The 56,007-nt window shown below is 72.3% G+C and carries 54 protein-coding genes (2 of these 54 only partly in view); 23 read left to right on the forward strand and 31 right to left on the reverse strand.

The genetic code is table 11. The features are described 5' to 3' along the window. From gyrA to dnaA, 8 genes are all read right to left on the reverse strand, one after another. A protein-coding gene (gene gyrA, locus ACFP2E_RS10540) for a DNA gyrase subunit A (RefSeq protein ID WP_378524676.1) crosses the window boundary here: on the reverse strand, positions 1–120 show its start. Its footprint begins 2,541 nt before the window's first position; only the first 120 of its 2,661 coding nucleotides appear in the window; it begins with the start codon at positions 118–120; the stop codon falls past the left edge of the window. A 92-nt stretch (positions 121–212) separates the two neighbouring features. Further along, positions 213–2,318: a DNA topoisomerase (ATP-hydrolyzing) subunit B gene (gyrB, locus tag ACFP2E_RS10545; protein WP_378524614.1), complete on the reverse strand. Its 2,106-nt coding sequence runs from the start codon at positions 2,316–2,318 to the stop codon at positions 213–215. Between the two features lie 379 nt (positions 2,319–2,697). Next, positions 2,698–3,927, reverse strand: a complete 1,230-nt coding sequence (locus tag ACFP2E_RS10550; RefSeq protein ID WP_378524613.1) for a S8 family serine peptidase — start codon at positions 3,925–3,927, stop codon at positions 2,698–2,700. 151 nt (positions 3,928–4,078) lie between these two features. Continuing rightward, entirely contained in the window at positions 4,079–4,693 is a 615-nt protein-coding gene (locus tag ACFP2E_RS10555; protein WP_378524612.1) for a DUF721 domain-containing protein, read from the reverse strand. Beyond that, positions 4,683–5,891, reverse strand: a complete 1,209-nt coding sequence (gene recF, locus ACFP2E_RS10560) for a DNA replication/repair protein RecF (RefSeq protein ID WP_378524611.1) — start codon at positions 5,889–5,891, stop codon at positions 4,683–4,685. The genes ACFP2E_RS10555 and recF overlap by 11 nt, the downstream gene beginning before the upstream one ends. A gap of 8 nt (positions 5,892–5,899) precedes the next feature. Beyond that, the gene (gene gnd / locus ACFP2E_RS10565) at positions 5,900–6,805 is read right to left on the reverse strand and encodes a phosphogluconate dehydrogenase (NAD(+)-dependent, decarboxylating) (RefSeq protein WP_378524609.1); all 906 of its coding nucleotides are present in this window, start codon (positions 6,803–6,805) and stop codon (positions 5,900–5,902) included. 61 nt (positions 6,806–6,866) lie between these two features. Then, positions 6,867–8,006 carry a DNA polymerase III subunit beta gene (gene dnaN / locus ACFP2E_RS10570; RefSeq protein ID WP_378524608.1) on the reverse strand — a complete coding sequence of 380 codons (1,140 nt, stop codon included), beginning with the start codon at positions 8,004–8,006 and terminating at the stop codon, positions 6,867–6,869. A gap of 495 nt (positions 8,007–8,501) precedes the next feature. Continuing rightward, positions 8,502–9,998, reverse strand: coding sequence for a chromosomal replication initiator protein DnaA (dnaA, locus tag ACFP2E_RS10575; protein ID WP_378524675.1), 1,497 nt, complete (start codon positions 9,996–9,998; stop codon positions 8,502–8,504). A 492-nt stretch (positions 9,999–10,490) separates the two neighbouring features. Between dnaA and rpmH the strand changes: the two genes are divergently transcribed. From rpmH to ACFP2E_RS10615, 8 genes are all read left to right on the forward strand, one after another. Further along, on the forward strand, positions 10,491–10,628 hold the full coding sequence (gene rpmH / locus ACFP2E_RS10580) for a 50S ribosomal protein L34 (protein WP_114780495.1): 138 nt from the start codon (positions 10,491–10,493) through the stop codon (positions 10,626–10,628). A gap of 23 nt (positions 10,629–10,651) precedes the next feature. Continuing rightward, positions 10,652–11,008, forward strand: coding sequence for a ribonuclease P protein component (gene rnpA / locus ACFP2E_RS10585; protein WP_378524607.1), 357 nt, complete (start codon positions 10,652–10,654; stop codon positions 11,006–11,008). A gap of 15 nt (positions 11,009–11,023) precedes the next feature. Then, the gene (yidD, locus tag ACFP2E_RS10590) at positions 11,024–11,281 is read left to right on the forward strand and encodes a membrane protein insertion efficiency factor YidD (protein WP_378524606.1); all 258 of its coding nucleotides are present in this window, start codon (positions 11,024–11,026) and stop codon (positions 11,279–11,281) included. Between the two features lie 36 nt (positions 11,282–11,317). Further along, positions 11,318–12,265: a membrane protein insertase YidC gene (gene yidC, locus ACFP2E_RS10595; RefSeq protein ID WP_378524674.1), complete on the forward strand. Its 948-nt coding sequence runs from the start codon at positions 11,318–11,320 to the stop codon at positions 12,263–12,265. Continuing rightward, complete coding sequence (locus ACFP2E_RS10600) at positions 12,265–12,837, forward strand: protein jag (RefSeq protein ID WP_378524605.1); 573 nt, start codon at positions 12,265–12,267, stop codon at positions 12,835–12,837. The genes yidC and ACFP2E_RS10600 overlap by 1 nt, the downstream gene beginning before the upstream one ends. Before the next feature lie 53 nt (positions 12,838–12,890). After that, a complete protein-coding gene (gene rsmG / locus ACFP2E_RS10605; RefSeq protein ID WP_378524604.1) occupies positions 12,891–13,553 on the forward strand; it encodes a 16S rRNA (guanine(527)-N(7))-methyltransferase RsmG in 663 nt (220 codons plus the stop codon). Positions 13,554–13,819: 266 nt separating this feature from the next. Beyond that, the gene (locus ACFP2E_RS10610) at positions 13,820–14,734 is read left to right on the forward strand and encodes a ParA family protein (RefSeq protein ID WP_378524673.1); all 915 of its coding nucleotides are present in this window, start codon (positions 13,820–13,822) and stop codon (positions 14,732–14,734) included. Next, positions 14,731–15,750 carry a ParB/RepB/Spo0J family partition protein gene (locus tag ACFP2E_RS10615; RefSeq protein ID WP_378524603.1) on the forward strand — a complete coding sequence of 340 codons (1,020 nt, stop codon included), beginning with the start codon at positions 14,731–14,733 and terminating at the stop codon, positions 15,748–15,750. Before ACFP2E_RS10610 ends, ACFP2E_RS10615 begins: the two co-directional genes overlap by 4 nt. Positions 15,751–15,833: 83 nt before the next feature. Here the strand turns inward: ACFP2E_RS10615 and ACFP2E_RS10620 are convergent, their stop codons facing one another. Together ACFP2E_RS10620 and ACFP2E_RS10625 are read right to left on the reverse strand one after the other, a co-directional pair. Beyond that, the gene (locus ACFP2E_RS10620; RefSeq protein WP_378524602.1) at positions 15,834–16,604 is read right to left on the reverse strand and encodes a lysophospholipid acyltransferase family protein; all 771 of its coding nucleotides are present in this window, start codon (positions 16,602–16,604) and stop codon (positions 15,834–15,836) included. A gap of 23 nt (positions 16,605–16,627) precedes the next feature. Further along, positions 16,628–17,842: a pyridoxal phosphate-dependent aminotransferase gene (locus ACFP2E_RS10625; RefSeq protein WP_378524601.1), complete on the reverse strand. Its 1,215-nt coding sequence runs from the start codon at positions 17,840–17,842 to the stop codon at positions 16,628–16,630. Positions 17,843–17,924: 82 nt separating this feature from the next. On the opposite strand from ACFP2E_RS10625, the gene ACFP2E_RS10630 reads away from it, so the two are divergent. After that, a complete protein-coding gene (locus tag ACFP2E_RS10630; RefSeq protein ID WP_378524600.1) occupies positions 17,925–18,599 on the forward strand; it encodes a GNAT family N-acetyltransferase in 675 nt (224 codons plus the stop codon). 22 nt (positions 18,600–18,621) lie between these two features. On the opposite strand, the gene trxA is transcribed toward ACFP2E_RS10630, so the two are convergent. The 7 genes from trxA to ACFP2E_RS10665 all read right to left on the reverse strand — a co-directional run bounded on the left by trxA (position 18,622) and on the right by ACFP2E_RS10665 (position 27,497). Continuing rightward, positions 18,622–18,945, reverse strand: coding sequence for a thioredoxin (gene trxA, locus ACFP2E_RS10635; RefSeq protein ID WP_378524599.1), 324 nt, complete (start codon positions 18,943–18,945; stop codon positions 18,622–18,624). Between the two features lie 89 nt (positions 18,946–19,034). Continuing rightward, a complete protein-coding gene (gene trxB, locus ACFP2E_RS10640) occupies positions 19,035–20,045 on the reverse strand; it encodes a thioredoxin-disulfide reductase (protein ID WP_378524598.1) in 1,011 nt (336 codons plus the stop codon). Between the two features lie 81 nt (positions 20,046–20,126). Next, entirely contained in the window at positions 20,127–20,852 is a 726-nt protein-coding gene (locus tag ACFP2E_RS10645) for a hypothetical protein (RefSeq protein ID WP_378524597.1), read from the reverse strand. Positions 20,853–20,857: 5 nt separating this feature from the next. Beyond that, positions 20,858–21,571, reverse strand: coding sequence for an RNA polymerase sigma factor SigM (gene sigM / locus ACFP2E_RS10650; RefSeq protein WP_378524596.1), 714 nt, complete (start codon positions 21,569–21,571; stop codon positions 20,858–20,860). A 10-nt stretch (positions 21,572–21,581) separates the two neighbouring features. Further along, positions 21,582–23,489 carry a protein kinase family protein gene (locus ACFP2E_RS10655; RefSeq protein ID WP_378524595.1) on the reverse strand — a complete coding sequence of 636 codons (1,908 nt, stop codon included), beginning with the start codon at positions 23,487–23,489 and terminating at the stop codon, positions 21,582–21,584. 82 nt (positions 23,490–23,571) lie between these two features. Further along, complete coding sequence (murJ, locus tag ACFP2E_RS10660) at positions 23,572–25,236, reverse strand: murein biosynthesis integral membrane protein MurJ (protein WP_378524594.1); 1,665 nt, start codon at positions 25,234–25,236, stop codon at positions 23,572–23,574. Then, positions 25,233–27,497 (reverse strand): DUF6049 family protein, encoded by a 2,265-nt coding sequence (locus ACFP2E_RS10665; protein WP_378524593.1) that lies wholly within the window; start codon positions 27,495–27,497, stop codon positions 25,233–25,235. Before ACFP2E_RS10665 ends, murJ begins: the two co-directional genes overlap by 4 nt. A gap of 74 nt (positions 27,498–27,571) precedes the next feature. Between ACFP2E_RS10665 and ACFP2E_RS10670 the strand changes: the two genes are divergently transcribed. Both ACFP2E_RS10670 and ACFP2E_RS10675 read left to right on the forward strand, forming a co-directional pair. Further along, the gene (locus ACFP2E_RS10670; protein WP_378524672.1) at positions 27,572–29,026 is read left to right on the forward strand and encodes a CCA tRNA nucleotidyltransferase; all 1,455 of its coding nucleotides are present in this window, start codon (positions 27,572–27,574) and stop codon (positions 29,024–29,026) included. 84 nt (positions 29,027–29,110) lie between these two features. Continuing rightward, complete coding sequence (locus ACFP2E_RS10675) at positions 29,111–29,584, forward strand: SRPBCC family protein (RefSeq protein ID WP_378524592.1); 474 nt, start codon at positions 29,111–29,113, stop codon at positions 29,582–29,584. Between the two features lie 87 nt (positions 29,585–29,671). On the opposite strand, the gene ACFP2E_RS10680 is transcribed toward ACFP2E_RS10675, so the two are convergent. From ACFP2E_RS10680 to ACFP2E_RS10690, 3 genes are all read right to left on the reverse strand, one after another. After that, positions 29,672–33,940, reverse strand: coding sequence for a PKD domain-containing protein (locus ACFP2E_RS10680; RefSeq protein WP_378524591.1), 4,269 nt, complete (start codon positions 33,938–33,940; stop codon positions 29,672–29,674). Between the two features lie 226 nt (positions 33,941–34,166). Next, complete coding sequence (locus ACFP2E_RS10685) at positions 34,167–35,240, reverse strand: inositol-3-phosphate synthase (RefSeq protein WP_378524590.1); 1,074 nt, start codon at positions 35,238–35,240, stop codon at positions 34,167–34,169. Positions 35,241–35,257: 17 nt separating this feature from the next. Beyond that, on the reverse strand, positions 35,258–35,887 hold the full coding sequence (locus ACFP2E_RS10690) for a PadR family transcriptional regulator (RefSeq protein WP_378524589.1): 630 nt from the start codon (positions 35,885–35,887) through the stop codon (positions 35,258–35,260). A 173-nt stretch (positions 35,888–36,060) separates the two neighbouring features. Between ACFP2E_RS10690 and ACFP2E_RS10695 the strand changes: the two genes are divergently transcribed. Next, complete coding sequence (locus ACFP2E_RS10695; protein WP_378524588.1) at positions 36,061–38,334, forward strand: transglycosylase domain-containing protein; 2,274 nt, start codon at positions 36,061–36,063, stop codon at positions 38,332–38,334. Further along, positions 38,331–39,788 carry a glycosyltransferase family 87 protein gene (locus ACFP2E_RS10700; protein ID WP_378524587.1) on the forward strand — a complete coding sequence of 486 codons (1,458 nt, stop codon included), beginning with the start codon at positions 38,331–38,333 and terminating at the stop codon, positions 39,786–39,788. Before ACFP2E_RS10695 ends, ACFP2E_RS10700 begins: the two co-directional genes overlap by 4 nt. On the opposite strand, the gene ACFP2E_RS10705 is transcribed toward ACFP2E_RS10700, so the two are convergent. The 4 genes from ACFP2E_RS10705 to ACFP2E_RS10720 form a co-directional block, all read right to left on the reverse strand. Further along, positions 39,749–40,816 carry an alanine racemase gene (locus tag ACFP2E_RS10705; RefSeq protein WP_378524586.1) on the reverse strand — a complete coding sequence of 356 codons (1,068 nt, stop codon included), beginning with the start codon at positions 40,814–40,816 and terminating at the stop codon, positions 39,749–39,751. The genes ACFP2E_RS10700 and ACFP2E_RS10705 overlap by 40 nt on opposite strands. 7 nt (positions 40,817–40,823) lie before the next feature. Beyond that, on the reverse strand, positions 40,824–41,972 hold the full coding sequence (locus ACFP2E_RS10710; RefSeq protein ID WP_378524585.1) for a lipid II:glycine glycyltransferase FemX: 1,149 nt from the start codon (positions 41,970–41,972) through the stop codon (positions 40,824–40,826). A gap of 95 nt (positions 41,973–42,067) precedes the next feature. After that, positions 42,068–42,862, reverse strand: coding sequence for a deoxyribonuclease IV (locus tag ACFP2E_RS10715; protein ID WP_378524584.1), 795 nt, complete (start codon positions 42,860–42,862; stop codon positions 42,068–42,070). After that, positions 42,859–43,851: a threonine dehydratase gene (locus ACFP2E_RS10720; RefSeq protein WP_378524583.1), complete on the reverse strand. Its 993-nt coding sequence runs from the start codon at positions 43,849–43,851 to the stop codon at positions 42,859–42,861. The genes ACFP2E_RS10715 and ACFP2E_RS10720 overlap by 4 nt, the downstream gene beginning before the upstream one ends. Positions 43,852–44,062: 211 nt before the next feature. On the opposite strand from ACFP2E_RS10720, the gene rpsF reads away from it, so the two are divergent. From rpsF to rplI, 4 genes are all read left to right on the forward strand, one after another. Next, positions 44,063–44,350, forward strand: a complete 288-nt coding sequence (rpsF, locus tag ACFP2E_RS10725; protein WP_378524671.1) for a 30S ribosomal protein S6 — start codon at positions 44,063–44,065, stop codon at positions 44,348–44,350. An 89-nt stretch (positions 44,351–44,439) separates the two neighbouring features. Continuing rightward, entirely contained in the window at positions 44,440–44,979 is a 540-nt protein-coding gene (locus ACFP2E_RS10730; protein ID WP_378524582.1) for a single-stranded DNA-binding protein, read from the forward strand. A gap of 98 nt (positions 44,980–45,077) precedes the next feature. Then, positions 45,078–45,314, forward strand: coding sequence for a 30S ribosomal protein S18 (gene rpsR / locus ACFP2E_RS10735; RefSeq protein ID WP_348857806.1), 237 nt, complete (start codon positions 45,078–45,080; stop codon positions 45,312–45,314). 14 nt (positions 45,315–45,328) lie between these two features. After that, positions 45,329–45,775 (forward strand): 50S ribosomal protein L9, encoded by a 447-nt coding sequence (rplI, locus tag ACFP2E_RS10740; RefSeq protein WP_378524581.1) that lies wholly within the window; start codon positions 45,329–45,331, stop codon positions 45,773–45,775. A 98-nt stretch (positions 45,776–45,873) separates the two neighbouring features. Here rplI and ACFP2E_RS10745 read toward each other — a convergent pair whose 3' ends face one another. Both ACFP2E_RS10745 and ACFP2E_RS10750 read right to left on the reverse strand, forming a co-directional pair. Further along, entirely contained in the window at positions 45,874–46,422 is a 549-nt protein-coding gene (locus tag ACFP2E_RS10745; RefSeq protein WP_378524580.1) for a hypothetical protein, read from the reverse strand. A gap of 65 nt (positions 46,423–46,487) precedes the next feature. Beyond that, positions 46,488–47,849, reverse strand: a complete 1,362-nt coding sequence (locus ACFP2E_RS10750; protein ID WP_378524579.1) for an MATE family efflux transporter — start codon at positions 47,847–47,849, stop codon at positions 46,488–46,490. Positions 47,850–48,478: 629 nt separating this feature from the next. Between ACFP2E_RS10750 and dnaB the strand changes: the two genes are divergently transcribed. The 5 genes from dnaB to ACFP2E_RS10775 all read left to right on the forward strand — a co-directional run bounded on the left by dnaB (position 48,479) and on the right by ACFP2E_RS10775 (position 52,299). After that, positions 48,479–49,783: a replicative DNA helicase gene (dnaB, locus tag ACFP2E_RS10755; protein ID WP_378524670.1), complete on the forward strand. Its 1,305-nt coding sequence runs from the start codon at positions 48,479–48,481 to the stop codon at positions 49,781–49,783. A gap of 134 nt (positions 49,784–49,917) precedes the next feature. Continuing rightward, on the forward strand, positions 49,918–50,343 hold the full coding sequence (locus ACFP2E_RS10760; protein ID WP_378524578.1) for a hypothetical protein: 426 nt from the start codon (positions 49,918–49,920) through the stop codon (positions 50,341–50,343). Positions 50,344–50,404: 61 nt separating this feature from the next. Then, on the forward strand, positions 50,405–51,418 hold the full coding sequence (locus tag ACFP2E_RS10765; RefSeq protein WP_378524576.1) for a zinc-binding alcohol dehydrogenase family protein: 1,014 nt from the start codon (positions 50,405–50,407) through the stop codon (positions 51,416–51,418). Next, a complete protein-coding gene (locus tag ACFP2E_RS10770) occupies positions 51,415–51,717 on the forward strand; it encodes a DUF1330 domain-containing protein (protein WP_378524575.1) in 303 nt (100 codons plus the stop codon). The genes ACFP2E_RS10765 and ACFP2E_RS10770 overlap by 4 nt, the downstream gene beginning before the upstream one ends. 171 nt (positions 51,718–51,888) lie before the next feature. Continuing rightward, on the forward strand, positions 51,889–52,299 hold the full coding sequence (locus ACFP2E_RS10775) for a TIGR03618 family F420-dependent PPOX class oxidoreductase (RefSeq protein WP_378524574.1): 411 nt from the start codon (positions 51,889–51,891) through the stop codon (positions 52,297–52,299). Between the two features lie 25 nt (positions 52,300–52,324). Here the strand turns inward: ACFP2E_RS10775 and ACFP2E_RS10780 are convergent, their stop codons facing one another. Continuing rightward, positions 52,325–52,504, reverse strand: coding sequence for a hypothetical protein (locus ACFP2E_RS10780; protein WP_378524573.1), 180 nt, complete (start codon positions 52,502–52,504; stop codon positions 52,325–52,327). 171 nt (positions 52,505–52,675) lie between these two features. Between ACFP2E_RS10780 and ACFP2E_RS10785 the strand changes: the two genes are divergently transcribed. Then, positions 52,676–53,434 (forward strand): hypothetical protein, encoded by a 759-nt coding sequence (locus tag ACFP2E_RS10785; protein ID WP_378524572.1) that lies wholly within the window; start codon positions 52,676–52,678, stop codon positions 53,432–53,434. On the opposite strand, the gene ACFP2E_RS10790 is transcribed toward ACFP2E_RS10785, so the two are convergent. The 4 genes in view from ACFP2E_RS10790 to ACFP2E_RS10805 are tightly spaced (at most 16 nt apart) and all read right to left on the reverse strand, a layout consistent with a single transcriptional unit that may run on beyond the window. After that, complete coding sequence (locus ACFP2E_RS10790) at positions 53,418–54,152, reverse strand: ABC transporter permease subunit (RefSeq protein ID WP_378524571.1); 735 nt, start codon at positions 54,150–54,152, stop codon at positions 53,418–53,420. The two genes, ACFP2E_RS10785 and ACFP2E_RS10790, sit on opposite strands and share 17 nt — an antisense overlap. Before the next feature lie 13 nt (positions 54,153–54,165). Beyond that, positions 54,166–55,080, reverse strand: a complete 915-nt coding sequence (locus tag ACFP2E_RS10795; protein ID WP_378524570.1) for an ABC transporter ATP-binding protein — start codon at positions 55,078–55,080, stop codon at positions 54,166–54,168. 16 nt (positions 55,081–55,096) lie between these two features. Further along, positions 55,097–56,005, reverse strand: coding sequence for an ABC transporter permease (locus tag ACFP2E_RS10800; protein ID WP_378524569.1), 909 nt, complete (start codon positions 56,003–56,005; stop codon positions 55,097–55,099). Beyond that, positions 55,989–56,007: the 3' portion of an ABC transporter ATP-binding protein gene (locus ACFP2E_RS10805; protein ID WP_378524568.1), read on the reverse strand. Its footprint extends 914 nt past the window's final position; only the last 19 of its 933 coding nucleotides appear in the window; its start codon lies off the right edge, out of view; it ends in the stop codon at positions 55,989–55,991. Before ACFP2E_RS10805 ends, ACFP2E_RS10800 begins: the two co-directional genes overlap by 17 nt.

The following is a 56,007-nucleotide window of genomic DNA, read 5'->3' on the forward strand; positions in this document are numbered from 1 at the left end:
GCGCACGTCGGGCAGGGCCCGACCGACGATGACGGCCATGGCGTAGTCGATGTACGAGCGCTGCATCGACACCTGCAGGTCGATCGGCTCGATCCGGCCGCCCCCACCGTCGCCGCTCATCAGGTTCTCGGTCTGCTCGGTCACTCTCTTCGTCTCTCTGGTCGCGTCTACCCGAATCTAGGGATCTCGCTAGAGACCCCGATATCGAGGAATCAGATGTCGAGGAAGCGCACGTCCTTGGCGTTGCGCTGGATGAACGAACGTCGCTGCTCGACGTCCTCGCCCATGAGGATCGAGAAGATCTCGTCGGCCTGGGCAGCGTCCTCGAGGGTCACCTGCAGCAGGATCCGGGCGCTGGGGTCCATCGTGGTCTCCCACAGCTCGTCGGCGTTCATCTCGCCGAGACCCTTGTAGCGCTGGACGGGGTTCTCCTTGGGCAGCTTCTTGCCCTGGGCGAGCCCGTCGCGCATCAGCGCGTCGCGCTCGGAGTCGGAGTAGACGAACTCGTGCTCGTGCGGCTTGTTCCAGCGCAGCCGGTAGAGCGGCGGCTGGGCCATGTAGACGTAGCCGTGCTCGATGAGCGGCTTCATGAACCGGAACAGCAGCGTCAGCAGCAGGGTGTTGATGTGGTGGCCGTCGACGTCGGCGTCGGCCATCAGCACGATCTTGTGGTAGCGCACCTTCTCGAGCGAGAACTCCTCGTGGATGCCGGTGCCGAGCGCGGAGATGATCGCCTGGACCTCGGTGTTGGCGAGGACCTTGTCGATGCGCGCCTTCTCGACATTGAGGATCTTGCCGCGGATCGGGAGGATCGCCTGGATGCGCGGGTCGCGGCCCTGCTTGGCCGAGCCGCCCGCCGAGTCACCCTCGACGATGAAGACCTCGCACTCCTCGGGGTTGGTCGACTGGCAGTCGGCCAGCTTGCCGGGGAGGCCGCCGCCGCCGAGCAGCCCCTTGCGGTTGCGGGCGAGGTCGCGCGCCTTGCGCGCGGCGATCCGGGCCGAGGCCGCGGCCTGCGCCTTGCGAACGATGTCCTTGCCCTCGGCGGGGTTCTGCTCCAGCCAGGCGCCGAGCTGGTCGTTGACGATCCGCTGCACGAAGCCCTTGGCCTCGGTGTTGCCGAGCTTGGTCTTGGTCTGGCCCTCGAACTGCGGCTCGCCGAGCTTGACCGAGATGATCGCGGTGAGGCCCTCGCGGATGTCGTCGCCGGAAACCCGGTCCTCGCGCTTCTTGATCAGGCCCCACTCCTCGCCCCAGTTGTTGACGAGGCTGGTGAGCGCAGCGCGGAAGCCCTCCTCGTGGGTGCCGCCCTCGTGGGTGTTGATCGTGTTGGCGAAGGTGTGGACCGACTCGGTGAACGAGGTGTTCCACTGCATCGCGACCTCGAGGCTCATGTGGTTCTCGGAGCTCTCGGGGGTCTCGGCCTCGAACGAGATGACCGTCGGGTTGGCCTTGTCCTTGCGGCGGTTGAGGTGCTCGACGTAGTCGACGAGGCCGCGGTCGTACTTGAAGACCTGGACGAGCCCGCCGCCCTCGGCCTTGCGGATCGCGTCGCTGATCGCGCCGTCGACCTCGTGGGAGACGGTGTCGTCCTCGACGGCGTCGGCGATCTCCTCGGCCACGGGGCGCTCGTCGCGCACGACGATCTCGAGGCCCTTGTTGAGGAAGGCCATCTCCCGGATCCGGGTGGTGATGGTCTCGAGGGAGTACGACGTGGTCTCGAAGATGTCGGGAGAGGCCCAGTAGGTGACGGTGGTGCCCGTGCGCTCGCCCGGCTCCATCGGCCGGACCTGCTCGAGGTCGCCGTCGGGCACGCCGAGCTGGAAGCTCTGACGCCACAGGTGGCCGCGGTTCCTCACCTCGACGACCAAGCGGGTCGAGAGGGCGTTCACGACCGAGACGCCGACGCCGTGGAGACCACCGGAGACCTTGTAGCCGCCGCCGCCGAACTTGCCGCCGGCGTGGAGCATCGTCAGCGCCATCGTGACCGCGGGCATCTCCTGCCCCGGCGCGGTGTCGGTGGGGATGCCGCGGCCGTTGTCCTCGACCCGGATCGCGCCGTCAGCCTGGAGCGTCACGACGATGCGGTCGCAGTGGCCGGCCAGCGCCTCGTCGACCGCGTTGTCGACGATCTCCCAGATCAGGTGGTGCAGGCCCCGCTCACCGGTCGAACCGATGTACATGCCGGGACGCTTGCGGACCGCCTCGAGGCCCTCGAGGACCTGGATCGCGGAGGCGTCGTAGGACACCTCGTCGGGGGGTGCGGTGCTGCTGCGGGTCGGCTGCTGGCTGTTCTCGACGGCGCTCTCGTCGGACACACACACCTCTTCGTCGTGGGCCGCCCGCCCGGCGGGCGCGGAGGGGCTGACATGCAGAGGGTCCCAGCTGCGAGGAGCAGTGGACCCGTTCGCCCATGATACCCGCCTGAGGGCCCGAGACCACGCCTGCGACCCCAGGAATCGGGGCTCTGCGGACGGAAAATGGGCCCTGAGCGGGTCGTGAGGGCGTCTGCGAGCGCCGAACAGGGGGGTCGACAGGTCCCTGTACGTCCGATCGGCTGCCGTGACGCCCACAGGGGACCGGCCCGTCGGGCCGGTCCCCTGTGTCGGTCTCCTCTGTCGGTCTCCTGTGTCGGTCTCCTGTGTCGGTCTGCTGTGTCGGTCTCCTGCGTCGCCCCTCGTCGCTGCGAGGTGCCGGTCAGAACGTCGAGGCGTCCAGCAGCCGCTCCTTGACGGCGTCCTTGTCGTCCACGGCGTTCCAGTCGAGGCTGCCGGCGGACTGCAGCGCGGACCTCACCTGGGACGGGCTCGCCGCCGGGTTCCCGGCGAGGTAGAGCGCCGCCGCACCGGCGACGTGCGGGCTCGCCATCGAGGTGCCGGAGATCGAGCTGTAGCCGCCGCCCTTCCAGGTCGAGTTGATGCAGACGCCCGGCGCGATCAGGTCGACGTCGGCCCCGTAGTTGGAGAAGTCGGCGAACGTGTCGTCGACGTCGGTGCGGCACGTCGGCGCGGCCCCGCCGCCCGGCTGGCCGTTGAAGTCGGCCAGGGCGGAGACGGTGATGACCTCGTCGTAGGCCGCCGGGGTGTGGTTGGCGGCGTCGTCGGCGTCGTTGCCCGCGGCGACGACGAAGGTGACGCCCGCGGCGACGGCGTTGCAGATCGCCGCGTGCATCGCGTCCGAGCCGTTGCCGCAGTTCCCCAGGTCGGTCCCGGCGCCGCCGAGGCTCATGTTGGCCACCTCGATCTGCGAGGCGTTGGCGGCGACGTAGTCGATGCCGCAGATCACGGCGGACCAGGAGCCGCTGCCGCGGTTGTCGAGGACCCGCACCGGCCACACGCGGGCGCCGGGCGCCATGCCGACGACGCCGGTGGCGTCGTCCTTCGCGCCGATGGTGCCCGCCACGTGGGTGCCGTGCCCGTTGCCGTCGTCGGCAGACTTGCCGGTCGAGCAGTTCTTGGCGCCGGCGGTGTGCACGTTGAGGTCGGGGTGGTCGAGGTCGATGCCGGTGTCGATGACGGCGACGTCCACGTCGACCGTGCCGCTGCCGTTGCCGGCCACCGTGCTCGACGCGTCGCCGTTGGCCCGGTCGATGCCGGTGGGCGTGGTCTGCGCCGTCGCCTGCACCACGCCGTCGGGCTGCACCCAGGCGACCCGCGAGTCCGCCGCCACCTTCGCGGCCGCGGCCGGGGTCATCCGGGCGGCGTAGCCATGGACCGCGTTGCGGTAGACGTGCGAGACCTCGGCGCCGTACGACGCCCGGTGCTGGTCGGCGACCCGGCCCGAGGCGGCGCCGTCCTCGAGGACGACGATGTAGGGCTGGGCGGCCTGGGACGCGGGCTGGGCGGCGGCTCCGGTCGGGAGCACGGCCAGCGCGGCCGGGGCGAGCAGGGCCAGGGCGGCGAGGGCGGGCGTGGTGACTCTTCGCATGCAGGAACCTCACTGAGGGGGGAGTGGACCCGTCCGATCGGGACGGTTGCCACAGGACATCCGCCCGGGATGCCCGCCCACAAGGCCCGCGCTGCCTCAGGTTCCTGCACTGCAGAAGGCTGGTGGTTCACCCTTCCGGGGTGGGCGGCGGTCAGCCGTAGGTGTCGCGCGGGCCCCGCCCGTCGCGCACCGACCGGGGCCCCTTCTTCCAGGTCGGGCCGTGCGGGCCGAGCACCTCGATCAGCGCCACCGTGCCGTGGCCGAGCTCCTCGTTCAGGCGGCGGACCAGGGTCGGGGCGAGCAGCCGGAGCTGGGTCGCCCACGCCGTGGAGTCGGTCCGGACGACCAGCCGGCCGTCGTCGAAGGACTCGGGCGTGCAGTGCGCCGCGACATCGTCGCCGACCAGCTGGGCCCATCGCCCGAAGACCCCGTGGACCCGCAGGTCGAGGTCCCAGCCGCGGTCGTCGACGACCCGGCCGAGGGTGATGTCGAGCGGTTGCGGGTCGCGCTCGTCGGGGAAGGCGCCGGAGGCCCGGCGGCGGCTGCGCGACCGGCCGCCGGCCGGGCCGGACTTGTCGCCCGGGCCGTCGGCGCGCCGCCGTCGGCGGGCGGGGACCGCCGAGCCGGAGCGGGCGGATGAGCGGGCCATCGCCCGCGCGAGGTCCAGGCCGTCGTCGTCGTGGTCGTCGAGGTCGGACATGTCCACGGGCTCCACCGGGGCCTCGGGCTGCGTCACCGCCTCGGGCTCGTCGGGTTCAGTCGCCATCCTCGATCCTCCGCACCTCGCCGCCACCGACGGCGTACCGCGCCCCGGCGAGGGCAGCCGGCACGTCCGCGCCGACCGCCGCCGTCACCAGCACCTGCTCGGCACCCTTCACCAGGTCGGCGAGCTGGGCCCGTCGCTCGGTGTCGAGCTCGGCGAACACGTCGTCGAGGATCAGGATCGGGTCGTCGCCCTCGGAGCGCAACAGGTCGTAGGAGGCGAGCCGCAGCGCCAGCGCGAAGGACCAGGACTCGCCGTGCGAGGCGTAGCCCTTCACCGGCAGCCGGGTCTCGCCGTTGCCGAGGGTGAGCAGCAGCTCGTCGCGGTGCGGGCCGACCAGCGAGACGCCCCGGTCGAGCTCGTCGTTTCGGCGGCGCTCGAGCTCGGCGAGCAGCAGCTCGGTGAGTGCCGCCCGGTCTGCCCCGGCGCCCCGGTCGACAGCCGGCTCGTCGGTGCCGGCGCCCGGGCAGACCTCGGCGGGGAGCTCCAGCGACGGGCGGTACTCGATCTCCGCGTCGTCGCGACCCGCCCCGCGGGCGACGGCGGCGTACGCCGTCCCGACGAACGGCCGCAGCGCGTGGACCAGCTCGAGCCGCGCCGCGAGGAGCTCACCGCCGGTGCGGGCGAGGTGGGCGTCCCAGACCCCGAGCGTCGAGAGCGCCGCCTCCTGGCTGCTCGACCCGCGCCGGGCGGCGCCGGCCGTCTTCAGCAGCGTGTTGCGCTGGCGCAGCACGCGGTCGTAGTCGGCCCGCACGCCCGCGAGCCGCGGGGTGCGCAGCACGAGCAGGTCGTCGAGGAAGCGCCGCCGGTCCGAGGGGTCGCCCTTGACGAGGGTGAGGTCCTCGGGCGAGAAGACCACGGTGCGGACCAGGCCCACGATCTCGCGGACCCGGGGGAGGGGGGAGCGGTTGACCCGCGCCCGGTTGGCGCGGCCCGGGTTGAGCTCGACCTCGAGCGTGGCCGTCCGGCCATCGCGCACGACCGCCGCCCGCACCAGGGCCTGCTCCGCCCCGGCCCGCACCAGCGGCGCCTCGGAGGCGACGCGGTGGGAGCTGAGCCGCGACAGGTAGTCGATCGCCTCGACGAGGTTCGTCTTGCCCTGGCCGTTGCGGCCGATGAAGGCGGTGACGCCGGGCTCGAGCGGTACGTCGACCGAGGCATAGGACCGGAAGTCGTGGAGGACGAGGTGGGAGACGTACACCGGCGGGTCTACCCGCCGGCGCTGTCACCGCCCGGGGGCGGAGGGGTGTGGACCGCGTGCCCGCCGAACTGGTTGCGCATGGCAGCGACGGCCTTCATGGCCGGGGAGTCGTCCTGGCGGGAGACGAAGCGGGCGTAGAGCGCGGCGGTGATGGCCGGCGTGGCGACGGCGTTCTCGATGCCGGCCTCGACGGTCCACCGACCCTCGCCGGAGTCCTCGGCGTAGCCGCGGATGCTGGCCAGGCCCGGGTCGTCGTCGAGCGCGGCGACGAGCAGGTCGAGCAGCCACGACCGGATGACGGTGCCCTCGCGCCAGGAGCGGAAGACCTCGGTGACGTTGTCGACGAGGCCCACCTTGTCGAGGAGCTCGAAGCCCTCGGCGTAGGCCTGCATCACGGCGTACTCGATGCCGTTGTGGACCATCTTCGAGAAGTGGCCCGCGCCCACACCGCCGGCGTGGACGGCGCCGAGCTCGCCCTCGGGCTTGAGGGCGTCGAGCGCCGGCTGAACCTTGGCGACGTCCTCGGCCGAGCCGCCGTACATCAGGGCGTAGCCGTTCTCGCGTCCCCAGACCCCGCCGGAGACGCCGCAGTCGACGAACCCGATGCCGCGCTCACCGAGCAGCTCGGCGTGGACCGCGTCGTCGGTCCAGCGCGAGTTGCCGCCGTCGACGACGAGGTCGCCCTCGCCGAGCAGGTCCGCCAGCTCGCGGATCGTCTGGTGGGTCGGCTCCCCGGAGGGGACCATCACCCAGACCACGCGGGGCGAGGGGAGCTGCTCCACGAGCTCGGCGAGCGAGCCGACGTCGGCGACCTCGGGGTTGTGGTCGAAGCCGACGACGGTGTGGCCCGCCTCCCGGAGCCGGGCGCGCATGTTGCCGCCCATCTTGCCCAGTCCAACGAGTCCAAGTTCCATGCGAAGCAGCCTAAAGGTCGGGGGTTGGTGAGCGGCGTCCGGACGGGATGCCGGGCGTCGCTCAGGAGAGCAGGCGGCGGGGCATGAGGAGATACCGGAAGCCCGGGTCCTCGGCCCCCTCCGGGACCGAGCCCGAGATGACGACCGGCTTGGAGGACTGGGTGAAGGCGAGCTCGACGACGTCCTGGTCGATGGCGCCGAGGCCGTCGAGGAGGAACTGCGGGTTGAACCCGGTCGTGATGTCCTCGCCCTCGATGTCCGCCTCGATCGACTCCGAGGCCTGCGCCTCGTCGCCGGTGCCGGCGTCGAGCGTCAGCACGCCGTCGCTGAAGGCGAGCTGGACGGCGGTGTTGCGCTCGGCCACCAGGGCGACGCGCTTGACCGACTCGATGAGCGAGGCCTTCTCGACCTTCGCCACCGTGAGGTGCTCGTTGGGGAAGAGGCTGCGGACCTTGGGGAACTCGCCGTCGAGCAGGCGGGTGGTGGTCCGTCGGACGCCGCCCGGGGCGGCGCCCTCGAAGCCGATGATGCCCTCGCCGGAGCCGCCGGCGGAGAGCGCGATGGTGACCTCGCTGCCCGCGGTGAGCGACTTGGCCGTGTCGCCGAGCACCTTGGCGGGCACCAGGGCCGCCAGCGTCTCGTCGGGGGTACGGGGGTCCCAGCCGAGCTCGCGGTGGGCGAGCCGGAACCGGTCGGTGGCGAGCAGCGAGATCTGCGAGCCGTCGATCTCGATCCGGACGCCGGTGAGGACGGGGAGCATGTCGTCGCGGCCGGCGGCGGTCACGGCCTGGGCTACGGCGTGCGCGAAGACGTCGCTCTGGACGGTGCCGGTGGCGGTGGGCATGTCGGGGAGCGACGGGTAGTCCTCGACCGGCATCGTCTGCAGGCTGAAGCGCGCGGAGCCGCAGGTCAGCGAGACCCGCGGGCCGTCGAGCACCATCTCGACCGGCTTGGCCGGGAGGCTGCGGCAGATGTCGGCGAGCAGGCGGCCGCTCACCAGCGCACGGCCCTCGTCGGAGACCTCGGCCTTGAGCGTTGCGCGCGCGGACGTCTCGTAGTCGAAGGTCGACAGCACCAGTCCCTCGTCGCTCGCGTCGATGAGGAGCCCGGAGAGGACGGGGACGCTGGGACGGACCGGGAGGCTGCGGGCAGCCCAGGCGACGGCATCGGCCAGCACGTCGCGTTCGACGCGGAACTTCACGTGAGGGTCCTTCGGGGTCGGTGAGGGGCACAGAGGTCGGGACTGGGACCTGCGTCGGCTTCGGGACTCAGATCTGGACTGAGCATCCTGCCATGCGGGCGGGGGCACGGGGAGGGCGACTGTGAAGAACAGGAAGTTGTGATTCGCGGTGGGGCGGTGGGGCGGCGGGTTCTCCCCAGGGAACGGGCCGGGTGGATGTTCACGGGCGATCGACCCAAATTTCGGTGCGTGGGAGCAATAGCGTCGGTGGAAACTGTGGAGAAGTGGCGTTCTGGCTGGTCAGCGGCCTGATTTCGACTTCACAGGCGGTGTGGACGAGGCGTGGACGAATGACAGGTCCGTGTGGGTCGGGGGACCGGCCGGTGTGATTCCCCCAGGTTCTGCACAGGCCGTCCCCGGGGGTCCGGCTCCTCTCCCACACCGGCTCCACAGCCGTGGCGAATCACAAGAACCTGTGGGCAGCTGTGGGCAGCTGTGGGCGACGGGTGTGGACAGTCAGGCCTGGCGGGCCTGCATCTTGATCCGGTTGGTGAGCTCGCTGACCTGGTTGAAGACCGCGCGGCGCTCGGCGAGCAGCTGATTGATCTTGCGGTCGGCGTACATGACCGTCGTGTGGTCGCGGTTGCCGAACTGGGCGCCGATCTTCGGCAGCGAGAGGTCGGTGAGCTCGCGGCAGAGGTACATGGCGATCTGGCGGGCCATGACGAGGTGGCGCCCGCGACTGGGGCCGGTGAGCTCCTCGATCGAGAGTCCGAAGTACGCCGCGGTCTGGGCGATGATCAGGCCGGCGGTGATCTCGGGCTCGCCGCCCTCGGGGATCAGGTCCTTGAGGACGATCTCGGCCAGGGTCATGTCGACCTCCTGGCGGTTGAGGTTGGCGAACGCCGTGACCCGGATCAGCGCACCCTCGAGCTCGCGGATGTTCGTCTGGATCTTGGAGGCGATGAACTCCAGCACGTCCGGCGGCGCCGTGAGCCGGTCCATGGCGGCCTTCTTGCGGAGGATCGCGATGCGGGTCTCGAGGTCGGGCGGCTGGACGTCGGTGATCAGGCCCCACTCGAACCGGTTGCGCAGCCGGTCCTCGAGCGCCTCGAGTCGCTTGGGCGGGCGGTCGGAGGTCAGCACGATCTGCTTGTTGGCGTTGTGGAGCGTGTTGAAGGTGTGGAAGAACTCCTCCTGGGTCTGGGTCTTCCCCTCCAGGAACTGGATGTCGTCGATCAGCAGCACGTCGACGTCGCGGTAGCGCCGCTTGAACCGGTCCTGCCGGTCGTCGCGGATCGCGTTGATGAACTCGTTGGTGAACTCCTCGCTCGACACGTAGCGCACCTTGGCCCCGGTGTAGAGGCTGCGCACGTAGTGGCCGATCGCGTGGAGCAGGTGGGTCTTGCCCAGCCCGGAGTCGCCGTAGACGAGCAGCGGGTTGTACGCCTTGCCGGGTGCCTCGGCCACGGCGACCGCGGCCGCGTGGGGGAAGCGATTCGAGGAGCCGATGACGAAGGTCTCGAAGGTGTACTTGGGGTTGAGCCGGGTCTCGAGGCTGCTCGGGCTGCTGGGGGTGCGCACCGGGTCGACAGGTGCCGGCTCCGGCACGGGCATCGGAGCGGGAGCCACGACATTGTCGACATATCCATCTGTCGGCATGTCGACAGGACGACTTGTAGCCTCTGGCTGGGCCTCACCCGGGTAGCCGCTGGGGGCGGGCGACAGCGGCGCCTCCTCGAGGGCGGGGTTCACCGTGACGGCGATCCGGATCTCCCGGCCGAAGGAGAGGGTGAGTGCGTCCTCGAGCTGACCGCGCAGCCGGCCCTCGAGCTGGTTGCGGGTGAAGTCATTGGGCACCGCGATGATCGCGGTGCTCTCGTGGAGGGTGACCGGCTCGCTGGCCCGCAGCCAGGCGCGCTGGTTGGGCTGGAGGTCGTCGACCACACCGCGCCAGGCTGCGCCGAGGTCCGCCGTACTCTGGTCCACGGGGTTCCCGCCTTCTTCCTCGATTGCTGACCGGCTCGCTGCCCGTCTCTGATCCACAAGTTTGTCCACAAGCTGTGAACCACCCGCCGCCGTGGGGGCGGACCGGGTGGCCGAGACGCATCGTACGTGGCGTGACGCCGGCGTTTTCCCTGATCAGGCCGGGAATCCGAGTGGATGTCGACTGGGTCACACGGGCTGTGGCCCGGCGTCTGCTGGACGGTGGCGGGGAAGCTCGGTGGGGGCGAACGTAACAAGGCCGCTTCGGGCCGAGCAAGGATTCATCCACAGGTGGGGACAAAGGTGGGAGAGCGGCGGTTTGACCCCCCTTCTCGCCAGCGCGTACCGTTGGCCGGTCACCTGGTGTCGACCGGTGCCGCATGTCCACGAAGAGCCGCCCGGGCCCCGACGGTCCGGATCCATCGGTGTGCGTCGTGGGTGGGCGGTGCCAGCCGATGAGGCGCACTGCTGATCCCACCGGTGTGGACGATCCCTGGAACACCACCGAAAGAGAAGCTCGTGAGCAAGCGTACGTACCAGCCGAACAACCGTCGCCGTCACAAGGTGCACGGTTTCCGCCTGCGCATGCGGACCCGTGCCGGCCGCGCCATCCTTTCCGCGCGCCGCCGCAAGGGTCGCAAGAGCCTGGCCGTCTGACGGCCGGTCTCACCCCAGCCGTCGTGCTGCCCGCGGCGCACCGGCTCACCGACAGCGACGACTTCCGGACCGCTACCCGGTCCGGGCGTCGCGCCGGGTCGGCCACGCTCGTGGTGCACGTCCTGACCAGCGGCGTCGCCGGTGACGAGCCTGCCGGAGCGGCGCCGCGCGTCGGCTTCGTGGTGAGCAAGGCCGTCGGGAACGCCGTCACCCGCCACCGCGTGCAGCGCCGACTCCGCCACCTGGCCCGGGAGCACCTCGCGTCGCTCCCGGGCTCTGCTGTGCTCGTGGTGCGTGCGCTGCCCGCCGCGGCCGGCGCCTCCTCCGTGGATCTCGCCGGCGACCTCGCGCGCTGCCTGCGGCGCGTGGGCGCCGAGTGAGACGGCGGTGGCCTCGTGAAGTACCTCCTGATCGGCTTCCTCAAGGCCTACCGCGCGCTGATCAGTCCTCTCTACGGCCAGGTCTGCCGCTACCACCCCTCGTGCTCGGCGTACGCCCTCGAGGCGGTGACCGTCCACGGCAGCCTGCGCGGCAGCTGGCTCGCGGCGCGCCGGCTCGGCCGCTGCCACCCGTGGGCGGCCGGCGGCTACGACCCGGTGCCCCCTCGTGACTCCCGCGCCCCCGCGGACACCTCCCCCAGTCAAGGAGCCTGAGTGATCGACTTCTTCGCCTCCATCGGCGGCTTCATCATGACCCCGCTGTACTACGTGATCTCGGTCGTGATGATCGGGTTCCACGAGCTGTTCATCCGGCTCGGCCTCGACGCCGCGGGTGGCGCCGCCTGGGCGCTGTCGATCATCGGTCTCACCGTGGTCATCCGCGCCGCGCTGATCCCGCTGTTCGTCAAGCAGATCAAGTCCAGCCGGAACATGCAGCTGATCCAGCCCAAGGTCAAGGAGCTGCAGAAGAAGTACGGCCACGACCGGGAGCGTCTCGCCCAGGAGACGATGAAGCTCTACCGGGAGAGCGGGACCAACCCGTTCGCCTCGTGCCTGCCGATCCTGCTGCAGATGCCGATCTTCTTCGCGCTGTTCCGGCTGCTCGACCAGGCGTCCGACGGAAACCCGCGGGGCATCCTGACCGACCAGCAGGCACAGCAGTTCGGCAAGGCCGAGCTGTTCGGGGTGCCGCTGTCCAACACCTTCATCGGTGCCGGCGGCGACGTGGGCGTCATGGTCATGGCCGCGTTCCTCGTGATCGCGATGACCGTGACCACCTTCCTGACGCAGCGCCAGCTGATGAGCAAGAACATGCCGGCCGACGCGTTGAGCGGTCCGTACGCCCAGCAGCAGAAGATGCTGCTCTACGTGCTGCCGGTCGTCTTCGCGGTCGGCGGCATCGCCTTCCCGATCGGCGTCCTCCTCTACTGGACCACCTCGAACCTGTGGACCATGGGCCAGCAGTTCTACGTGATCCACAACAACCCGGCGCCCGGCACGCCCGCCGCCAAGGCCAAGGAGGAGCGCGACCGCGCCAAGGCCGCCCGGCACGGGGTCGTCCTCGAGGACGACCAGCCGACCGCCTCCGAGCCCGAGCGCCGTCCCACGCAGCGGCAGCAGCCCAAGCGCCAGACGCGTGAGCAGCGCAAGAAGTCCGGCGGCAAGCCCGCCACCCCGAAGTCCAAGGGAGAGAAGTGATGACGGAGAACTCCACCGAGACGGCCGAGCCCACCACCGAGGTGCCGGACGCTGCCGGTGAGGCCACGGAGAACACCGAGGGCCCCGACGCCTCGGGCGAGGGTCGCCAGTCCCGCGTCGAGCGCCTCGAGCAGGAGGGCGACATCGCGGCCGACTACCTCGAGGAGCTCCTCGACATCGCCGACCTCGACGGCGACCTGGACATGGACGTCGAGGGCGACCGCGCGGCGGTCTCCATCGTGGGTGCCGACCTGCAGCAGCTCGTCGGTCGCGACGGCGAGGTCCTCGAGGCGCTGCAGGAGCTGACCCGGTTGGCTGTCTACAGGGAGACCGGTGAGCGGTCGCGCCTGATGCTGGACATCTCCGGGCACCGGGCCCGTCGCCGCCAGGAGCTCGAGGAGCTCGCCGAGCGGACCATCGCCGAGGTGCGCGAGTCCGGCCAGCAGGTCTCGCTCGACCCGATGACCCCGTTCGAGCGGAAGGTCGTCCACGACGCCGTCGCTGCCGCGGGCCTGGTCTCGGAGTCCGAGGGTGCCGAGCCCCGCCGCTACGTGGTGGTCCTCCCCGACTGATGGACGACGTTTCACGTGAAACAGCACCCCCCGCACCCGCCCGGGCGCGGGGGGTGTTCCCTGTCGAGCGGCTTCCCCTCGCGGAGCAGTACGCCGGACTCCTCGCGACCGACGGCGTCGTCCGTGGTCTGATCGGTCCGCGCGAGGTGCCCCGACTCTGGGATCGGCACCTGCTCAACTGCGCCGTGCTGGAGTCGCTGCTCCCGCAGGACGCCACGGTCTGTGACATCGGGAGCGGGGCCGGTCTGCCGGGGCTGGTGCTGGCCATCGTCCGCCCGGACCTGCAGGTCACGCTCATCGAGCCCCTGCTGCGGCGGACCACCTTCCTCGAGGAGGCGGTCGAGGGCCTCGGGCTCACGAACGTCCGCGTCGTGCGGGGCCGGGCCGAGGACCTGCACGGCCAGGAGCGGTTCGACGTGGTGACCTCCCGGGCCGTCGCGCCGCTGGAGCGGCTGCTGCGGTGGTCGATGCCGCTGGTCACCCCGACCGGCGCCCTGGTCGCGATGAAGGGTTCCTCGGTCGGTGAGGAGATCGAGGCGGCCCGGTCGGTGCTGCGCAAGATGGGCTGCGGCGAGCCCGAGGTCGTCGAGATCGGGACCGAACTCGATCGGGCCACCACGGCGCTCCGTGTGGTCTGGGCGGATCCCGCGAAGGTAAGTTTGCGCACTCCGGGCCGCGCGGCAGCACCATCCGCGAAACGGCGTCGTCGACGCTGAGGCCCGGCCCAGACCAAGGGGAGGGTTGTGCCGTGACCGATGAGCGCCGAGTGGGCGGGTCGTCCCGCCTCGGGTGGCCCGACAGTCCCGGTGCGACGACCCGGCCCCGCGAGTTATCCACCGGTCTCGGATGGCCTGCTGAGCGCAACCGTCCACAGAATCAACAACTTTCTCCACAGACCGACCGTCCTGAAAGAGATGCCGTGGTTTCACGTGAAACGCCCACCGAGCCCCGCTTCCAGGTCCGCACCGCCGCGGACCTGGCGATGGGCTCGGCGGACTACGACGACGACAGCACCCCGCTGGCGCGCGCTGCCGAGCACGTCCTGCTCGCACGCCAGGGGGCCAGCCTCCGGCCGTCGCTGCCCCGGCCGGACGCGACCCGGGTGTTCGTCGTCGCCAACCAGAAGGGCGGGGTCGGCAAGACCACCTCGACGGTGAACCTCGCGGCGGCGCTGGTGCAGCTCGGCCAGCGCGTCCTCGTCATCGACCTCGACCCGCAGGGCAACGCCTCCACGGCGCTCGGGGTCGAGCACCACCGCGGCGTGCCGTCGACCTACGACATGCTCGTGGAGGGCGTCCCGCTCACCGACGTCGTCAGCCCGTGCCCGGACGTGGAGGGGCTCGACGTCGTGCCGGCCACGATCGACCTCGCGGGTGCCGAGATCGAGCTCGTGAGTGTCGTGGCTCGGGAGAGCCGGCTTCTCAAGGCGATCGCCGCCCATCCCGCGGTCGGGACCGCGGCGGAGGTCGGCGACGACCGGTACGACTACGTCTTCGTCGACTGCCCGCCGTCTCTCGGTCTGCTCACGCTGAACGCCCTGGTGGCGGGAGCGGAGATGCTGATCCCGATCCAGGCCGAGTACTACGCACTCGAGGGGCTCGGCCAGCTGCTCGAGACCGTGGAGATGGTCCGCAAGCACCTCAACCCGCGGCTCGAGGTCTCCACGATCCTGGTCACGATGTACGACGCCCGCACGCGGCTCGCCTCGGGCGTCGCGGACGAGGTGCGCGAGCACTTCGGTGACCAGGTCCTGAAGACCACGATCCCGAGGTCCGTCCGGGTCTCGGAGGCGCCGTCGTACGCCCAGACGGTGATGACCTACGATCCGGGGTCGCCGGGTGCGCTCTGCTACCTCGAAGCCGCCCGTGAGATCGCCACCAAGGGAGCGCCCGCGTGAACACCTCGACCCAGAAGACGCAGCGTCGTGGCCTCGGCCGCGGACTCGGCTCCCTGATCCCCACGGCACCGCCCGCCGGTGAGGAGCCCGCGGAGGCAACGGTCCCGGCCGCTGCGGTCGCGGCGCCGGTCGACGGGGCCAGCCTGTCCGCCCCGGTCGAGGCGACCGCCCAAGGGGCTGAGGGTGCTGCCCCTGTCCCGGTCGACGGGGCCTGGTTCGCCGAGCTTCCGGTTGGGCAGATCCGTCCGAACGCCGCCCAGCCACGCCAGGTCTTCGACGAGGAGGCGATGGCGGAGCTGGTCCACTCGATCAAGGAGATCGGGCTGCTCCAGCCGGTCGTGGTCCGGCGGACGGGGCAGGACTCCTACGAGCTCGTCATGGGCGAGCGCCGGTGGCGTGCCACCCAGGAGGCGGGTCTCGACACCATCCCCGCGATCGTCCGGGACACCGGGGACGACGCCATGCTGCGCGACGCGCTGCTGGAGAACCTGCACCGCTCGCAGCTGAACCCGCTGGAGGAGGCGGCCGCCTACTCCCAGCTGCTCGAGGACTTCGGCTGCACCCACGAGGAGCTGGCCAGCCGGATCGGGCGTTCCCGGCCGCAGATCAGCAACACGCTCCGGTTGCTCCGGCTCTCGCCGGCCGTCCAGCGCCGGGTCGCGGCCGGCGTCCTGTCCGCGGGGCACGCCCGCGCGCTGCTCGCGGTCGAGGACCCCGACCTGCAGGACCGCCTCGCGCAGCGGGTCGTCGCCGAGGGCATCAGTGTCCGCGGGCTCGAGGAGATCGTGGCGCTGGGCGACACAGGCCGCGCGCCCGAGCGCCAGGTGCGCCGCAGGCCCACCGCCCCGGGCCTCGTCGATCTCGCCGACCGGCTGTCGGACCGGCTCGAGACGCGGGTCAAGGTGGACCTCGGCAAGAGCAAGGGCAAGATCACGGTCGAGTTCGCCTCGATGGAGGACCTGCAGCGGATCGTCGACGTCATGGACCCGCGCAACCGCAGCGACCGCCCGATCTGAACCCAGGCGTCTCTTTGTCGACAAAGCGACAAGTCAACTAGACGACATGTCGTTCTGACGATCTGGCGACTGTAGTCCCGCGGTCAGCCGGACGGGTTGCCGCGGGCGGCACGACGGGCCGCCCGCGCTCGCTTCTCCTCGGCGTCGAGCCGCGCCGCCTCCTCCAGCGTGGGGGCGGTGCCCCCGTGCCGGGCCGGCAGCCACCAGCAACCAGGGGGCTGCTCGTCGGCGGGGTAGGCCGCGATGGCGTCGTCCAGCATGCCGGCCATCGCCCGGTGCAGCTCGGCCGTCTCCGCGACCGGGTCCTGGCCGGTCGGGTGGATCGGCTCGCCGGCACGGATCAGGATCGTCTTGCCGCGGCTGAAGTCGCGCGGGTGGTCCTTGGTCATCATCCGCTGGGTCCCCCAGAGGATCACGGGGACGATGGGCACCCCGGCCTCGGCGGCGATGCGCACCGCCCCGGTCTTGAACTCCTTGAGCTCGAAGGCCCGGGAGATGGTGGCCTCGGGGAAGATGCCGACGGCCTCGCCCGCCCGGAGGTAGTCCACCGCCGTCCGGTACGACGCCACGCCGTCGCCGCGGTCGACCTCGATGTGGTGCAGCGACCGCATCAGCGGCCCGGTCCACTTGTGGTCGAAGAGCTCGCGCTTGGCCATGAAGCGCACCTTGCGACCGGACGGGTTGGCCGCGAGGCCGCCGTAGACGAAGTCGACGTAGCCGATGTGGTTCACGGCGAGCAGCACGCCGCCGTCGCGGGGGACGTGGTCGGCACCCTGGAGGTCGATCCGCTGGCCCAGCAGCCGGAACGCCGTCTTGGCGAGGACGATGATCGGGGGATAGGTCAGGTCACGCATGGCGGTCGTTCCTTCGGGGCGGGTCAGCGCCGACCGGCGAGGAAGTCGGAGATCCGGTGGATCGCCTCCTCCAGCACCGTGACGTCGGGCAGCGTGACGAGGCGGAAGTGGTCGGGTCGCGGCCAGTTGAAGCCGGTCCCGTGGGTGACGAGGATCTTCTTGGCCCGGAGCAGGTCGAGGACGAACGACTCGTCGTCCTCGATGGGGTAGACGTCCGGGTCGAGACGGGGGAAGCAGTAGAGCGCGCCGCGGGGCCGCACCGAGCTGACGCCCGGGATCTCGTTGAGCAGCCGGTCGGCGAGCATGGCCTGCTCGTAGAAGCGGCCGCCGGGGACGATCAGCTCCTCGATCGACTGGTAGCCCCCGAGGGCCGTCTGGATCGCGTGCTGGGCCGGCACGTTGGCGCACATCCGCATGTTGGCGATGAGGGTGAGACCCTCGATGAAGTCGGTGGCGACCTCCTTGGGGCCCGAGATCATGACCCAGCCCGCGCGGTACCCGCAGACCCGGTAGCTCTTCGAGAGGCCGCTGAAGGTCAGGCAGAGGACGTCGCTGCCGGCGGCGGTGGCGGCGTGGTGGTGGACGGCGCCGTCGAACAGGATCTTCTCGTAGATCTCGTCGGCGAAGACGACGAGCTGGTGACGCCGTGCGATGTCGACGAGCCCCTTGACGGTCGCCTCGCTGTAGACGGCGCCCGTGGGGTTGTTGGGGTTGATGATCACCAGCGCATGGGTGTTCTCGGTGATCTTGGACTCGATGTCGTCGAGGTCGGGGTTCCAGTCGTTGCTCTCGTCGCACTCGTAGTGCACCGGGATGCCCCCCGAGAGCGTGACCGCGCCGGTCCAGAGCGGGTAGTCCGGCGCGGGCACGAGGATCTCGTTGCCGTCGTCGACGAAGGCCTGGAGCACCATCGAGATGAGCTCGGAGACGCCGTTGCCGATGAAGACGTCCTCGACGGCGACGTCCCGCAGCCCCCGTTCCTGGTAGTACTGGGCCACGGCCGTGCGCGCGGGGTAGATGCCCTGCGAGTCGCTGTAGCCCTGGGCCTCCGGCAGGTGGTGCACCATGTCGGCGACGATCGCCTCCGGGGCCTCGAAGCCGAAGGGGGCGGGGTTGCCGATGTTGAGCTTGAGGATCCGGTGGCCCTCGGCCTCCAGCCGGTGGGCCTCGGTCAGGATCGGCCCCCGGACGTCGTACCGGACGTGCTGCAGCTTCTTGCTCTGACGGATCTGGCGCACGACGACATCCTCGCAGGCTCGCCCGAGGTCCGGGCGAGGCGTCCGTCGGCTGCCTAGGATGGGTCCTGGAGGTTCAGCACCGATGACCCGCAGCATCGTCCGGCTGGAGCCGGCGCACCTGGCGGCGGTCGACGCGCCGTGCGGCGGTCCCTGCCTGTTCTGGGAGCGGGATCCGGTCAGCCGGTCGCGGTCGGTCGACCCGGCCGCCGACAAGGCCGAGTGGCTCGCGGACGTGCAGCGGGAGTGGGGCGACTGCGGCCACGCCGTCCTGGTGCACGGGGTGCCCGTCGGGTACGCCGTCTACGCGCCGGCGGCGTTCGTCCCCGGCGCGGCGGCCTTCCCGACCGCCCCGGTCTCGTCGGACGCCGTGCTGCTGACCACGGTGCGCGTGGTGCCGGCGGCCAGCGGGGGCGGGCTGGGAAAGCTGCTGGTGCATCGGATGGCGCGGGACCTGGTGCACCGCCGGGTCCGGGCCGTGGAGGCCTTCGGCGACGTCCGGGGCCGCCGTGAGTGCGTCCTGCCGGCCGGGTTCCTCGAGGCCGTGGGGTTTCACGTGCAACGGGAGCACGGGCAGACGCCGCGGATGCGCATGGACCTGCGGAACGCCCTGACCTGGCGCAGCGACATCGAGGCGGCCTGGGACCGTCTCGTCGGCGCGGTGCGGCCCACCCCCGAGACGGGCCGCGCCCCCGAGGCGTCGCGGGTGCTTCGGACGGCTCGGGGGCGCGGGGTGCGCTCGGGCGCTGGGCTCAGGTGATCTGGGCTCAGGTGATCTGGGCTCAGATGAACTCGGAGAGCTCGTTGAGCAGCGCGGCCTTCGGTCGGGCGCCGACGATCGACTTCACGACCTCGCCGTTCTGGTAGACGTTGATGGTCGGGATGCCGGTGACCCGGTAGGACGAGGGGGTCACGGGGTTCTCGTCGACGTTCATCTTCAGGAAGGTGATCTTCTCGCCGTGGTCGGAGGCGAGCTCGTCGAGGATCGGCGCCACCTGACGGCACGGACCGCACCACTCGGCCCAGAAGTCGACGAGGACGGGCTTGTCCGACTTGAGCACCTGGGTCTCGAAGTCGGAGTCGGTCACGGCTGCGATGTTCGCCACGGATCTACCTTTCGTTGGGTGCGGCCTGCAGAGAAGTGAACACCATGCCGGGGACGGATGTTCCGTGCCCGGGGGCGGTCACCGGGAGCTCACAGGCCTGCGGTCTGGACGGTCTCGGTGACGGGCTCGGAGGCGACGGCCTCCTGCGCCTCGTCGGTGCTGGCGGAGGTGTGGTCGAGGTCGGCGAGGTAGCGCTCGGCGTCGAGCGCGGCCGCGCACCCCGTGCCGGCGGCGGTGATGGCCTGCCGGTAGTGGTGGTCGACCAGGTCGCCGGAGGCGAAGACGCCGGGCAGGTTGGTCGCGGTCGAGGGGTGCTCGACGAGCACGTAGCCGTTCTCGTCGAGGTCCACCTGGCCGTGGAGCAGCTCCGAGCGCGGGTCGTGGCCGATGGCGATGAAGAGCCCGGTCGCGTCGAGCGGCTTCGTCTCGCCGGTGACGGTGTCGCGCAGGACGACGCCCTCGAGGCGCTCCTCGCCCTTGATCTCGGCGACCTCGGAGTTCCAGAGGATCTCCAGCTTCGGGTCGGCAAAGGCGCGCTCCTGCATGATCTTGGAGGCGCGGAGCTCGTCGCGGCGGTGGATGAGCGTCACCTTGGAGCCGAACCGGGTCAGGAAGGTCGCCTCCTCGATGGCGGAGTCTCCGCCGCCCACGACCGCGATGTGCTGGTCGCGGAAGAAGAAGCCGTCGCAGGTGGCGCACCAGGAGACGCCGCGGCCCGACAGCTCCTCCTCGCGGGGGAGGCCGAGCTTGCGGTAGCCGGAGCCGGTCGCGAGGATCACGGCCCGCGCCTCGTAGCTGTCGGTGGCCGTCCTCACGACCTTCACGTCGCCCTTCAGGTCGACCTCGACGACGTCGTCGGCGACCAGCTCGGCGCCGAAGCGCTCGGCCTGCGCGCGCATCTCGTCCATGAGCGCGGGGCCCATGATGCCGTCGCGGAAGCCGGGGAAGTTCTCCACCTCGGTGGTGTTCATCAGCGCACCGCCGGCGGTCACGGATCCCTCGAAGACGAGCGGGTGCAGCGACGCGCGGGCGGCGTACACGGCGGCCGTGTAGCCGGCCGGCCCGGAGCCGATGATGATGACGTTGCGCGGTGCGGACATGGAAGCAGTGCTCCTGAGATCGGGGACGTGAGTGGAACCGATCGTAGGCGAGCAACATTCCCGCGCCGCCGACGCGCCCTGTCAGCGCGTGGGCAGCGTCACCGACCGCAGCGGCTTCTCCTCGCCGCACAGGAACAGGTCGGCGACCTGGCTGTCGCCAGTCGGCTCGCGCAGGACCAGCACCGCCGGGGCCGGGCCGTACTCGACGGCGAGCCGGGTGCCCCGGCCCCAGTCGGAGGTCTCGCAGCCCTCGACGGCGGCGTACGGCCCGCTGCCGCGCTCGAGCTCGGACGCGGGCTGCCGGCGGGCGATGGCACGGGCCCGGCGTGCGCCCTCGGCGAAGGCCTCCGGGCTGATCCGGACCAGCGGCTCCGCCAGCGACTCCGCGGAGAGCTCGGAGTCGCCCTCCGGCGCCTCCGCGGCGCCACCCGCCGAGTCCTCCTGCGGGGCCGACTCCGCGGCGGCCCCGGGCTCCTCGGACGACTCCGACAGCGCGGTGGCGCCCGCGTCCGCGGTGGTGGCGGCCTGGTCGGCGTCCGGCTGCACCACCTGGGCGACGCCGATCCCCACGACGATCGCCGCGGCCGCGGCGACCAGCAGCCCGGCCGCGCGGCGGCGCCGCGTGGCCAGCTGGGTGACCGTGGCCTCGCGGGCCGGCTCGGCGGCCAGGTCGTCGAGCACCCGGTCGAGGCGGTCGGCCACCTCGGCGGGCACCGGCTCGCCGTGACGGGCGTCGGCCAGCAGGCGGCGCACCTCCGCGTCGCGGGCGGACAGGCCCTCGGGGTCGGGCGTGCTCTGGTCGGTCACGGAGCTCACCTCCTCGGCTCGGTCGTGGATGGGACGGGCGGCGGCTCGGGGGGGTTCCCGCCGGGCGGGTGGCCCCCGTCACGGCCCCCGTCACGCCCCTCGTCGCGGCCCTCGTCGCGGCCCTCGTCGCGGCCCTCGTCTCCGGGGAAGCGGAGCAGCTCCGCCAGCCGGACTCGGCCTCGCGAGCACCGCGACTTGACCGTGCCCACGGCGCAGTCGAGCATCGCCGCGGCCTCCGCGACGGGGTAGCCCTCCATGTCGACGAGGACCAGCGCCGCGCGCTGCTCCGGAGGCAGCGTCGCCAGGGCCCGCAGCACCTCGGCACGCCGCTCGCCGGCCTCGGCCTCGGCGGCGGGGTCGAGCGGCGGGCTGCTCCAGGTGGTCGTCGCGGGACCGGAGCCGTCGGGGTCGTCGGGCAGCGGCTCGGCACGCCGCACCTTCGCGGCGCGGATCCGGTCGAGGCAGGCGTTCACCACGACCCGGTGCAGCCACGTCGTCACCGCAGCGTCGCCGCGGAAGGAGCCAGCCCGGCGGTACGCCGCGACCATGCCGTCCTGCAGGCCGTCGGCGGCGTCGTCCGGGTTGCCGGTGGTGCGCAGCGCCACCGCCCACAGCCGGTCCCGGTGCCGCGCGAACAGCGTCCCGAAGGCCTCGGCCTCGCCACGGACGTGGGCGGCGAGCAGCTCGGCGTCCGACCGGTCGTCGGGCGTGACGCTCACCGGAGCACGCTCATCCCCGGACCACGACCTCGGCGACCTCACCGCGGAAGCCGCCGTCGACGGCCGGGATCGACGTCAGCCACACCACGACGTACCGGCCGGTGGCGGGCTCGTCGAGCTCTACCCGTCCGCGGGGCCCGTCGGCGGTGGTGCTGCCGGCCGCGGTCAGGCCGGCGACCGCCGACGGCGCCTCGTCGGTGACGTAGACCGAGAAGGAGGTCGGGGCCCCGACGAACGTGACGTCGACGGCGCCGACGTCGGCGCTCTCGCCGAGGTCGATGGTGAGTCCGACGCCGGTCTTCAGCCCGCCGGGGCCGAAGTTCTGCTGGTAGGTCATCGTGCGCCACGCGGTCGCCGGGTCACCGTCGACGACCAGCGGTGCGAGCTCGGGGTTCTCCTCGGGCGGGTCGCCCTGCGGGTCGAGGTCGTCCGCTCCGGCCGCCGCGACGGGCGACAGTCGTTCGGGGGTGGCCGACGGCGTGGCGGCCGACGGGTCCTCGGCGGGCTCGGTGCCGAGCGGGGACCGGCCGCGACCGAGGTTGAACGCGACGACCACGGCGATCAGCAGGACCGTGCTGAGGCCGATGACCGCGGCCAGCCGCAGCCAGCTGCGGCCGGGGACGGTGTCGTTGCCCTCCTCCTCGTCGTCGGCGACGGGGATCACGCCGCTGCCGGTGCCGGTGCCGGTCCCGGTGTGCGCCTCCCACGGCCAGTAGTCCGGCGCGGTGGCCGCAGCCGTGCGCGGCCGGGGGCGGCGCACCGGTTGGCCGTCCGGCGGCTCGGGGGCGAAGAGCGGCCGCTCCGGCGGGTCCTCGAACGGCGGGGGTGGCGGGGGCGTCTCCGCCCGGGCCGCGAGCCACGACACCTCGTCGTTCTCGTCGTCGAAGACGGGCATGCCGGCCTGGGTGGGCAGCTCCGTCGACGGCGGCGGCGTGGCGGCGTCCTCCGCGGTGGCGGTCCGGTCGTCGGCGTCCTCGGCCGGCTCGCCGAACACCTCCGGCGGGGCGACGGGCGGGACTGCCGGCGGGGTGGGCCGAGTCGGCCGCGGCGCGGGACGGGGGGCCGAGGTCGGCGGTCCGACAGTGGGGAGGACCTGGGTCGCACCGGCGGAGCGGCGCCGGCCCGCCGCGGCCTCGGCCGCCGCCATGCCGGTCGGGTCGCCCACAAAGTCGCGCAGCGCGGCGGCGACGCCGGCGGCGTCGTGCTCCTCGCCGTCCACCTGGACGCCGGACCACGGGTTGATCAGCTGGTCGCACAGGGTGTCGAGGACGCGGGGCACCCCGGCCTTGACCTGGCGGGGACGCAGCACCCGGCCCGCCTCCTGAGGCGCCTCGGGGACCGCGGACCGGGAGACCCCACCCCAACGGCCGGTCATGAGGAAGTAGAGGAGCGCGCCCAGGTCGGTGAGGTCGCTCGAGACGCGGCCGGGCGGCAGGCCCAGCAGAGCTGCGTCGACGCAGAAGCCGATGACCCGCAGCGAGCCGCTCTCGTCGACGAGGACGTTCTCCGGGACGAGTCGGCCGTGGGCGACGCCGGCGTCGTGGGCGACGGCGAGGCAGGCGGCCACCTCGGAGACCATCCACGCCGCGCGGCGGGCCTGGAGCGGACCCTCCTGCGCCACCAGGTTGTCGAGGGAGGTGCCGGAGCCCCACTCGTTGACGACGTAGCAGAGGCCGTTGCGCTGGTCGACGTCGAGGACGCGCAGGATCCGCCGGTCCGGCACGGTCGCCGACCGGCGCGCCGCGTCCATCAGCGCAGTCGCGTGGGAGTCCTCGGTGGAGACCACGTGGACGGCGACGTGACGCTCGAGCGTGCGGTCGTGGGCCCGCCAGAAGCGGCCGTTCCCGGTCTCGCTGAGCAGGTCGACGAGGAGGTAGCGGTCGGCGAGGACGTCACCCGGGCGGATCGAGTGCGGCACGGGGACGAGCTCTCCTTCCGGGGTTCACGGGTGAGGGGGCTGCGTGCCACCTCCCCCTCATCGTAGGCCGATCGTAGGGGGGTCAGGCCCGCCGCCGGACCGGCAGGCGGCGCGTGATCGTCGCCACCATGTCGCCGACCTCCGTCAGCCGGACCAGCCTGGCGAGGGCGACGAAGACGACGACGTGGACGAGACCGACCGCGACCGCCCGCAGGCCGGCCACCGGCAGCGCCGGGTCGGGGAGCAGCTCCCGCAGTCCCGCGGCCACCAGCGCGGCGGCCAGCGCGCCGACCCCGGCTGCGACGAGCAGCCGGCCCAGGAAGCGCACGAGCCGCGGCACCTGCAGTTCACCGACGGTGCGGCGCAGCACCACGAAGGAGAGCACCGAGCCCACGGCGTACGACGTGCCGTAGGCGGCCACCAGGGCGGGCGCGGTGTGCTCGGGCGAGACGTTCCGGGTGAGCAGCACCGCCGCCGCGATGTTGGTGGCGGCGATGGCGCACTGGACCAGGAACACCGTGCGGGTCTGCTCGAGGGCGTAGAACCCGCGCAGGGTCAGGTAGTGGACGGTGAAGAAGACCAGGCCGGCGCCGAAGAGCGCCAGCGACGGGGCGAAGACCGCGAAGGTCTCGCTGCCGGCTCCCCAGCCCCAGATGACCTGCGAGACGTCCCTTGCCACGAGGGGGAGCAGCAGCGCGAACGGCACGATGACCGCCAGCGCGCTGCGCATCGCGACCCCGAGGGTCCGGCCGAGCTCGGGCAGGTCCCCCTCGGCGGCGCGGTCGCTGAGCGTGGGCAGGATCGCGGTCGCGAGGGAGACGGTCACGATCGAGTGCGGCACCATCACGATCAGGAAGGTGAATGCGTAGACGGTGTAGCCGGTGCCGTCCTCGCCGGCGGCTCCGCTCGACGCCAGCCGCACCACGACGGTGTAGGCGATCTGGTTGACGATGACGAAGAGCACGGTCCACACGCCGAGCCGCAGCGTGTGGCCGAGCCCGGTGCGGCGGAAGTCGAAGCGCGGGCGGTAGTGGAACCCGGCGGCGCCGAGGTAGGGCAGCAGGATCAGCAGCTGCGCCACGATGCCCGCCGTCGCGGTGAGGCCGAGCAGCGCCTCCTGGCCGGCGGTGTAGGCGCTGTCGAGCCGGTCCTCGGCCACCGGCCCGAACACGAACAGGTAGGCGACGAGGCCGCCGATGGCCAGCACGTTGTTGGCGATCGGCGCCCACATCATCGGGCCGAAGCGGCCACGCGAGTTCAGGATCTGCCCGACCAGCACGAACATCCCGTAGAAGAACACCTGCGGCAGGCAGTAGCGCGCGAAGTCGATGACCGACTCCCGCTGCGCCGCCAGCTCCGGCTGGTCGTACTCCTGGCCGAGGTAGAGCTGCATCACCCACGGCGCCGCCACCACGAGGAGCACCGTGACCGTCCCGAGGAAGAGCGCGGCCAGGGTGACGATGCGGTTGGTGTACGCCTCACCGCCGTCCGGGTCGTTCTTCATGGCCCGCACCAGCTGGGGCACGAGGACGGCGTTGAAGACGCCGCCCGCCAGCAGGATGTAGAGCATGTTCGGGATCGTGTTGCCGATGTTGAACAGGTCGGCGTGCAGCGCTCCGCCCAAGGCGGCGACGAGCAGGGCGGAGCGGACGAAGCCGCTCATGCGCGACACCACGGTGCCGGCGGCCATGACGGCGCTGGCGGAGAGCAGCCGCGAGTCGCCGCTGCTGACCTGCGGCTCGCTCACGCGGTGCCCCCCTCCGTACGGCGCTCCGCGCGCGCGGTCCGGACGCGTCGTACCAGCCGGACGCCGATCGCCCCGAAGAGCAGCGCGACGCCCGTGCCGAGGATCAGCCAGATGACGCGGCTGACCTGGGCGGAGCGGATGGGCAGCGCGTCGCTCGAGCCGAGAGGCGTGCCGTCGAGGTCGGTGACGACCAGCTGCACGTTGTGGACGCCGAGCCGGCCGGTGGTGGCCTCGAGCAGCACCGAGGTGCGGCTGTCGGGCCCGATCTCGATCTCGGCCGGTCCCTCGATCTGGATCGGCCGGTCCGAGAGGGCCCGGACCCGGACCGTCACCGCCTGGTCGAGGTCGTTGCTGATCACCGCCGAGAACCGGCCGGTGCTGGAGGACAGGGTCACGGCGCGCGGTGCCTGGACGGTGACCGAGCCGAGCTGGTCGAGGATCCAGCCGCGCGACCGGACCGCCTCGGACCGGGCCGAGGCCTCGCGGCGGCGGCTGGAGTAGGAGAGGACGCCGAGCGCCTCCTCGCGGACGGCGCGGGCGACCTCGTCGTTGCGCAGCAGCACGTTCTGCAGGGTCTCGCCCGCCTCGACGAGGGAGCGGGCGGTGGCGAAGGTGGTGCCGTCGAGGGCACGGCGGTTCTGGCTGCGCGGGTAGGTGAGGCCCTCGGCGGCGACCGGCTCCGGGGTCGCGCCGCGGGTGGCCGTCCGCAGGCCGGTGAGCCGCAGCCAGTCGGTGTCGAGGCCCTCGAAGAAGCCGGCCGTGCTGGTGGGGGCCCAGCCCTGCGGCAGCACGACCACCAGCGGCTCCGCGGCCTCGCCGGTGAGCCGGAGCGCTGCCTCCGCCAGGATCTTCTGGCGCATCGCGACCATCGAGCGCCGGTCGCCCGGCCCGGGACCACCGGCGGCCGCGCCCGAGGACGTCACGACGACCTCGCGCCCGTCGACCTCGGCGAGCGCGGGGGCGGGCCCGGCCGCGGTGTCGCCCTCCGGCTGGACTTCGGCGTCGCCCTCGGAGTCCTCGCCCTCGGCCGCCCCCCCGGAGGGCTGCAGCATCCGGTCGGTCAGCAGCACGGTGGTCTGCTCGGGGAGTGCCGCGAGCGCCTCGGGGCTCACGAAGCCGCTCGGCGAGGTCACCGCCGGCCGGGTGGGAACCTCCCAGGCGGTCAGCTCGCGACCCTTCAGGCGGCGGGCCACGGCGTAGGTGTCGGGGTCGTGGCGGACGGCCGCCGACACGTCGAGGTCGGCGTAGGGGAGCCGCAGCACCTGCCGGTCGCCGAGCACCGCCCGGAGCCGGTCGAGCCAAGCCTCGCCCGGCTCGGTCGCCGGCGTGGGCTCGAGCTCGTCGTCGGTGGGGACCGGCGTCTCCTGCGGGTCGGCCTCCGGGTCGCTGTCGCCGGCCCCACCGCCGCCGCGGCCCCCGCGGGCGAGGGTGTCGGCGAGCGAGCGCGGCGGGTTGCCGGCGACGAGGGCCCGCACCGCGTCCGGCACCGCCGGGTCAACCAGCCAGGTGACCGGTCGGGACCCGGCCGAGGCGCCGAGGTCCACCAGGGTGCGCAGCGGGCCGTCCTCGAGGTCGCGCGTCCAGCCCCGGACGCCGGCGATGCTGCCGTCCGCGCGGTGCCGCAGCTCGCGGCGGACGGGGATGACGAGGGCGGTGTCCACACGGTCGCCACCGGCGGCCGTGTCGGTGACCAGGGGAAGGAAGGTGCGGGCGCGGCCGTCCGCGACGTCGTCACGGCCCTGCGGCGACTCACCCAGGGCGTGCACCCCGAACCAGTAGACACCCGGCTCGGTGGCGCCGATGGCGGCGCGGGGCACGCGGATGGCGTACTGCGCGGTCTCCCCGGGGGCGAGGTCGCCCACGTTGTCGAAGGTGCCGGGCTCGGTGATCCGGCCGCCGACGTACTCCTCGGCCGGCAGCGCGGACTGCTGGGCGAGGTCGGCACTGGAGCTGATGGGGGTGTCGCCGACGAAGACGTGGAGGTTGACCGCCTGCCAGGTCTCGTCGGAGCGGTTGGTCACCGAGCCGAGCACCCGGACCGGCCCGCGCCGAGGCAGGGTCGACGGCGTGAGGTCGTCGATGGTGACGCCGAGCGCGTCGACGTGCGTCGAGCGCCGGGCTGCCTGGGCTGCCTGGGCTGTGTGGGCTGCCTGGCCGGGAGCCGCCGCGGCCGCCGGCACCACCGGCAGCAGGGGTGTCACCGTGGCCGCCGACGCGACTGCCGCCACGACGGCAGGCAGCAGCGAACGGGGGCGGAGCACGGCGACGACTCTAGCCGTCGCCACGGGCGATAGAGTGGTCCGCCGTGTCCGACGCCGCCCAGCCCCCGCTCCGCATCGTCGAGGTGCAGCGGTCGGTCGCCGAGGAGCTCGACCGCATCTCGCCCGTCATCGACGAGCTCGGCCGGCGGTTCTCCGAGGCGGGCCACGAGCTGGCCCTCGTCGGCGGCCCGGTGCGCGACGCGATGCTGGGCCGGCACCACAACGACCTCGACCTCACCACCTCCGCGCGCCCCGAGCAGACCGAGAAGCTGCTGAAGGGCTGGGCGGACGCGATCTGGGACATCGGACGCGACTTCGGCACCATCGGATGCCGCCGCGGCGAGTGGCAGGTCGAGATCACGACGTACCGGTCGGAGACCTACGACCCGTCCTCCCGGAAGCCCGAGGTCGACTACGGCGACAGCCTGGTCGGCGACCTCGGCCGCCGCGACTTCACGGTGAACGCGATGGCGGTGTCCCTCCCCGGCCGCGAGATCCAGGACCCGTACGGCGGGGTGGTCGACCTCGCCCACCGGGTGCTGCGCACGCCCGGCCGTCCGGAGGACTCCTTCTCCGACGACCCGCTCCGGATGATGCGGGCCGCGCGGTTCGCGGCCCAGCTGGATTTCACCGTGGCGCCCGAGGTGGTCGCCGCGATGACCGCGATGGCCGACCGGATCGAGATCATCTCGGCGGAGCGGGTCCGTGACGAGCTGGTCAAGCTGGTGTGCGCGCCGCACCCCCGCCGCGGCCTCGCGCTGCTCGTCGAGACCGGTCTCGCCGACCATGTGCTGCCGGAGCTGCCGGCGCTGGCGCTCGAGCGCGACGAGCACCACCGCCACAAGGACGTCTACGAGCACACCCTGACGGTGCTCGAGCAGGCGATCGACCTCGAGGACCGGCTGGCCGGTCCCGACGCTGCTGCCGGTCCCGACGGGATGGCCCGCCCCGACTTCGTCTCCCGCTTCGCGGCGCTGATGCACGACGTCGGCAAGCCGCGCACCCGCCGCTTCCAGGGCGACGGCACCGTGACCTTCCACCACCACGACGTGGTCGGCGCCAAGATGACCCGCAAGCGGATGAAGGCGCTGCGCTTCTCCAACGACGAGACCGAGGCGGTCTCGAAGCTGGTCGAGCTGCACCTGCGGTTCCACGGCTACGGCGACGGGGAGTGGACCGACAGCGCCGTGCGCCGGTACGTCCGCGACGCCGGCGACCAGCTCGAGCGGCTGCACGTGCTCACCCGCGCCGACTGCACCACCCGCAACCGCCGCAAGGCGGCCCGGCTGCGCCGCACGTACGACGAGCTGGAGGAGCGGATCGCCCGGCTCTCCGAGGAGGAGGAGCTCGCCTCCATCCGGCCCGACCTCGACGGCAACCAGATCATGCAGATCCTGGGCATCGCCCCCGGCCGCGAGGTCGGCGACGCCTACAAGTTCCTGCTCGAGCTGCGGATGGACCGTGGCCCGCTCGGTGAGGACGAGGCCCGGCGCGAGCTGCTCGCCTGGTGGGAGTCCCGGCAGGTCTGAGGGCCGCGGCCCTGTGGCCTGCGTCATAGGGGCGCTCGTCGTACCGCCAGTATGGTTCGCGCGACCCCGAACCCAGGAGCCCGCATGACTGCGTCCCCCTCGTCCCCCGCCGCCGACCAGCTCGAGCAGTCGATCGAGATCACCGCTGCGCCCGCCCAGGTGTGGGCACTCGTGACCGACCTGCCGCGAATGGCGGCGTGGAGCCCGCAGGTGGTGCGCACCTTCGTGAAGGGCCCGGTCCAGCTCGGCACCCGCACCTTCAACATCAACCGTCGCGGCCCGCTCTTCTGGCCGACCCGCGCCAAGGTGGTGCGCTTCGAGCCGCACCGCGACTTCGCCTTCCGGGTCAAGGACAACAAGACGATCTGGTCCTTCGAGCTCGAGCCCACCGCCACCGGCACGAAGGTCACCCAGCGCCGGGAGACCCCGCAGGGCATCTCCGACATCTCCATCAAGCTCACCAAGACGGTGCTCGGCGGCCAGGAGCAGTTCCGCTCCGAGCTGCTGGAGGGGATGCGCCGCACCCTCGAGGGCATCAAGGCCGAGGCCGAGGCCTGAGCCCCGCGCTGCGGCGCCGACGCCCCCGCGAACAACTGACCCGCCCGAGTCAACCCGGGCGGGTCAGCCGTTCTGGTGGGACCCGGGTCAACCCCGAGTGATGAACCCCTCGATGAAGGCCGAGCCCCTCTTCACGACGATCCGGACGGTGTGCTCGCCCGCGCCGAGCCCGTCGAACTGCTGCTCACGCCCAAGGCTCATTCCGGCCTGACGGCGGCGGAAGGACAGGGAGCCGACCCGCTCTCCGTCGACGACGACCTTGGCGCGGCCGCCCGTGTCCGAGCGACCGTGGCCCACCACCAGGCTCGGCCCGGTGAACGAGAAGACCATGACGTCTCGTCCCGTGCCCCTGCCGCCGTTGTCGCAGTAGGTGCCGTCGGCCGCCTCGTCGGAGTCCAGGGTGCGCCAGCGGCCCCGGCGCTCCACCGCGCTCGAAGCGCACGACGTGCGCTCACGGACGAGGATCCGCATCCGGTCGGTGTCGGAGTTCCCGTCCCCGTCGGTGACGGTGAGCTTCACGATGCGATGGCCCGGCTCGCTGAAGATGGTCCGGACCTCGCGACCGGTGGCGTCGACGGGGCTGCCGCCGTCGCCGAGGTCCCACTCGTAGACGAGATCGGCCTCCGCCGTCTCGGCGTCGCTCGACCCCTCGCCGCTGAGCAGCACCTCGGTGGTGGTGAACGGCTCCGCGGGAAGCACCGAAGCGAGCGCCTCCGGGGTGCTGCCCACGCTGCCCGCCCCGCCACCGGTGACGGTCACCCGGGTGGTGGCCGTGTCGGTCAGGCCCTGGGGGTCGGTCACCGTGACGGTGACGTCGTAGGTGCCGGGTGCGTCGTACACCGCCCTGGCCACGGCGCCGGCGGCGTCCTTGGTGCTGCCGCCGTCGTCGAAGTCCCAGCTGTAGTCCAGGTTGCCGGGCGTCTCGGCGTCCGTGCTCCCGGTCGCGCTGAGCCTGACCGACTCTCCGGCAACGGCGGTCTGCGGCGTCGCCGTCGCGGCCGCCCGCGGGGCGGTGTTGGCCGGCGGCTGCTCCGGCTCCTGGTCGGGTGCCGGGGTGTAGCCGTAGTCGAACTCGCCGCAGCCGGCGCCCATCAGGAACTGGACCCGTCCGGTGAGGTTGCCGTCCGAGGCCTCGGGGCCGAGGTCGTTGCCGCTCATGGAGAGGACCTTGAACGAGAGGCAGTCGTAGCGGAAGCGCCACGGGTTCGGCTCGTCCTCGTACCGCGGGTCCTTCTCGGTGTTCCGCGGGTCGCTGTAGTTGTCGGTGTGCCCGCGTCCGCTGTCGGAGTACGTCGCCCGGGCCGCCGCCGCCGTGAAGGCCGCGTCGCTGAGGTCCGGGGTGTCGTCGCCGGGCGCCGGGGTGGCGTCGAGCGGCGACTGGGCCGGGGGGCTGTCCGTGCCGGCGTTGCCGTAGCCGTGCGCCTCGTCGGTGTAGGCGAGGTAGAGGCCCGGCTCGAAGTCGATCGGGTCACGGTCGATCTCGCCGCGTCCGTCGAGGTCGAAGCCCGACCGGTCCCGCATCTCGAGGTAGTAGGCGTGGTCGAACGACGCCTCGTCGCCGGCGCTGACGAAGTTCCAGCCCTTCGTGCAGCCCACCTGCTGCAGGTCCGGCCGGCAGCCACCGTTGAAGATGCGCGGGTCGTCCGGACCACCCTCGCCCTCGAGGTCGGTGTCGAGCAGGATCCGCTGGCCGCTCGGGGTGGTCGCGGTGACCTTCAGGTCGTCGATGAACCATCCCGGCCGGGCCAGGCCCGGGTCGGTGGAGTAGCTGAACCGCAGCACCGGGCTGGCGGCGCCGACCAGGTCGGAGATGTCGTAGCTGTCGGCCAGGAACACCGAGGCGGGCGTGTCGGTCAGCCCGACCCGGTCGGTGGCGGTGGTGCCCTCCTGGTAGCTCCCGCTGGACCCGGTCAGGCCGTTGTCGTAGGCGGCCTGGCAGGCGTTCTGGTTCGGGTTGCCGGGGACCCCCTCGTTCGACGTCGTGTAGTCGTTGAGCGAGGGGTGCGACGTGAAGGTCTCGCCGCCGTCGCCCGACGTCAGCACGAAGCCGTAGTCGTAGTCCCACTCGATGTCCCACATGGACTTGAGGTCGAGCCGCAGCGTCGAGCCGGCGGGCAGCTCCTTCAGGCCGGGGATGGCGATGTCGAGGTTGTGCCCGCCGCCGTTGGTCGCACAGCCGAAGTCGTTGCCGGAGCCGGAGAACCACGCGTGCTTGGCGGTGGCCTTGTCACCGGTCTCGAACGCCGCCGGGTCGAGCAGCTGCCGACCGGGGAGCTTGGCGACGTACATCTGGCTGTTGTGCACCAGGCCGTCCACCCCGTTCCTCAGGGTGTAGGGCGTGCCGTCGGGGGTCTGCCAGCGGATGGTGCCGGTGTCCTCCTTGGAGTCCGCGAACCCGGAGACGATGCGCGAGGTGCCGGCGTCGAGGACCTCGGGGACCACCCAGCCGAGCTCCTGGCGCGAGTAGGCGTCCATGTTCTGCGACTTGTCGGTCGCCATCAGGTTCCAGTCGCCGTAGGTGTCACGGCTGCCGAGCGAGTAGAAGTCGGGCAGGCCGAGCGAGTGGCCGTACTCGTGGGAGATCACGCTCGCCTTGTCGATCGCGGTCTCCGGGTTGACGTTGTACGGCCCCACGCGGACGAGAACCTTGAGCGCGTCGCCCTTGTTCGTCGTGGTCATGTCGGTGCGGCTCGCGTCGGTGTACCACAGCGGCCGACCCTCGAGGTCCTTCAGCTGGTCGTCGGTGGTGAACCCGGGAAGGCCGGTCGTGGGGTCGGTGTAGTAGTACTCCAGCGACGACGAGTGCGGCCACACGTTGTCGTAGGGCACGGCGTCGGTCGGCTCTTCCGTGCACACCCCGAGCTGGGAGGAGCCGTTGCCGCCGCAGCCGGCGAAGACGACCATGAAGAAGTCGACGACGCCGTCCTTGTCGGTGTCGTAGTCGGAGTAGTCGATCTCGGGGTCGGCGATGGCCGCCGCGTCGTAGACGAGCTTCCCGGTGGGGCCGCAGCCGCTGTCGATCTGCTGGAGCGCGGCGACGCCTCCGACCGCGCCGACGACGGCGGAGCCGTTGGCGTCCGCCCCGTAGTAGGCCGTGTTGCCGGGCAGGTTGTAGACGCCGTTCGTGATGCGCTCGGGGTACAGCGGCGAGTCCTGGGCCGGCACCGGTGCATCGGCGAAGGTCGCGCCGCCGGTGCAGGTCTGCCCCGGCTGGACGTGCGTGAAGTCGAAGCCCCCGCCGTAGGACTCGAAGTCGGCCGTGGCGATCCCGTCGGAGGGGACGGTGCCCTGCGGGAAGAGCTGCCCCAGCGACATCTCCTGGAAGAGGTTGAACGTCGACCCGGCGACGGCCGGGTCGTTGATCTTGCGCGCGAGCTTGCCGCCGTCGTGGCCGGCGGCGTAGCCGCGGTCGGTGTAGCTGACCGGGACGACCGCGAACGGCCGGTCGCCGTAGCGGGCGCTGTCGTAGCTCTCGCTCGGGGGGATCACCTTGGGCCCGTGGCTGACGACGGTGCTGCTGCCGGTGGCGGTCTCGAGGACGGCGGTCGTGGAGAGGTCGCGCCACACGATCGTGGGCTCCTCACGGGTGGTCGCGGCCACGCTCTGGAGGACCAGGGTCGAGGAGCCGCCGGCGGGGACGGCGGCCGGGGACCACGTCACGCGACGGGCCGACACCGAGGCGGTGCCCGGACCGCTCGCGGACTCGAACGAGGTGCCACGGGGGGCGGTGACGGTGATCTCGGCGCCGGTCACCGGGGTGAGCAGTGGGTTCCGGAGGATGATCCGGGAGGGGTAGGACTCGCCGGGCTTCACCCAGCCGACGGAGGAGACGAAGCTGTTCTCCACGGTCAGGTCGAAGGCGTCGGCGGCGATCGTGATCCCCCCGGCGCCGGCATCCGCCGCGGCGTGGTCGCCGTAGGAGGCGTCGAGGGCGCGCACCGCCAGGCTGACCGGTCGGTCACTCGCCGGGAGCTTGCGGGTGACCGAGCCCGGCACCATCGTCGCGAACGAGCCGTCGCCTGCGGCGGTGACCTCCTGGGTGGCCAGCACGTTGCCGTCGGCGTCGGCGACGGCCAGCGTGAAGGACGCGGCCACCCCCTCGCCCGGCTGGCCGACCACGGCCTGGGTCACCGTGCTCGCGGTTCCGGTGACCTTGAAGGCCGACCCGCGCGCGAGGGTCTTCGACTGCGGGTCGAACTGGACGGTGACCAGGCGCTTGCCGAGCGTGGAGGCAGGCACTGCCGGGCGGTCGGCCGCCTGGGCGGTGGGCAACGGCGCGAGGCCGGAGAGGAGCGCGGCGGCCAGGGCGGTGGTGGCGGTGGCCGCCCGCAGGGTCGTCGATCGACGAAGGGACATGTGTGTTCCTCGGGAGTCAGCGCCGCACGGTCGTGCGGCGGCAATGCCCCCCGCAACGACGGCCCCGCAGGCTGGTTACGCACCGGTAACCGACGGTGGGGGTGGTCCAGACGGGTCTCTGCGGGCATGCGAAAGGGCGGTGACCCCGGTCGGGGTCACCGCCCTGCGCGCGGTGCGGGATCTCGAGGCTCAGGCGCCGGAGCGCCTTCGCACCTCGGTCACCGGCTCACTCCTCGCCGCGGATGAAAGCCTCGACGCGGCGCCGGCCCTCGTCGTCCGGCAGCTGCACCGGGGGCGACTTCATGAGGTAGGACGACGCCGAGATGATCGGGCCGCCGATGCCGCGGTCCTTGGCGATCTTCGCCGCGCGGATGGCGTCGATGATGATGCCCGCGGAGTTGGGGGAGTCCCAGACCTCGAGCTTGTACTCCATGTTCAGCGGGACGTCGCCGAACGCACGACCCTCGAGCCGGACGTAGGCCCACTTGCGGTCGTCGAGCCACTGGACGTAGTCGGACGGGCCGATGTGGACGTTGCGGCTGCCGAGGTCGTGGTCGATGTTCGACGTGACGGCCTGGGTCTTGGAGATCTTCTTCGACTCGAGGCGCTCGCGCTCGAGCATGTTCTTGAAGTCCATGTTGCCGCCGACGTTGAGCTGGTAGGTGCGGTCCAGCACCACGCCGCGGTCCTCGAAGAGGCGGGCCAGCACCCGGTGGGTGATGGTGGCGCCGACCTGCGACTTGATGTCGTCGCCGACGATCGGGACGCCGGCGTCCTCGAACTTCTTGGCCCACACCGGGTCGGAGGCGATGAAGACGGGCAGCGCGTTCACGAACGCCACACCGGCGTCGATGGCGCACTGGGCGTAGAACTTGTCCGCCTCCTCGGAGCCCACCGGCAGGTAGGAGACGAGGACGTCGGCGCGGGCGTCCTTGAGCGCCTGCACGACGTCGACCGGCTCCGCGTCGGACTCCTCGATGGTCTCGAGGTAGTACTTGCCGAGGCCGTCCAGCGTCGGACCCCGCTGCACCGTCACGCCGGTCGGCGGGACGTCGCAGATCTTGATCGTGTTGTTCTCCGACGCCTGGGTGGCGTCGGCGAGGTCGAAGCCGACCTTCTTGGCGTCGACGTCGAACGCGGCCACGAACTCCACGTCGGAGACGTGGTAGTCACCGAAGGTCACGTGCATCAGACCCGGCACGGTCCCGGACGGGTCGGCGTGCCGGTAGTACTCGACGCCCTGGATGAGGGAGGTCGCGCAGTTCCCGACCCCCACGATTGCTACTCGTACCGAACCCATCGGGTTTCCTTCCTCTTTCACTTCGTTGCATCGGCCGCGGGCCCGGCGGGATCGTCCGCCGGCTCGGGGCCCTCTTGCTCTGTCGGTGTGGCTGGTGTGGCTGGTGTGCTGTGGCCCCGCTCGGCGTTGATGAGGTCCGACAGCCACCGGACCTCCCGCTCCACCGACTCGACGCCGTGGCGCTGGAGCTCCGCGGCGTACCGGTCGACCTCCTTCTGGGTCATCGCCAGCTGCTGCTGGACCCGGTCGAGCCGCTCCTGCAGGCGGGTACGCCGGCCCTCGAGCACCCGCAGCCTGATCTCCATGTCGGTGCGCCCGAAGAAGGCGAACCGGATGTCGAAGTTGTCGTCCTCCCAGGCCGTGGGCCCGACCTCGGACATCAGCCGCTGGAACTCGCGGTGCCCGGCGTCGGTGAGCTGGTAGACGATCCGGGGGCGGCGGGTGACCGGCCCCCCGGTGGCTGCGGACTCCTCGATGAGGGAGCTGCGGAGCATCTTCTTGAGGGTGGGGTAGAGCGAGCCGTAGGACAGCACCCGACCCCAGCCGAGCATCAGGTTGAGCCGCTTGCGCAGCTCGTATCCGTGCATGGGGCCCTCGTGCAGCAGCCCCAGGACCGCCAGCTCGATGGTCTCACCACGTCGTGCCATACGACCTATCGTACCGATATATCCCAGCAATGGATCGGGGCAATGGGTCGGCGCATGTGTCGAGCGTCGCCGTCGCGGCATCTCGTCGTGCTGAGGCTCCATGCGTACCCTGTTGCGGGTGCCGTCTGCGATGGCGCACGACTTCCCCTGTCCCCGAGCCCGGAGTTCGCCCCTTGAGTGGAAAGCGCCGCGCCGCCGGTCCGCCGACGACGAAGAAGCCGCAGAAGCCGAAGCGCACCACCAAGCAGAAGCTGAAGCGCGCCGGGGTCTGGGCCCTCGTCGCAGGGCTGGTCAGCAGCCTGCTCGCGGTTGCCGGGTTCGTCGTGCTCTACCAGACCATCGACGTCCCCGACCCCAACGAGGACTTCGAGACGCAGACGACCTTCGTCTACTACAGCGACGGCAAGAACCAGCTCGGGCAGTTCGCGACGCAGAACCGCGAGTCGATCCCCCTCGACGAGATGCCGCAGAGCATCCAGGACGCCGTGGTCGCCGCAGAGAACCGCTCCTTCTGGACCGACAGCGGCCTCGACCCGAAGGGCATCCTCCGGGCGGCGTTCAGCAACGCCCAGGGCAACGCCACGCAGGGTGCGTCCACGATCACCCAGCAGTACGTCAAGATCCTCTACCTGACCCAGGAGCGGACCCTCGAGCGCAAGCTCAAGGAGGCGTTCCTGTCGTTGAAGATCCACCGGCAGCAGAGCAAGTCCGAGATCCTCGAGGGCTACCTCAACACCATCTACTTCGGTCGCGGCGCCTACGGCATCCAGGCCGCCTCCAAGGCCTTCTTCGACGTCGAGGCCAAGGACCTGAACCTGCGCCAGAGCGCCGTGCTCGCGACGGTCCTCAACAACCCGACGGCGTACGACCCGGCCAACGGCAAGCAGGCGAAGCGCGACCTCAAGGAGCGCTACGGCTACGTGCTGAGGGGCATGGCCGACACCGGCGCGATCAGCGCCGACCAGGCGGACAAGGCCGCCAAGCGGCTCCCGAAGTTCCCGGAGATCCAGAAGGAGAGCCAGTACGGCGGCCAGCGCGGCCACGTGCTGAACATGGTCCGCAAGGAGCTCATCAAGCTCGGCTTCAGCGAGGACGAGATCGAGGGCGGCGGCCTCCAGGTCACCACCACCTTCACCAAGAAGCACATGCAGGCGGCCGAGCAGGGGGTCCTCGAGGCCCGGCCCGAGGGCTTCAAGGACAAGGAGCTCCACGTCGGCGTGGCCAGCGTGGAGCCTGGCACGGGCGCCGTCCGCGGCATCTACGGCGGCCAGGACTACCTCGACTCCCAGATCAACTGGGCCGTCGCGGGCGGCCAGGCCGGCTCGACGATGAAGCCCGCCGCGCTGGTGGCCGCGATCGAGGACGGCTTCTCCCTCAAGGACACCTTCGAGGGCAACAGCCCGCTCGTGCTGCCCGACGGCACCGACTTCGAGAACCAGGGCGACACCGACTACGGCTCGGCCATCTCGATGGTCGACGCGACCGAGAACTCCGTGAACACCGCCTTCATCGACATGACCACGGCGATGGAGAACGGCCCGAAGAAGATCGTGGACGCGGCGAACCGGCTCGGCATCCCGCCGGCGAAGGCGCCCTCGCGCCGCGCGCCGGGCTTCCCCAGCGAGTCGCCCGGCCTCGAGCCGATCCTCGGTGTCTCGCTCGGCAACGCCACCGTGAGCCCGATCAACATGGCCAACGCCTACGCCACGCTGGCCAACGAGGGCCGCGCCGCCGAGCCCTACATCATCGAGAAGGTCGTCGACCGCACCGGCGAGACCCGCTACCAGCACAAGGTCTCCGACTCCGAGGCCGTCGAGCCCGACATCGCCGCCGACGTCAGCTACGCGCTCCAGCAGGTCGTCCAGAGCGGCTCCGGCACCGCCGCGCAGGCGCTCGGCCGGCCCGCCGCCGGCAAGACCGGCACCGCGACCAACGGCCTGGGCGAGGTCTCGTCGGCCTGGTTCACCGGCTACACCCCGCAGCTGTCCACCGCCGTCATGTACGTCCGCGGCAAGGGCAACGAGCAGCTGCAGGGCTGGCTGCCGTCGTACTTCGGCGGCGCCTACCCGGCGGAGACCTGGACCGCGGTCATGCAGCGCGCGATGGAGGGGCTGCCGATCGAGGAGTTCCCGCCCCCGGCGTACGTCGACGGCGAGGCGCCGACCTCGGGTCACGAGCCGTACACGCCGCCGCCCTCGCCGACGAAGCAGCCGTCGCCGAGCAAGACGCCGTCGCAGAAGCCCACCGAGGAGCCCTCGGAGGAGCCGTCCGAGACGAAGCCGCCGCAGCCCACGCCGACCGACGACTGCCAGCTGCTGCAGAACTGCCCGAGCGAGTCCCCGAGCCCGAGCGGGTCGTCGTCGCCGACCAACGGCAGCAGCACCGGGCCCGGCGGCGGCAACGGCGGCGGCAACAACGGCCGTCGGCGGGTCGGCTCGCAGGAGTGACCCGCCCCGCGGCCGACCGCGACCCGCTGGTCCACCCCACGGTGGACGACCCGGTCGTCGCCGCTGCGAGCGGCGCGGTCGGCGGCCCGGCCGGGACCCGCGCGGGCCGGCACCGGTGGTGGACCCCGGTGCGCGTCGTGCTCGCGCTGGCGGCGGTCTGCCTCGCCCTCGGCCTGCTGCAGAAGAGCAGCTGCTACGCCGACAACTGGCAGGACGGCGAGAGCCGCTACACCCACATGTGCTACTCGGACCTGCCGTACCTCTACACCGGGCGCGGGTTCGCCGAGCTGAGCTGGCCCTACTCCGACGACCCCCAGGTGCGGGCGCGGTACGACGTCATGGAGTACCCCGTCGGCATCTCCTACTACGCGTGGGCCAGCGCCTGGGTGACCCACTGGTGGAACGGGTCGCCGGACCTGGCGTCCCGGTACGCGCAGCGGGCCGAGGCGCTCTTCTCGGGTGAGGAGGTCGCGAAGGAGGTCCGCTACTTCGTGGTGGTCAACGCGCTCGGGTTCGCGGTGGCGGGCCTGCTGGCCGCCTGGTTCCTCACCGGCGTGAACCCGCGCCGGCCGTGGGACGCCGCGATCTTCGCCGCGGCGCCGGTCCTCGCCCTGAACGCCCTCGTCAACTGGGACCTGCTCGTGATCGTGCTGGTCGCGGGGGCGCTGTGGGCGTGGGCGCGCGACCGGCCCGTCCTGACCGGCGTCCTGATCGGGCTGGGCACCGCGACCAAGCTCTTCCCGCTGTTCCTGCTCGGCCCGCTGCTGGTGATCTGCTTCCGCGACCGGCGGATGCGCGACTTCGCGACCGCGACCGCCGCGGCGCTGGTGGCGTGGCTGGCGGCCAACCTGCCGGCATACGTCACCGGCCGGGACGAGTGGCGGGTGTTCTGGACCTTCAATGCCGACCGCGGCGCCGACCTCGGATCGATCTGGCTGGTCCTCGAGCAGGCGCTGGACACCAGCTTCGAGCCCGGAACCATCAACGACGTCTCGTGGCTGTTCCTCGCGGTGTGGTGCCTCGGGGTGCTGGTGGTCGGCCTGAAGGCGCCGGCCTCGCCGCGGTTCGCGCAGCTCGCCTTCCTCGTCGTCGCCGGGTTCCTGCTGGTCAACAAGGTCTACTCGCCGCAGTACGTCCTGTGGCTGCTTCCGCTGGCGGCGATGGCGCGGCCGCGCTGGCGCGACCAGGCCGTGTGGCAGTCGACGGAGATCCTCTACTTCGCGTCGGTGTGGTGGTACCTCGGCGGCCACCTCGCCCCGGCCGGCGGCGGTGACGCAGGCTTCTACTGGCTGGCGATCGTGCTGCGGATGGCCGGCGAGCTCTACCTCGTGGTGCTCGTCGCGCGCGACGTGCTGCGGCCGGAGCTGGACCCGGTCGACCGGCCGCCGAGGTCCCTCTCGTCCGGGCCGGGGCCTCAGTCGAGCACGACGCGGTCGAACCAGGTCGCGGTGTAGCGGACCCGGACGTCCAGCTCGTCGCCGACCACGGGGACGCGGGACCCCTGCGGCAGGAACAGCATCGAGGCCTGCATGTGCGGCGGCTCGGCGAAGAGTCGCGGCTTGCCGTCGACGCTGAACGGCGAACGGACGACGCCCACCGCGTCGAGGCCGCCGCGGGCGACCGTGGCGAGCCGGGAGCGCAGGCTGGACTCGCCCATGGGGGACTCCAGGCCGATGCCGTGGGCGGTGCCGCCGCTGACGACGAGCAGGTGCCCGGGCGCGGGCAGCCGCCGGCCGCGGTACCCGAAGACGTCGCCGCGCGCGCCCTCGTGCACGTCGAGGACGGTCGCGGTCACCCGCATCGCCGCGCGGTCGCCGAGCCACAGGTCGGTGCCGACGCGCGGCCGGAGCTCGTAGTCGGCGTACGACGCGCGGAGGGTGGCGAGCTCGTCGCGGGTCAGGTGGCTGATCCAGACGCGTGAGGTCGGCAGGTCGGCCGCGACGACGTCGGTCATCAGCCGGGTGACCTCGTCGAGGTGGGAGCCGTGGCCGAGCGGCAGGTGGACGGCGACCCCCATCAGCTGGCCGGCGCGGCCGCGGACCCGCTCGCCGGCGGTCCGCAGGTCGCGGGCGCTCAGGCCGTGGCGGCGCATGCTGGTGAGCCGCTCGAGCACGAACCGGGCGGACGGGTCGCGGCGGAGCAGGTCGTCGAGGTCCTCGAGCCGGCTGACGGTGTGCACCACCCGGCGCGCGACGTCGGCCGGCAGCTCGGTGGCCGCGCCGAAGGGGCGGTACGGCGTGAGCACGAGGAGGTCGCCGGCGAACCGGGTGGCCACCTCGGGCAGCTCCTCGTAGGTGCCGACCGCGATGGTGTCGACGCCGTGGCCGCGGTCGTGCAGCCACTGCGCCTTGCGGGCGAGGCGGCCGACGCCGAAGCCGTAGCCGTTGCCCTTGATGACCGGCGTCAGGCCGGGCATCTCGTCGGCCACCCGGGACAGGTGGTCGCGCCACCGGGCACCGTCGACCCTGAGGGTCAGGCTCATCGCTCCGTCACCGCCGCTTCATGTACAGGTCGAAGGCCTTGTAGAGCAGCGGGCGCAGCGGCAGGTCCCACTCGCCGGCGTACTCGACCGCCTCGCCGCCGGTGCCGACCTTGAACTGGATCAGCCCGACGTGCGGGTCGTCGGGGTCGAGGGTGTCGGTGATGCCGCGCAGGTCGTAGACCGCGGCTCCCGCGGCGAGCGAAGCCTGGATCATCGCCCACTGCACGGCGTTCGAGCCGCGCACCTCGCGCTTGTCGGTGGAGGAGGCGCCGTAGGAGTACCAGGCGTGGGCGCCGACCCGGACCGCGATGGTGGCGGCGACCAGGTCGCCCTCGTGGCGGGCCAGCCAGATCTGGAACCGGTCGGGCTCCTCGGCGGTGAGCGCGTCGTGCATCACCTCGAAGTAGGACAGCGGCCGCGGGGTGAAGTCGTCGCGCTCGGCGGTGTGGACGTAGAGGTCGTGGAAGAGCTTGAGGTCGTCGCGGCCGCCGGTGGTGACCTCGACGCCTGACTTGGCGGCCTTCTTGATGTTGCGCCGCCACAGCTGGTTCATGCCCTTGAGGACGTCGTCCTCGGTGCGCGGGGAGCCGTCGGCGTCGCGCAGCGGGATCTGGAAGTTGTACTGCGGCTGGCCGGCCGCGAAGCCGCCCTCGGCGCCCTGCAGCTGCCAGCCGAGCTCGCGCAGCTGGGACACGACGCGGGCGCCGGCGCTGCTGCGCTCGAGGGGCGCGACGTCGTCGAGGCGGCGCACGGACTCGTCGGCGATGCCCTCCTTGACCTGCGCCGCGCTCCAGCGGCGGGTCACGACGGGCGGGCCCATGCGCACGCCGAACGCGCCCTGCGCCTTGAGGTGCGCCGTGAGCGGGGAGAGCCAGGCGGCGAGGTCGTCGGTGTCCCAGTCGATGACCGGGCCCTCGGGGAGGTAGGCCAGGTAGCGCTTCACCTTCGGCAGCTGGCGGTAGAGCACCAGCGCGGCGCCCACGAGCTCGCCGTCGCGGAACCAGCCGAGCGACTCGCGGCGCCACTCGGACTTCACGCGGCCCCAGGCCGGGGTCTGCAGGAAGCTGGCGGACTCCCGGCTGCGGATCAACCGGAGGTGCTCGTCCTCGCTGATGACGCGCACGGACAGGTCGGTCGGGCGGTCGGGGTGAGTCACGGTCCGAGGCTAGCGGGGGCGCCGAGCGTGGTTCCACGTGGAACCGGCGTGGCAGGCGCGGAGTGTGAGGGGTCAGACACGCGGGCGCCGCGCGCCTAGAGGCGCTCGCGGAGCCAGGCCACGTCCGCGCGGTGCTCGTCCGGGCCTCCGGGGGTCTCCAGCACGACCGGCGCGGCCGCGTCGCGCACGACCGCCGCGAGCAGGTCGGGGTCGACCTGGCCGGCGCCCAGGCTGGCGTGCCGGTCGGCGCCCGAGTCGAAGGCGTCGCGGCTGTCGTTGCAGTGGACGAGGTCGATCCGGCCGGTGATCCGGCGTACGTCGTCGACGACGGTCTCCAGCGCGTTGCCGCCGGCGTGGGCGTGGCAGGTGTCGAGGCAGAAGCCGACCATGTCGGCGCCCTCGGCGCTCCCGATGGCGGCCCACACCCCGGAGATCCGCTCGAGGTGGCGGGTCATCGCGTTGTCGCCGCCGGCGGTGTTCTCGATGAGCAGCGGGACCTTGATGTCGGTGGCCTCGACGGCCTTGCGCCAGTTGTCGAAGCCCTTCGTAGGATCATCGGCCTCGTTGACATGGCCACCGTGGACGATGAGGCCCTTGGCGCCAATCTCGGCGGCGGCGTCCATGTGCTGCTGGAGCAGCTTGCGGCTCGGGATCCGGATCCGGTTGTTCGTGGTGGCGACGTTGATGATGTACGGCGCGTGGACGTACAGGTCGACGCCGGCCTCCTCCGCGGCCGCGCGCAGCGCCGCGGCGCCACCCGGGTAGTGGATCTCCGGGCCCTTGTAGCCCTGCGGGTCGCCGAGGAAGAACTGCACGAGCGGCATCTCCCGGGCGGCGGCCTCGGCGATCGGGTCGGACTGGTCGACGTGGGCGCCGATGCGGGTGCTCATGGCCGGTGAGTCTCCATGACCCGTCGCAGGATCGGGAAGTCGGCGTTGCCGCCGGTGTGGACGACCGCGACCCGGCGCCCGCGCACCCGGTCGGGGTCCTCGGCGAGGTCGGTGAGCAGCCCGGCCAGGGCGAACGACCCTGCCGGCTCGGCGAGGTTGTGGGTGGCGCCGTACATGAGTGCCATCGCCTCCTCGGCCCGCTCCTCGGAGGCCCGGACGAACCGGGACGCGCCCGCGCAGATGACCGAGAGCGCGTCCGGGTCGGGGACCCGGCAGGCGACCCCGTCCACGAACGTGTCGGCGGAGTCTGTCGTGACGGGACGGTGCGCCTCGAAGCTCAGCGCGTACGCCGGCGCCTGCTCGGAGACGACGCCGACGACCTCCGTGGCGGCACCGAGCAGGTCCCGGACGGCCACCTGCGCGCAGATGCCGCTGCCCATGCCGACCGGGACGTAGACGGTGTCGAGGCCGGGCACGTCCTGGTGCAGCTCCTCGGCCGCGGTGGCGACGCCGGCCACCAGCCACGGGTGGAACGGTGGCACCACGACGAGACCGCGCTCCTGCGCGAGGTGCTGGGCGTGCTCGCGGGCCTCCTGGTAGTCGCGCCCGTGCACCACGACGTCGGCCTCGAACCCGGCCATGGCGGCGTTCTTGTCGGGCGAGTTGCCGTGCGGCACCACGATGGTGACGGGCAGTCCGGCCGCGGCGCCGGCGTACGCGACGCTCTGGCCGTGGTTGCCCCGGGTGGCGGCGACGAGGCCGGGGACGTCGGGCTGCTCGTCGAGCAACCGGGCCACGAAGTTCAGCCCGCCGCGGACCTTGAAGGCGCCGGTGGGGTTGTGGTTCTCGTGCTTGACCCAGGTCTCGGTGCCGGTGACCTCCTCGAGCAGCGGCCAGCGCCGAGCCGGGGTGCGGCCGAGGTGGGCGCGGACCCGGTGTCGCGCCTGGTCGAGGTCGTCGTGGGTCAGCACGTCGGCGACGATACCCACGACTCCCCCTGGGGGAGTCCGGGGAAGGGCTGCGGAGGATTGGGGAGCGCCGCGCCGCCGCTGCTATCTTGGGGCGTTCTCTGCGCCCACCCCACCGACGGGGACCGGTCGCGGGGACACCCCGCCGGCTCCTCGTGGACCGGTGGGGGACGCACAGCCCTCCTGCCACGGAGAGACCGTGGCCCCTGGTCCGAAGGAGGTGGAGACCGCTTTGCGTGCCTATGAAGTGATGGTCATCCTCGAGCCGAGCATCGACGAGCGCACCGTCGAGTCCTCGCTGGACAAGTACCTCAACGTCATCCGCAAGGATGGCGGCACGGTCGAGAAGGTCGACGTCTGGGGACGTCGCCGTCTGGCCTACGAGATCAAGAAGAACGCCGAGGGCATCTACGCCGTGATCTCGATCGCCGCCGAGCCGGCGACGGTCAAGGAGTTCGACCGGCAGCTCACGCTGAACGAGTCGATCCTGCGCACGAAGGTCCTCCGCCCCGCCGTCTGAGCGGGTTGTGGAGCACCACTTCCCTCTGTCGGTGGCACACGACAGCATGTGCCCCGACGTACCGATGGATCTGACAAGGGAGACCTGACATGGCAGGCGAGACCGTCATCACCGTGGTCGGCAACCTGGTCGACGACCCGGAGCTGCGCTTCACCCCCTCGGGTGCGGCCGTGGCGAACTTCCGGATCGCGTCCACGCCGCGCACCTTCGACCGGCAGACGAACGAGTGGAAGGACGGCGACGCCCTCTTCCTCTCCTGCTCGGTCTGGCGCCAGGCCGCGGAGAACGTCGCGGAGTCCCTCCAGAAGGGGATGCGCGTCGTGGTGCAGGGTCGCCTGAAGTCCCGGCAGTACGAGACCCGCGAGGGTGAGAAGCGCACCGTCTTCGAGATCGACGTCGAAGAGGTCGGCCCCTCGCTCAAGTACGCCACCGCCAAGGTCTCCCGCGCCTCCCGCTCCGGCGGGGGCGGCGGATACGGCGGCGGCGCCCCCCAGCAGGGTGGCGGCAGCCAGCAGGACGACCCGTGGGCCACGCCCGCGGCGCAGGCTCCTGCCGGCGGCGCCCAGGGTGGCGGCGCTCCCGACCCGTGGGGTGCCCCCGGCGTCGGCTCGGACGAGCCTCCGTTCTGATCCACCGGCCCGCCGCCGAGCGTGCGACGCGGCGGACCTGTCCAACCGAAACCTGAAACCATTCCGGCTCCGGCCGGGCTCGTAAGGAGAGCACCACAATGGCCAAGGCAGTGATTCGCAAGCCGAAGAAGAAGGTTTGCCAGTTCTGCAAGGAGAAGGCGACCGGTGTCGACTACAAGGACACCGCCCTGCTCCGCAAGTTCATCTCGGACCGCGGCAAGATCCGCGCCCGTCGGGTGACCGGCAACTGCGTCCAGCACCAGCGCGACGTGGCGACCGCCGTCAAGAACGCCCGCGAGCTCGCCCTGCTGCCCTACACCTCGACCGGTCGCTGAGAGGAGCAGACACGATGAAGCTGATCCTCACCCAGGAAGTGACCGGCCTCGGCGCCCCCGGCGACGTGGTCGAGGTCAAGGACGGCTACGGCCGCAACTACCTCGTGCCGCGCGGTGTCGCGATCCGCTGGACCCGCGGTGCCGAGAAGACCGTCGAGTCGATCAAGGCCGCCCGCGCCTCCCGCGCGGTCCGCGACCACGACTCCGCCGTCGAGATCAAGAAGAAGCTCGAGGCCCAGCCGGTCAGCGTCAAGGTGCGCGCCGGTGAGGGTGGCCGCCTGTTCGGTGCGGTCACCGTCTCCGAGATCGCCGACGCGCTGCAGGAGACCTCGGGCCAGTCGGTCGACAAGCGCACGATCGCTGTCAAGAACCCGATCAAGTCGCTCGGCGCCCACGAGGTGTCGGTCAAGCTGCACGACGAGGTGTCCGCCACGGTGGCCCTCAACGTGATCCCCGCCTGACCGCTCCTGCGCGAGCTCCACGAGGGCCGTTCCTCCTCCGGGAGGGGCGGCCCTCGTCGCGTTCCCGGGGCGGGCCCGGGCGTCTCCCGGGCGAGGGCTCAGGTGGAGCGCAGCGACTGCGGCGGCTCCGCGGGCACGACCCACGGGCGGCGCGCGTAGGTGAACAGCAGCCAGACCAGCAGCAGCAGTGCGAGCGTGGCCGCGAGGTAGGACGGCACCTCGAGCGAGGCGACCCCGCCGCCGAAGACGACCACCGGCAGCAGCGCGACGACGACGAAGATCGACGCGGTGGTGCGCAGCCACGCGACCGCGTGCCGGTCGCCGCTCTCGGCCGCCTCGTTCGCGAGGGTGAGGCACAGCAGCACGGTGAAGCCGAGCTGCGGGAGGTTGGCCGCCCAGACGAGCGACGGGTGCACCACGTCGAGCCGGTCGACGGCCCCGGGCAGCCACAGCGGCACCGAGACCAGCGCCGCCAGCAGTGCCGTGGCGAGGAGGGCGGTGCGCCGGGCCGCCGGTAGCGTCACCGCGGCGACCCCGGCGAGCACCAGCACCCAGCCGAGCGGGTCCGGCAGCAGGTCGTAGCCGGCCAGGTCGGCCCGGAGCCCGATGACCACCAGACCCATGGCGATGGACTGGAGGGGCCGCATGGCGCCGATGATCCCACGCCTGCCGGCCCCCGCGCGCGGCTATCGGGCCCGTCCGCCGGCCCCGGTCAGACCCGGACGGCCCCGGTGACCAGCCACGCCTCGCCCCGGGCGCGGTGGAGCAGCACCACGAGCCGGGCGCCCATGAAGACCGCGGTCAGCGCGACCCACACCGTGAGCAGCCCGCCGCCCAGGGCGACGGCGGCGAGGGCGACCGGCGCGTAGGCGACCAGCGTCAGCAGCCCGCCCCACGCCAGGTAGCTGCCGTCGCCCGCGCCGATGAGAACGCCGTCGAGGACGAAGACCACCCCGGCGACCGGCTGCCCCAGCGCCGCGACCAGCAGCACCGGCACCAGCGCCTCGTGCACGGCGGGGTCGTCGACGAACAACGGGCCGAGCCACGGGCTCGCCAGGGCGAGCAGCGCGCCGGTCACCACGCCGCTCAGCAGCCCCCAGCGCACCATCCGGGCCGTCACCGTGCGGGTGGCGTCGACGTCGCCTGCGCCGAGATGGCGACCGGTGATCGCCTGCGCGGCGATGGCGATCGCGTCGAGGGCGAAGGCGAGGAAGGTCCACAGCGTGAGCGCCAGCTGGTGGGCGGCGACGTCCACGGCCTGCGAGCCGGCGCCCCCGTCAGCACTGCCCGCGGTGACGGCGTACGTCGTGACGAGCAGCGCGGCGCGCAGGGTCAGGGTCCGCACGACCAGCGCGACCGCGGCCCGCGCGGCCGTGCGGATGCCGGGGAGGTCCGGCGTCAGGGGTGCGCCCTCCCGGCGGGCGGCGCGCACGACCACCAGCAGCAGCACGACGGCGCTGGCCACCTGGGCGGCCACCGAGCCCCAGGCGGCGCCGGCGACGCCGAGGGCGGGAACGGGTCCGACCCCGTGGACGAGCGCCACGTTGAGCACGGCGTTGAGCGCGTTGCCGGCGACCGCGACGACCAGCGGGGTGCGGGTGTCCTGCAGGCCGCGCAGCACGCCGGTGGTCGCCAGCATGACCAGCAGCGGGGTGGTGCCGAGGAACGCGATGCGCAGGTAGGTGGTGGCCGGCTCGGCCACGGCGGGCTCGGGACGGAAGGCGGCGACGAGCGGGTCGGTGAGCAGGACGCCGAGGACGGTGGCCACCGTCCCGATCAGGACGGCCAGCCAGACCCCGTCGATCCCCTGGGCGAGGGCGCCGCGCCGGTCGCCGGAGCCGAGGCGCCGGGCCACGGACGCGGTGGTGCCGTAGGCGAGGAAGATGCACAACCCGACCGCCGTCTGCAGCACCGCGGCGGCGATGCCGAGCCCGGCCAGCGGGGCGGTGCCGAGGTGGCCGACGATCGCGGCGTCGGTGAGCAGGAAGAGCGGCTCGGCGACGAGGGCGAGGAAGGCGGGCACGGCGAGCCGGACGATCTCGCGGTCGTGCCGCCGGGGATCGGGGGCGGCCACGCCCGGCAGACTAGCCAGACTAGGTGGGTAACGACCATTCACAGGTGGTGATCCTCACCTGACTAGTCCTTCCGGGCTTGTGCATGACCTGTTGATATCTGGGGACACAGCCCGGGAAACAGCGCCATGTCGACAAAGGGACCGCCGACGACGGGGTGACGGCCGGGTGAACGGCCGGATCCGCGAACAATTTTCGCTCCACACCGGTGGACGAGCGTTTCCGCAGGTCAGCGGCCCTATCGCGGGATCGGCCCAGGCATTTTCCACAGCTGCTTCCCCAGCATGTGCACACGTTCTGCGGCGTCGTCCACGGGTCCGGGCCGGTTATCCCCAGCCCCCTGTGGATGCGTGGCTTCGCGACACGCCGGACCGGGTCGTACGGTCCTGCGGTCGGCGTCCCAGGTGGGGTGGACGCCGGGGACCATCCGGACGGCCATCCGGACGGGTGGTGTCGGTGCTCCGGCCTAGCGTCCGGGACACCATCGGCCCGGGACGAGGAGGCACCAGTGAGCGTCACCGACCACGATGCGTCCGGGACGCCGGGGCTGTCGGAGCCGCCGTACGACGAGTGGGGCGACGGCCCGGCCGCCTACGAGCCGGGCGAGGCGCCGTCGCGCCCGAACGACCGGATGCCGCCTCAGGACAACGCGGCCGAGCAGAGCGTGCTCGGCGCGATGCTGCTGTCCAAGGACGCCATCGCCGACGTCACCGAGACCATCCGTGGCGTCGACTTCTACCGGCCCGCCCACGAGCTGATCTACGACGCGATCATCGACCTCTACGGCCGCGGCGAGCCGGCCGACCCCGTGACCGTGGCGGCGGAGATCCAGCGACGGGGCGACCTGCAGCGGGTGGGCGGCGCGCCGTACCTCCACACCCTGTCGGCCAACGTGCCGATCGCCGCCAACGCCGGCTACTACGCCGAGATCGTCCGCGAGAAGGCGATCCTGCGCCGGCTCGTCGACGCCGGCACCAAGATCGTCCAGATCGGCTACGCCGGCGAGGGCCAGGTCGACGACGTCGTCGACCAGGCTCAGGCAGAGGTCTACAAGATCGCGGACAAGCGCTCCGGCGAGGACTACGCCCCGCTGTCGGACATCATGGACGGTGTCCTCGACGAGATCGAGGCGATCTCCACCCGCGAGGCCGGGCTCTACGGCGTCCCCACCGGCTTCGCCGACCTCGACGAGCTCACCAACGGCCTCCACTCCGGCCAGATGATCATCGTCGCGGCCCGTCCCGCCATGGGTAAGTCCACGCTGGCTCTCGACCTGTGCCGCGCGGCGTCGATCCACAACAACCTCACGACCTGCTTCTTCAGCCTGGAGATGACGCGCTCGGAGATCACGATGCGCCTGCTCTCCGCCGAGGCGAAGGTGCCGCTCAACCACATCCGCAACGGCAACATGAACGACGACGACTGGGCCAAGCTCGCCCGCAAGATGGGCGAGGTCTCCTCGGCGCCGATGTTCATCGACGACTCGCCGAACATGACGATGATGGAGATCCGCGCCAAGGCGCGGCGGCTCAAGCAGCGCCACGACCTCAAGCTGTGCGTCATCGACTACCTCCAGCTGATGTCGTCGGGCAAGAAGGTCGAGTCGCGCCAGCTCGAGGTCTCGGAGTTCTCGCGTCAGATCAAGCTGCTCGCCAAGGAGCTCGAGATCCCGATCATCGCGCTCTCCCAGCTCAACCGTGGGCCGGAGCAGCGAGGCGACAAGCGCCCGATGATGTCGGACCTGCGTGAGTCGGGCTCGATCGAGCAGGACGCCGACATGGTGATCCTGCTCCACCGCGACGACGTCTACGAGAAGGAGTCGACGCGGCCCGGCGAGGCGGACCTGATCGTGGCCAAGCACCGGAACGGTCCCACCCGCGACATCACGGTGGCCTTCCAGGGCCACTACAGCCGCTTCGTCGACATGGCCCACTGATGCCGGCTGCGGCCAGGGTCGGCGCTGCCGACCTGCTCCGGCACACCGCGGCCGCGCCGGTCCGCGTGGCCGTGCGGTCCAGACCGGCGGTGACCCCGGCCCGGGGGCGTCGTTGGACGGGTGTGACGACGACGATGCTCCCGCGACCGGCCTGGCTCCTCCGGTGGACCGCCGCCGACGAGGCGCAGCTGGCCGCCCACGAGCTGGTCAGCCGCCACGTCGGCCACCGCTACCTGCTGGTCGAGGCCGGCACGATCGTCGCCACGGGCGCGCCGCGCGACGCCCGGCGCCTCGTCAACGCGGCCCGCAGCCTCGGCCACGCCGTGGTGAGCCGCGACGACGCGGTCACCGAGGGCATGACCGACGCCGTGCGCGACCAGCTCGTCTGGCTCGCCGACGCGGTGGCCCGCGTCGAGGACGCGGCGCGACCGATGGTCGACGCCGACACCGCCGCCCTCCGGGCGCAGCTGCTGGTCGCCGTCGACGGCTACGTCGCCGCCGTGCAGGACCTCGCGCGCCGCACCGCCGACACCGTCGCGCGCGTCCGCGGCGCCGCCTGACCCGGTCCAGTCAGCTCCCACGGCGAGGAATCGCCGACCGCGCGACCGCGTTGCGCTGCGCATGCGAGCTGCCGTCGTCGGCCACCTGCCGACCCAACCCCCCGTCACCGTCACCGAGGTGCCCACCCCCGAGCCCCCCGCGGGTTGGGTGCGGGTCCGGCTCCACGCCGCGGCGCTGAACCGGCTCGACGCGATGATGCTGGCGGCCCGGGAGGACGAGGCGCCGGGCGCGATCTTCGGCTCCGACGGCGCCGGCGTGGTTGACGCCGTCGGCACCGGCGTGGCCCGCGGGGTGTCGGTCGGCGACGAGGTCGTCGTCTCGCCCTCGCTCTTCTGGGGCGAGGACGACCGGTACCCGTCCGCCGACTACGAGATCCTCGGCTCGCCGACCCACGGCACCCACGCCGAGCACGTCGTCGTGCCTGCCGAGAACGTCGTGGCCAAGCCCGAGCACCTGACCTTCACCGAGGCGGCCGCGCTGCCGATGGCCGGCATCACGGCGTGGCGGGCCCTGGTGACCCGGGGCGGGCTCCGCGACGGCGAGACCGTCGTCGTGGCTGCTGCCTCGTCCGGGGTGGGCAGCACGGCGGTCCGGATCGCGGCCTCGCTGGGCGCCCGGGTCGTCGCGGTCACCTCCTCGTCCGACAAGGAGAAGGAGGCACTGGCGCTGGGGGCAGCCGCGGCCGTCGACCGCACGAGCGGCCGGTTCGCGGACGACCTGCGTGAGGCGGTCGGAGGCGGCGCCGACCTGGCGCTCGACCCCACCGGCGCGCTGTGGCAGCCCCTCGTCGACGCGCTGCGGCCGGCCGGCCGGCTGGTCGTCGTCGGGAAGGCCGCCAGCCCGACAGGGTCGCTGCGGGTGCAGTCGGTCTACTGGAAGCAGGTCGACATCCTCGGCTCCTCGATGGGCAGCCCGCGCGACCTCGCCGATCTGCTGGACCACGTCAAGGCCCACGGCTGGGTCCCCGTCGTCGACTCGGTCTTCCCGCTGGGCGACATCGCCGCGGCGTACGAGCGGCTCGACGCGCCCGACCGCGTCGGCAAGGTGGTCCTCGACCTCGGGGCCGTCCGATGAGGGCGCTGCTCGTCCTCAACTACGACGTGCTGGACGCCGAGCGGCTCGACTCCTACCGGGTGGCCGCCTCGGACGCGATCCTCGGCGACGACGGCCGCCTGCTCGCCTCGACGCAGGAGACGGTCGCGCTCCCCGAGGGAACCGAGACCGGCAACCGCACGGTGGTCATCGAGTACCCGAGCCGGGCCGCGGCCGAGGCCCGCTACGGCTCCGCCGCCTACCAGGCGCTGCTGCCCGAGCGGCTGGCCGCGACCGTGCCGCGGGCCGCGTTCATCGTCGAGCTCGGCCCGCCCGGCTGACCGGGACCTCGCCGCCCTGCGCGGGCGGCTGGCCAGCCGGGCGGCTGTCGCGATCCCCGGCTATCCGGGGATTCGTGTGACCCGTGTGCGCAACCGCAGGTGCAGACCCGCCGCGGACCTGCGGTTGCGCACAACTCAGCACGGCCGCCGGCTCAGCTGCACACTGGAGGCATGGACATCGAGCGCGCCCGGGAGTTCGTTCGCCGCCACCACCGGGCGGTGCTCGCCACCCGGACGAGCAGTGGGATCCAGCAGAGCCCGGTGCTGGTCGCCGTCGACGACGAGGGCCGGTTCGTCGTGAGCAGCCGGGAGACGGCGTACAAGACGAAGAACCTGCGCCGCGACCCGTGGGCGCAGGTCTGCGTCTTCACCGACAAGTTCTTCGGCAGCTGGTACTACGTCGAGGGCGAGACCGAGGTGGTCAGCCTCCCCGAGGCCATGGAGCCGCTGGTCGACTACTACCGCCAGGCGGCCGGCCGGGACCACGACGACTGGGACGAGTACCGCCGCACCATGGAGGAGGAGCAGCGGGTGCTGCTCCGCATCACGGCCACCCAGGCGGGCCCCGACCGGGCCGGCTGATCCGGCAGGGAATCTCCTCGACGGGTCAGCGGTTCAGGGCGGCGAAGCCCTCGTAGACCATGAACGCCGGCCAGAAGATGCCCTGGAAGAAGGCCCAGACGTACTCCCAGAAGCCGTCCGCGGCGCGGAAGTACCAGACCCAGGCGCCGAAGATGCCCAGGCCGTAGAGGGCGCTGCCGCCGCCGTTCCCGCCCGACTTGGCCATGCCGACCTCCCTCTCGTCCCCGTCCGCTCCGGGACACCTCCACGCTGACCGTCCGGATGGCGGTGCGGCAGGTCCCGAGGGCCCCGGGATCGGGCCGTTGGGCCCACGCCCCTTTGCTCAGCCGGGATCGCGGCGCATGCTGGACGAAGAGCCCGAACCGAGGTGGTCTCCATGCTCCGTGGTCGTCGTTCCCCGTCCTCGTCCCACGACGCGCTGGCCGAGCAGGTGCTCGCGGCGGACCTGCGGGTCCCCGAGTCCCTGCCCGTGCTCTCGCGCGGGAAGCACCGATCACCGGCGAAGGGGGCCTGCTTCATGGAGATGGCCTCCGTCCTCGGCGGCGAGCGGTGGAGCGACCACCCCGGCTGCACGCACCCGTTGCTCGGCCACCTCGCGCGGATGGTCAACGACCTGACGACCGACGCCGGCCGGTCCCGGCTGGCGGTGCTGGTGCCGTCCGTGGTCGGGCTGAACGGGGGCGGCCGCCGCTGGGTCGTCGGGTTCACCGGGCAGGTAGCGGTGTGGGCGCTGCCGGACGCGGCCGAGCCGTCGCAGCGGGCGCTGGCGGCCGGGCTGGTGCGGGTGCGCCAGCTGCGCGAGGAGGTCGGGCCGCTGTCGCTGCCGCGGGAGGAGGACATCGAGGCGGCGCTCGCCCGGGTGCCGTGGGCGCTGTCGTGGCTCGAGCGCTTCGACGTGAACCGGCCGATCGGGGTGGAGCGGTTCGCCACGAGGTCCGCGCCCGCGGTGATGAAGGCCGCCGCGGTCGGCACCGCGGAGGCGGCGTCGGCCCCCGACGCGCGGCTGCGCGAGCTCCTCGAGGTCGCGATCGGCGCGGCCCGCCGGCTCCAGGAGGACGAGCGCGCCGAGGCGGCTCCCGACGCCGAGGCCCCGGCCGCGGAGGCTGCTCCTCCCGCGGTTACTCGTCGCCGGTGAGGTTGAAGCCCCGGAGCCGCTGAGCGGTCAGCCAGGTCCCGAGCACCACGACGACGGCGGTCGCCGTCACGGCGTACGTCGTGCCGAGGTCGTCGACGACCTCGAACCCGGGCGCCACCTGTTGGGCCACCGCGCCCGCCCACCGGGTCAGGCTCAACCAGCGCACGCCGTCGAGGAGCCCGCCGAGGAGCCCCTCCCAGATCAGCAGGTAGACGAGGCCGACCACGACGGCGTGCCGGGTCAGCACGGAGAGCCACGCGAAGAGGGCGCAGTAGGCGACGCCGCCGGTCAGCGCCCCGAGGGCGAAGCCGAGCGCCAGCTCGGGCACGTCGGCGAGCAGCACCAGCCCGGCGGCGAGCACCGGCAGCACGGCGAACAGCACGACGCAGGCGACGGCGACGAGCAGCTTGCTCAGCACGATGGCGTGCCGCGGGACGGGCTTCGCCAGGAGGTAGGAGATGGAGCCGTCGTCGAGCTCGGGCGCGAGCACGCCGCTGGTGGCCAGCAGCGCCACGAGCGGCATGATCACCGCGAGCCCGAGCGCGTAGAGCACGTCCTGGGCGGCCGTCGGGTCGCGGCCCACGAGCACCCGCACCAGCGCCGCGAGGCCGACGAGCACGACCGGGAGCACCGCCAGCAGCGCCCCGCGGCGGCGGCCGAAGACGCTGCGGACCCCGATCCGCAGCACCGTGCGGTGGACCACCGTCACCCCGCTCATGCCGCCACCCTCCTCACGCCGACACCAGGTAGGCGAAGACGCTCTCGAGCGACTCGTCGGTGGGACTCACCTCGAGCAGCCGTACGCCGTGCTGCCGGGCGAGCCGGGGCAGCACCTCGCTGAACCGGCCGAAGTCGGAGGCCTCGAGCTCGATCCCGCCCTCGCCGCGCAGCCGGGCGCTGCGCACCGACGGGTCGCCCAGCAGCACCGAGGCCAGCAGCCGGTCGTCGGAGCTGCGCAGCACGAACCGGTTGGGCCGGTCGGTCATCAGCCGGCGGATCGCCCCGAAGTCGCCGGAGGCGGCGTGCCGGCCGGCGACGACCACCTCGATCTGGCGGGCGACCTGCTCGACCTCCTCGAGGATGTGGGAGCTGAACAGCACCGTGCGGCCCTCGGCGCCCATCCGGCGCAGCAGGTCCATCAGCTGCAGCCGCTGCCGCGGGTCCATGCCGTTGAAGGGCTCGTCGAGCAGCAGCACCCCGGGGTCGTGCACGAGCGCCGAGGCCATCTTGATCCGCTGCCGCATCCCCTTGGAGTACGTCGAGATGGTGCGGTTCTGCGCCTCGTCCATCTCGACCAGGCCGATCGCCCGCTGCGCCGCCGCGCCGGGGTCGGCGAGGCCGTGGAGCTCGGCGTTCGCGACCACGAACTGCCGGCCGGTGAGGTAGTCGAAGAGCGCCTCCCGCTCGGGGACGAGGCCGATCCGGGCGTAGACGCGCTCGTTGCGCCACAGCGGCTCGCCGTCGAGGGTGACGGTGCCGGTCGACGGCGCGAGGAAGCCCGACATCAGCGCGATGAGCGTGGACTTCCCGGCGCCGTTGGGTCCGAGGAGCCCGGTGACGCCCGGGCCGATGGTCATCGAGACGTCGTTGACCGCGACGACGTTGCGGTACCACCGCGACACGTGGTCGAGCTCGACACGACTCATGGGCGCCTCATGCGGGTCACGCTCCCACCCTCCGGTAGCGGGCCAGCATCGCCACCACGGAGGCGCCCAGCCACAGCAGCGTGCCGGCGACGTACAGCAGGCCGGTCCCGGTGCCGGACGGCGGCGCGGGCGTCGCCTCCGGCACGTCGAGCAGGAACACCTGCAGCCCGTTGACGAGCGTGTACGGCGAGAACAGCCCGGCGACCTCGCCGACCGTCTCGTGGCCGGTCTCGACCGAGATGCCCTGGATCGTGCTGACCACGGTGTAGCTGACGAGCAGCACCACGATGATCGCCGCGACCGCGAGGCCGCGGCGGATCGTGAACGCCGCGACCAGCGCGCCGAGGCCGCCGAGGCAGGCGGCGAGCAGCAGCGCGCCGAGCGCGCCGCCGAGGAACCGGCCGGTCTCCCGTCCGATCGGCAGGTCGGCCAGCAGCCCGCCGACGTACAGCAGCAGCAGCGGCGCCGCGATCAGCACGAACGTCGCCGCGGTCAGCGACGCCATCCGGACCAGCACGTAGGTGGCGCGGCGGGACGGCCGGGCGAGGTAGAGCGTGATCGTGCCGAACCGCAGGTCGCGCGAGACCAGCGCGGGGGCCTGGGCGGCCACGAAGACCGAGACCAGCAGCTGCGTCGTGATCGGGTACGTCGAGTAGGCGACGATGTGCTCGTCGAGCCCGAGCGCCTCGCCGGCCTGCACCAGCACTCCGACGAGGATCAGCGCCGGCAGCAGCATCAGCCCCAGCAGCGTCCACGGCAGCACCTTGGAGCGGCCGGACCGGCCCAGGCCGAAGCAGTTGCGCAGGCCAGTCACGAAGAACGCCCACGCCACGGCGCCCTCCCCGAGCCGCGGCCCCGCGTAGGGGCGGTAGCCGATGTCGTGGATGGCGGCTTCAGGCCGGCCGGGCTCATGAAGGGTGGACACTG

This window comes from Nocardioides sp. GCM10027114 (genome assembly GCF_042659625.1).
Taxonomy (GTDB): Bacteria; Actinomycetota; Actinomycetes; order Propionibacteriales; family Nocardioidaceae; genus Nocardioides.

What these genes read in the sequence shown, in the direction of transcription:
- ACFP2E_RS10550 (WP_378524613.1), bottom strand. Translation starts at nt 3,927, where the DNA reads ATGCGAAGAGTCACCACGCCCGCCCTCGCCGCCCTGGCCCTGCTCGCC.
- ACFP2E_RS10555 (WP_378524612.1), bottom strand. Translation starts at nt 4,693, where the DNA reads ATGGCGACTGAACCCGACGAGCCCGAGGCGGTGACGCAGCCCGAGGCC.
- gnd (WP_378524609.1), bottom strand. Translation starts at nt 6,805, where the DNA reads ATGGAACTTGGACTCGTTGGACTGGGCAAGATGGGCGGCAACATGCGC.
- yidC (WP_378524674.1), top strand. Translation starts at nt 11,318, where the DNA reads ATGACCCCGCTGTACTACGTGATCTCGGTCGTGATGATCGGGTTCCAC.
- ACFP2E_RS10600 (WP_378524605.1), top strand. Translation starts at nt 12,265, where the DNA reads ATGACGGAGAACTCCACCGAGACGGCCGAGCCCACCACCGAGGTGCCG.
- ACFP2E_RS10610 (WP_378524673.1), top strand. Translation starts at nt 13,820, where the DNA reads ATGGGCTCGGCGGACTACGACGACGACAGCACCCCGCTGGCGCGCGCT.
- ACFP2E_RS10620 (WP_378524602.1), bottom strand. Translation starts at nt 16,604, where the DNA reads ATGCGTGACCTGACCTATCCCCCGATCATCGTCCTCGCCAAGACGGCG.
- ACFP2E_RS10630 (WP_378524600.1), top strand. Translation starts at nt 17,925, where the DNA reads ATGACCCGCAGCATCGTCCGGCTGGAGCCGGCGCACCTGGCGGCGGTC.
- trxB (WP_378524598.1), bottom strand. Translation starts at nt 20,045, where the DNA reads ATGTCCGCACCGCGCAACGTCATCATCATCGGCTCCGGGCCGGCCGGC.
- ACFP2E_RS10675 (WP_378524592.1), top strand. Translation starts at nt 29,111, where the DNA reads ATGACTGCGTCCCCCTCGTCCCCCGCCGCCGACCAGCTCGAGCAGTCG.
- ACFP2E_RS10680 (WP_378524591.1), bottom strand. Translation starts at nt 33,940, where the DNA reads ATGTCCCTTCGTCGATCGACGACCCTGCGGGCGGCCACCGCCACCACC.
- ACFP2E_RS10685 (WP_378524590.1), bottom strand. Translation starts at nt 35,240, where the DNA reads ATGGGTTCGGTACGAGTAGCAATCGTGGGGGTCGGGAACTGCGCGACC.
- ACFP2E_RS10690 (WP_378524589.1), bottom strand. Translation starts at nt 35,887, where the DNA reads ATGGCACGACGTGGTGAGACCATCGAGCTGGCGGTCCTGGGGCTGCTG.
- ACFP2E_RS10705 (WP_378524586.1), bottom strand. Translation starts at nt 40,816, where the DNA reads ATGAGCCTGACCCTCAGGGTCGACGGTGCCCGGTGGCGCGACCACCTG.
- ACFP2E_RS10715 (WP_378524584.1), bottom strand. Translation starts at nt 42,862, where the DNA reads ATGAGCACCCGCATCGGCGCCCACGTCGACCAGTCCGACCCGATCGCC.
- ACFP2E_RS10730 (WP_378524582.1), top strand. Translation starts at nt 44,440, where the DNA reads ATGGCAGGCGAGACCGTCATCACCGTGGTCGGCAACCTGGTCGACGAC.
- rpsR (WP_348857806.1), top strand. Translation starts at nt 45,078, where the DNA reads ATGGCCAAGGCAGTGATTCGCAAGCCGAAGAAGAAGGTTTGCCAGTTC.
- rplI (WP_378524581.1), top strand. Translation starts at nt 45,329, where the DNA reads ATGAAGCTGATCCTCACCCAGGAAGTGACCGGCCTCGGCGCCCCCGGC.
- ACFP2E_RS10745 (WP_378524580.1), bottom strand. Translation starts at nt 46,422, where the DNA reads ATGCGGCCCCTCCAGTCCATCGCCATGGGTCTGGTGGTCATCGGGCTC.
- dnaB (WP_378524670.1), top strand. Translation starts at nt 48,479, where the DNA reads ATGCCGCCTCAGGACAACGCGGCCGAGCAGAGCGTGCTCGGCGCGATG.
- ACFP2E_RS10760 (WP_378524578.1), top strand. Translation starts at nt 49,918, where the DNA reads ATGCTCCCGCGACCGGCCTGGCTCCTCCGGTGGACCGCCGCCGACGAG.
- ACFP2E_RS10765 (WP_378524576.1), top strand. Translation starts at nt 50,405, where the DNA reads ATGCGAGCTGCCGTCGTCGGCCACCTGCCGACCCAACCCCCCGTCACC.
- ACFP2E_RS10770 (WP_378524575.1), top strand. Translation starts at nt 51,415, where the DNA reads ATGAGGGCGCTGCTCGTCCTCAACTACGACGTGCTGGACGCCGAGCGG.
- ACFP2E_RS10775 (WP_378524574.1), top strand. Translation starts at nt 51,889, where the DNA reads ATGGACATCGAGCGCGCCCGGGAGTTCGTTCGCCGCCACCACCGGGCG.
- ACFP2E_RS10780 (WP_378524573.1), bottom strand. Translation starts at nt 52,504, where the DNA reads ATGGCCAAGTCGGGCGGGAACGGCGGCGGCAGCGCCCTCTACGGCCTG.
- ACFP2E_RS10785 (WP_378524572.1), top strand. Translation starts at nt 52,676, where the DNA reads ATGCTCCGTGGTCGTCGTTCCCCGTCCTCGTCCCACGACGCGCTGGCC.
- ACFP2E_RS10790 (WP_378524571.1), bottom strand. Translation starts at nt 54,152, where the DNA reads ATGAGCGGGGTGACGGTGGTCCACCGCACGGTGCTGCGGATCGGGGTC.
- ACFP2E_RS10795 (WP_378524570.1), bottom strand. Translation starts at nt 55,080, where the DNA reads ATGAGTCGTGTCGAGCTCGACCACGTGTCGCGGTGGTACCGCAACGTC.